59 protein-coding genes and 1 other annotated feature (1 of these 60 running past the window's edge) are annotated in these 57,671 nt (G+C 30.7%); of the genes, 6 read left to right on the top strand and 53 right to left on the bottom strand.

All coding sequences use genetic code 11. From position 1 onward, the window contains the following. The 17 genes from rsgA to SPD90_RS09940 form a co-directional block, all read right to left on the bottom strand. Positions 1-685, bottom strand: a 685-nt coding sequence (gene rsgA / locus SPD90_RS09860) for a ribosome small subunit-dependent GTPase A (protein ID WP_320925112.1), incomplete at its 3' end; no start/stop codon positions are given. 51 nt (positions 686-736) lie between these two features. Next, positions 737-2,491, bottom strand: a complete 1,755-nt coding sequence (gene pknB, locus SPD90_RS09865; protein ID WP_320925113.1) for a Stk1 family PASTA domain-containing Ser/Thr kinase — start codon at positions 2,489-2,491, stop codon at positions 737-739. 12 nt (positions 2,492-2,503) lie between these two features. Beyond that, the gene (locus tag SPD90_RS09870) at positions 2,504-3,256 is read right to left on the bottom strand and encodes a Stp1/IreP family PP2C-type Ser/Thr phosphatase (protein ID WP_320624018.1); all 753 of its coding nucleotides are present in this window, start codon (positions 3,254-3,256) and stop codon (positions 2,504-2,506) included. Positions 3,257-3,273: 17 nt separating this feature from the next. Beyond that, positions 3,274-4,305, bottom strand: coding sequence for a 23S rRNA (adenine(2503)-C(2))-methyltransferase RlmN (gene rlmN, locus SPD90_RS09875; protein ID WP_320925114.1), 1,032 nt, complete (start codon positions 4,303-4,305; stop codon positions 3,274-3,276). Positions 4,306-4,313: 8 nt separating this feature from the next. Further along, positions 4,314-5,639: a 16S rRNA (cytosine(967)-C(5))-methyltransferase RsmB gene (rsmB, locus tag SPD90_RS09880; RefSeq protein ID WP_320925115.1), complete on the bottom strand. Its 1,326-nt coding sequence runs from the start codon at positions 5,637-5,639 to the stop codon at positions 4,314-4,316. Between the two features lie 99 nt (positions 5,640-5,738). Beyond that, positions 5,739-6,428 carry a zinc metallopeptidase gene (locus SPD90_RS09885; RefSeq protein WP_320925116.1) on the bottom strand — a complete coding sequence of 230 codons (690 nt, stop codon included), beginning with the start codon at positions 6,426-6,428 and terminating at the stop codon, positions 5,739-5,741. A 42-nt stretch (positions 6,429-6,470) separates the two neighbouring features. Then, on the bottom strand, positions 6,471-7,400 hold the full coding sequence (fmt, locus tag SPD90_RS09890) for a methionyl-tRNA formyltransferase (RefSeq protein ID WP_320925117.1): 930 nt from the start codon (positions 7,398-7,400) through the stop codon (positions 6,471-6,473). A 12-nt stretch (positions 7,401-7,412) separates the two neighbouring features. Continuing rightward, positions 7,413-7,853, bottom strand: coding sequence for a peptide deformylase (gene def / locus SPD90_RS09895; protein WP_320623870.1), 441 nt, complete (start codon positions 7,851-7,853; stop codon positions 7,413-7,415). A 34-nt stretch (positions 7,854-7,887) separates the two neighbouring features. After that, complete coding sequence (gene priA, locus SPD90_RS09900) at positions 7,888-10,443, bottom strand: primosomal protein N' (RefSeq protein WP_320925118.1); 2,556 nt, start codon at positions 10,441-10,443, stop codon at positions 7,888-7,890. A 63-nt stretch (positions 10,444-10,506) separates the two neighbouring features. Next, on the bottom strand, positions 10,507-11,709 hold the full coding sequence (coaBC, locus tag SPD90_RS09905) for a bifunctional phosphopantothenoylcysteine decarboxylase/phosphopantothenate--cysteine ligase CoaBC (protein ID WP_320925119.1): 1,203 nt from the start codon (positions 11,707-11,709) through the stop codon (positions 10,507-10,509). A 54-nt stretch (positions 11,710-11,763) separates the two neighbouring features. Beyond that, positions 11,764-12,039, bottom strand: coding sequence for a DNA-directed RNA polymerase subunit omega (gene rpoZ, locus SPD90_RS09910; RefSeq protein WP_320623854.1), 276 nt, complete (start codon positions 12,037-12,039; stop codon positions 11,764-11,766). A 1-nt stretch (position 12,040) separates the two neighbouring features. Continuing rightward, entirely contained in the window at positions 12,041-12,664 is a 624-nt protein-coding gene (gene gmk / locus SPD90_RS09915) for a guanylate kinase (RefSeq protein ID WP_320623855.1), read from the bottom strand. A gap of 37 nt (positions 12,665-12,701) precedes the next feature. Then, positions 12,702-13,583 (bottom strand): YicC/YloC family endoribonuclease, encoded by an 882-nt coding sequence (locus tag SPD90_RS09920; protein WP_320623856.1) that lies wholly within the window; start codon positions 13,581-13,583, stop codon positions 12,702-12,704. Between the two features lies 1 nt (position 13,584). Continuing rightward, positions 13,585-14,418, bottom strand: a complete 834-nt coding sequence (dapF, locus tag SPD90_RS09925) for a diaminopimelate epimerase (RefSeq protein ID WP_320623857.1) — start codon at positions 14,416-14,418, stop codon at positions 13,585-13,587. A gap of 64 nt (positions 14,419-14,482) precedes the next feature. Then, positions 14,483-15,538 carry a site-2 protease family protein gene (locus SPD90_RS09930; RefSeq protein WP_320623858.1) on the bottom strand — a complete coding sequence of 352 codons (1,056 nt, stop codon included), beginning with the start codon at positions 15,536-15,538 and terminating at the stop codon, positions 14,483-14,485. A 60-nt stretch (positions 15,539-15,598) separates the two neighbouring features. After that, entirely contained in the window at positions 15,599-15,844 is a 246-nt protein-coding gene (locus SPD90_RS09935) for a hypothetical protein (protein ID WP_320623859.1), read from the bottom strand. Positions 15,845-15,854: 10 nt separating this feature from the next. Beyond that, positions 15,855-16,673 (bottom strand): nitroreductase family protein, encoded by an 819-nt coding sequence (locus SPD90_RS09940; protein ID WP_320925120.1) that lies wholly within the window; start codon positions 16,671-16,673, stop codon positions 15,855-15,857. 201 nt (positions 16,674-16,874) lie between these two features. On the opposite strand from SPD90_RS09940, the gene SPD90_RS09945 reads away from it, so the two are divergent. Beyond that, on the top strand, positions 16,875-18,647 hold the full coding sequence (locus tag SPD90_RS09945) for an Rqc2 family fibronectin-binding protein (RefSeq protein WP_320925121.1): 1,773 nt from the start codon (positions 16,875-16,877) through the stop codon (positions 18,645-18,647). 89 nt (positions 18,648-18,736) lie between these two features. Here the strand turns inward: SPD90_RS09945 and SPD90_RS09950 are convergent, their stop codons facing one another. The 6 genes from SPD90_RS09950 to SPD90_RS09975 all read right to left on the bottom strand — a co-directional run bounded on the left by SPD90_RS09950 (position 18,737) and on the right by SPD90_RS09975 (position 23,175). Next, a complete protein-coding gene (locus SPD90_RS09950; protein WP_320925122.1) occupies positions 18,737-19,723 on the bottom strand; it encodes a type II CAAX endopeptidase family protein in 987 nt (328 codons plus the stop codon). Between the two features lie 106 nt (positions 19,724-19,829). Beyond that, positions 19,830-20,351 (bottom strand): superoxide dismutase family protein, encoded by a 522-nt coding sequence (locus tag SPD90_RS09955; protein WP_320925123.1) that lies wholly within the window; start codon positions 20,349-20,351, stop codon positions 19,830-19,832. A 91-nt stretch (positions 20,352-20,442) separates the two neighbouring features. Then, positions 20,443-21,354: a ketopantoate reductase family protein gene (locus SPD90_RS09960; protein WP_320925124.1), complete on the bottom strand. Its 912-nt coding sequence runs from the start codon at positions 21,352-21,354 to the stop codon at positions 20,443-20,445. Between the two features lie 35 nt (positions 21,355-21,389). Beyond that, positions 21,390-22,115: a YfjL-like protein gene (locus SPD90_RS09965; protein ID WP_320925125.1), complete on the bottom strand. Its 726-nt coding sequence runs from the start codon at positions 22,113-22,115 to the stop codon at positions 21,390-21,392. Positions 22,116-22,143: 28 nt separating this feature from the next. Further along, a complete protein-coding gene (locus SPD90_RS09970) occupies positions 22,144-22,677 on the bottom strand; it encodes a zf-HC2 domain-containing protein (RefSeq protein ID WP_320625424.1) in 534 nt (177 codons plus the stop codon). 30 nt (positions 22,678-22,707) lie between these two features. Next, complete coding sequence (locus SPD90_RS09975; protein WP_320925126.1) at positions 22,708-23,175, bottom strand: RNA polymerase sigma factor; 468 nt, start codon at positions 23,173-23,175, stop codon at positions 22,708-22,710. A 197-nt stretch (positions 23,176-23,372) separates the two neighbouring features. Between SPD90_RS09975 and SPD90_RS09980 the strand changes: the two genes are divergently transcribed. The 3 genes from SPD90_RS09980 to SPD90_RS09990 all read left to right on the top strand — a co-directional run bounded on the left by SPD90_RS09980 (position 23,373) and on the right by SPD90_RS09990 (position 25,934). Beyond that, entirely contained in the window at positions 23,373-23,960 is a 588-nt protein-coding gene (locus tag SPD90_RS09980; RefSeq protein WP_320624902.1) for a sigma-70 family RNA polymerase sigma factor, read from the top strand. After that, positions 23,932-24,963, top strand: a complete 1,032-nt coding sequence (locus SPD90_RS09985) for a DUF4179 domain-containing protein (protein WP_320925127.1) — start codon at positions 23,932-23,934, stop codon at positions 24,961-24,963. The genes SPD90_RS09980 and SPD90_RS09985 overlap by 29 nt, the downstream gene beginning before the upstream one ends. An 80-nt stretch (positions 24,964-25,043) precedes the next feature. After that, positions 25,044-25,934, top strand: coding sequence for an SPL family radical SAM protein (locus SPD90_RS09990; RefSeq protein WP_320925128.1), 891 nt, complete (start codon positions 25,044-25,046; stop codon positions 25,932-25,934). A gap of 44 nt (positions 25,935-25,978) precedes the next feature. On the opposite strand, the gene SPD90_RS09995 is transcribed toward SPD90_RS09990, so the two are convergent. The 14 genes from SPD90_RS09995 to nadD form a co-directional block, all read right to left on the bottom strand. After that, positions 25,979-26,398 (bottom strand): YjdF family protein, encoded by a 420-nt coding sequence (locus SPD90_RS09995; RefSeq protein WP_320627233.1) that lies wholly within the window; start codon positions 26,396-26,398, stop codon positions 25,979-25,981. 173 nt (positions 26,399-26,571) lie between these two features. Then, positions 26,572-26,832, bottom strand: a complete 261-nt coding sequence (locus SPD90_RS10000; RefSeq protein WP_320925129.1) for a DUF4132 domain-containing protein — start codon at positions 26,830-26,832, stop codon at positions 26,572-26,574. Beyond that, on the bottom strand, positions 26,832-27,350 hold the full coding sequence (locus SPD90_RS10005) for a DUF5724 domain-containing protein (RefSeq protein ID WP_320925130.1): 519 nt from the start codon (positions 27,348-27,350) through the stop codon (positions 26,832-26,834). The genes SPD90_RS10000 and SPD90_RS10005 overlap by 1 nt, the downstream gene beginning before the upstream one ends. A gap of 180 nt (positions 27,351-27,530) precedes the next feature. Beyond that, positions 27,531-28,628 carry a lysylphosphatidylglycerol synthase transmembrane domain-containing protein gene (locus tag SPD90_RS10010; protein WP_320925131.1) on the bottom strand — a complete coding sequence of 366 codons (1,098 nt, stop codon included), beginning with the start codon at positions 28,626-28,628 and terminating at the stop codon, positions 27,531-27,533. A gap of 320 nt (positions 28,629-28,948) precedes the next feature. Continuing rightward, positions 28,949-30,808: an ATP-dependent nuclease gene (locus SPD90_RS10015; RefSeq protein WP_320925132.1), complete on the bottom strand. Its 1,860-nt coding sequence runs from the start codon at positions 30,806-30,808 to the stop codon at positions 28,949-28,951. A gap of 124 nt (positions 30,809-30,932) precedes the next feature. Continuing rightward, positions 30,933-32,174, bottom strand: a complete 1,242-nt coding sequence (locus SPD90_RS10020; protein WP_320925133.1) for a uracil-xanthine permease family protein — start codon at positions 32,172-32,174, stop codon at positions 30,933-30,935. 33 nt (positions 32,175-32,207) lie between these two features. After that, a complete protein-coding gene (gene pyrR / locus SPD90_RS10025) occupies positions 32,208-32,741 on the bottom strand; it encodes a bifunctional pyr operon transcriptional regulator/uracil phosphoribosyltransferase PyrR (protein ID WP_320627238.1) in 534 nt (177 codons plus the stop codon). Positions 32,742-32,954: 213 nt separating this feature from the next. Further along, the gene (locus SPD90_RS10030; RefSeq protein WP_320925134.1) at positions 32,955-33,884 is read right to left on the bottom strand and encodes an RluA family pseudouridine synthase; all 930 of its coding nucleotides are present in this window, start codon (positions 33,882-33,884) and stop codon (positions 32,955-32,957) included. 36 nt (positions 33,885-33,920) lie between these two features. Further along, entirely contained in the window at positions 33,921-34,370 is a 450-nt protein-coding gene (lspA, locus tag SPD90_RS10035) for a signal peptidase II (protein ID WP_320627240.1), read from the bottom strand. An 88-nt stretch (positions 34,371-34,458) separates the two neighbouring features. Then, a complete protein-coding gene (locus SPD90_RS10040; protein WP_320925135.1) occupies positions 34,459-35,205 on the bottom strand; it encodes a polysaccharide deacetylase family protein in 747 nt (248 codons plus the stop codon). Between the two features lie 181 nt (positions 35,206-35,386). Beyond that, positions 35,387-37,807 carry a leucine--tRNA ligase gene (gene leuS, locus SPD90_RS10045; RefSeq protein WP_320627242.1) on the bottom strand — a complete coding sequence of 807 codons (2,421 nt, stop codon included), beginning with the start codon at positions 37,805-37,807 and terminating at the stop codon, positions 35,387-35,389. A 136-nt stretch (positions 37,808-37,943) separates the two neighbouring features. Next, positions 37,944-38,135: a binding site (T-box leader), on the bottom strand. Between the two features lie 45 nt (positions 38,136-38,180). Next, entirely contained in the window at positions 38,181-38,531 is a 351-nt protein-coding gene (gene rsfS, locus SPD90_RS10050) for a ribosome silencing factor (protein WP_320627243.1), read from the bottom strand. Positions 38,532-38,604: 73 nt separating this feature from the next. Continuing rightward, positions 38,605-39,183 carry a bis(5'-nucleosyl)-tetraphosphatase (symmetrical) YqeK gene (gene yqeK / locus SPD90_RS10055; protein WP_331680561.1) on the bottom strand — a complete coding sequence of 193 codons (579 nt, stop codon included), beginning with the start codon at positions 39,181-39,183 and terminating at the stop codon, positions 38,605-38,607. Beyond that, complete coding sequence (nadD, locus tag SPD90_RS10060; RefSeq protein ID WP_320627245.1) at positions 39,176-39,865, bottom strand: nicotinate-nucleotide adenylyltransferase; 690 nt, start codon at positions 39,863-39,865, stop codon at positions 39,176-39,178. The genes yqeK and nadD overlap by 8 nt, the downstream gene beginning before the upstream one ends. Before the next feature lie 137 nt (positions 39,866-40,002). On the opposite strand from nadD, the gene recX reads away from it, so the two are divergent. Then, positions 40,003-40,644 carry a recombination regulator RecX gene (gene recX / locus SPD90_RS10065; protein WP_320925136.1) on the top strand — a complete coding sequence of 214 codons (642 nt, stop codon included), beginning with the start codon at positions 40,003-40,005 and terminating at the stop codon, positions 40,642-40,644. 135 nt (positions 40,645-40,779) lie between these two features. Here recX and SPD90_RS10070 read toward each other — a convergent pair whose 3' ends face one another. The 3 genes from SPD90_RS10070 to SPD90_RS10080 all read right to left on the bottom strand — a co-directional run bounded on the left by SPD90_RS10070 (position 40,780) and on the right by SPD90_RS10080 (position 43,627). After that, positions 40,780-41,307: an ECF transporter S component gene (locus SPD90_RS10070; RefSeq protein WP_320627247.1), complete on the bottom strand. Its 528-nt coding sequence runs from the start codon at positions 41,305-41,307 to the stop codon at positions 40,780-40,782. Between the two features lie 100 nt (positions 41,308-41,407). Further along, the gene (locus tag SPD90_RS10075; protein WP_320925169.1) at positions 41,408-42,553 is read right to left on the bottom strand and encodes an alanine--glyoxylate aminotransferase family protein; all 1,146 of its coding nucleotides are present in this window, start codon (positions 42,551-42,553) and stop codon (positions 41,408-41,410) included. A gap of 189 nt (positions 42,554-42,742) precedes the next feature. Next, a complete protein-coding gene (locus SPD90_RS10080) occupies positions 42,743-43,627 on the bottom strand; it encodes a DUF4846 domain-containing protein (protein ID WP_320925137.1) in 885 nt (294 codons plus the stop codon). 104 nt (positions 43,628-43,731) lie between these two features. On the opposite strand from SPD90_RS10080, the gene SPD90_RS10085 reads away from it, so the two are divergent. Next, the gene (locus SPD90_RS10085) at positions 43,732-44,649 is read left to right on the top strand and encodes a ribonuclease Z (protein WP_320925138.1); all 918 of its coding nucleotides are present in this window, start codon (positions 43,732-43,734) and stop codon (positions 44,647-44,649) included. A 184-nt stretch (positions 44,650-44,833) separates the two neighbouring features. On the opposite strand, the gene SPD90_RS10090 is transcribed toward SPD90_RS10085, so the two are convergent. The 13 genes from SPD90_RS10090 to SPD90_RS10150 form a co-directional block, all read right to left on the bottom strand. Next, positions 44,834-45,199 (bottom strand): YhbY family RNA-binding protein, encoded by a 366-nt coding sequence (locus tag SPD90_RS10090; protein WP_320624368.1) that lies wholly within the window; start codon positions 45,197-45,199, stop codon positions 44,834-44,836. 22 nt (positions 45,200-45,221) lie between these two features. Then, on the bottom strand, positions 45,222-46,502 hold the full coding sequence (obgE, locus tag SPD90_RS10095; protein WP_320925139.1) for a GTPase ObgE: 1,281 nt from the start codon (positions 46,500-46,502) through the stop codon (positions 45,222-45,224). A gap of 101 nt (positions 46,503-46,603) precedes the next feature. Beyond that, positions 46,604-46,897 (bottom strand): 50S ribosomal protein L27, encoded by a 294-nt coding sequence (rpmA, locus tag SPD90_RS10100; protein ID WP_320626893.1) that lies wholly within the window; start codon positions 46,895-46,897, stop codon positions 46,604-46,606. 13 nt (positions 46,898-46,910) lie between these two features. Beyond that, complete coding sequence (locus SPD90_RS10105; protein ID WP_320626892.1) at positions 46,911-47,231, bottom strand: ribosomal-processing cysteine protease Prp; 321 nt, start codon at positions 47,229-47,231, stop codon at positions 46,911-46,913. 15 nt (positions 47,232-47,246) lie between these two features. Next, positions 47,247-47,561, bottom strand: a complete 315-nt coding sequence (gene rplU, locus SPD90_RS10110) for a 50S ribosomal protein L21 (RefSeq protein ID WP_320626891.1) — start codon at positions 47,559-47,561, stop codon at positions 47,247-47,249. Positions 47,562-47,681: 120 nt separating this feature from the next. Beyond that, positions 47,682-49,082 (bottom strand): Rne/Rng family ribonuclease, encoded by a 1,401-nt coding sequence (locus tag SPD90_RS10115; RefSeq protein WP_320626890.1) that lies wholly within the window; start codon positions 49,080-49,082, stop codon positions 47,682-47,684. A 33-nt stretch (positions 49,083-49,115) separates the two neighbouring features. Then, positions 49,116-49,814: a TIGR03936 family radical SAM-associated protein gene (locus SPD90_RS10120; protein WP_320925140.1), complete on the bottom strand. Its 699-nt coding sequence runs from the start codon at positions 49,812-49,814 to the stop codon at positions 49,116-49,118. A gap of 2 nt (positions 49,815-49,816) precedes the next feature. Beyond that, on the bottom strand, positions 49,817-51,661 hold the full coding sequence (locus tag SPD90_RS10125; protein ID WP_320925141.1) for a TIGR03960 family B12-binding radical SAM protein: 1,845 nt from the start codon (positions 51,659-51,661) through the stop codon (positions 49,817-49,819). 475 nt (positions 51,662-52,136) lie between these two features. After that, a complete protein-coding gene (gene rodA / locus SPD90_RS10130) occupies positions 52,137-53,249 on the bottom strand; it encodes a rod shape-determining protein RodA (RefSeq protein ID WP_320925142.1) in 1,113 nt (370 codons plus the stop codon). 110 nt (positions 53,250-53,359) lie between these two features. Beyond that, complete coding sequence (gene minE, locus SPD90_RS10135) at positions 53,360-53,644, bottom strand: cell division topological specificity factor MinE (RefSeq protein ID WP_320925143.1); 285 nt, start codon at positions 53,642-53,644, stop codon at positions 53,360-53,362. A gap of 14 nt (positions 53,645-53,658) precedes the next feature. Next, positions 53,659-54,456: a septum site-determining protein MinD gene (gene minD, locus SPD90_RS10140; protein WP_320925144.1), complete on the bottom strand. Its 798-nt coding sequence runs from the start codon at positions 54,454-54,456 to the stop codon at positions 53,659-53,661. 4 nt (positions 54,457-54,460) lie between these two features. Further along, the gene (locus SPD90_RS10145; RefSeq protein ID WP_320925145.1) at positions 54,461-55,165 is read right to left on the bottom strand and encodes a septum site-determining protein MinC; all 705 of its coding nucleotides are present in this window, start codon (positions 55,163-55,165) and stop codon (positions 54,461-54,463) included. A 63-nt stretch (positions 55,166-55,228) separates the two neighbouring features. After that, on the bottom strand, positions 55,229-57,671 hold the 3' portion of the coding sequence (locus tag SPD90_RS10150) for a penicillin-binding transpeptidase domain-containing protein (protein WP_320925146.1). It continues 587 nt past the right edge of the window; only the last 2,443 of its 3,030 coding nucleotides appear in the window; its start codon lies off the right edge, out of view — the gene reads right to left on this strand; it ends in the stop codon at positions 55,229-55,231.

The raw sequence follows: 57,671 nt of genomic DNA on the forward strand, positions 1-57,671 counted from the left end.
CTATATCGTCAAGTGTCAAAGAACTAAATCCAGGTGTATCTGCAACAAGCCCTCCAAATTCTAATTCAAATAGCTCTGCATGTCGAGTTGTATGTCTACCTCTTTTTATTTTGTCACTTACATCGCCTGTTTTTAATTTGAAGTTGCTGTCTATTTCGTTTAGTAGGCTTGATTTTCCTACTCCTGATGGTCCTGCAAATACAACTGTATTATCTTTAAGCTCTTCCTTTACCTTATCTATATTTATTTTTTCAAAATTACTAACGCCTATTACTTTATATCCACAAGGCTCGTAGATATTCTTTATTTTTTCAAAAGTATTGTCTTCGTCTAAATCTATTTTTGTAAGTACTATTACAATTTCTAGATTTTCTCTTTCTGCAAGAACTATAAATCTATCTAATAAAGATAAATGAGGTGTTGGATTTTTAACAGCAAATACTATTAATGCCTTATTTACATTGGCAATAGGAGGTCTAACAAGCTCTGTTTCTCTCTTTTGTATTTCTTCTACTACACCTTTTTTATTTTCTTCATCTACTATACTAATTTTTACACGATCTCCAACTAGAGGAGTTATTTTATTTTTTCTAAAAATCCCCCTAGCTCTACATTCATAAAGACCATTTTTTGTTTCTACGTAGTAAAAACCTCCAATACCTTTTATTATCCTACCTTCTATCATTAAAGCCCTCCTAAATATTTAAATAATTTAATTTTTTAATACAAATTAAACTTACTCATTACTCTCTTCATTATTGTTGTTATCGTCATTATTGTTACCATCATTATTATTGTTGTCATCGCCATTATTGTTGTCATTGCCATTATTGTTATCATCATTATTATTGTTATCATCATTATTATTGTCATTATCGTTATTAGTATTATTTTCTTGAGGTTTTTTACCCTTACTTATGACTAAATCAATCTTTGTATTTTCAAGAACTCCACTTGTTCCTGATAGTGGACTTTGTGTTATTACTACACCTTCTTCGTAAGACTCACTGTATTGATAGCTTCTAGAACCTACTTTTAAATTATTATCTTCTATAAGTTTTTTAGCTTTCTCATAAGTAAATCCTATACAGTTTGGAACAGTAGCTTCTTTTCCACCTAAGCTTACAACTACATTTATAGTATCTCCAGGTTCTACTTTTCCAGTCTGTGGAGTTTGTGATATTATACGGCCTTTTTCAACATCTGCACTGTATTCTTCTGATTGTTGTAAATTAAGTCCTAAATCATTTGCTTGTTTATTAGCATCATCTATAGATAATCCAACAAAATTAGGAACATCAAATGATTCAACTTGATCTTGATTGTTAGTTCCTGTAGAACCAACTAATCCTTTAAGAGCTGATGCTCCTGCAAATAAAGCGCCTACAATTACTACTAAAGCTAATAAACCAATTATTCCCTTTTTACTTGATTTCTTTTTCTTTTTGCTTTTTTTCTTTACATTACTTTTGCTTGATTTCTTTTTAGGCTTTTCTTCTTCGTAATAGTCATCGTAATCATCATCGTCTTCTTCTTCATAGTCTTCTAAATTTTCTTCGTAATATTTTTTATTTTTATTTGGATGATAATTTTTAGATTTAGCAAGCAATTTATCTTGGTCGATCTTTTGAGTCACATAATTATCGTACTCTTTTATAAAATCTAAGTCTATATTTTTTTCTATGTATTCTATATCTTCTATTACTTCTTCTGCACTTTGATATCTGTCCTCTGGAGATTTTTCAGTTAATTTACTTATTAAAGTTCTGACACTATGAGGTATTCTAGTCTTTTCCTCTTGTGTAAATTCAATATCTTCATTTATATGTTGAAGCGCTATAGATATAGGGCTATCTCCTCTAAATGGGACTCTCCCTATTATCATCTCATATAACACTATACCTAGCGAATATAAGTCGGCATTTTTTGCTACTGGTTGTCCCTTAGCTTGTTCTGGAGAAAAATAATGTACAGATCCTATTATGCTTCCTATATTCGTAATTGTTGAATTTGAAACAGCCTTAGCTATACCAAAATCAGCAACCTTAACCTGTCTACCTTCATTCGAGATCAATATATTATGTGGCTTTATATCTCTATGAATAACTCCCTTTTTATGAGCAGCACTTAAAGCCTGAGCTATTTGCTTAGTTATATCAAGAGCTGTATATTCATCTAAAACGCCTTCATTTTTTATTATCTCTTTTAAATTTTGTCCATCTACATACTCCATTACTATATAGTGAACTTTGTCCTCTTGACCTACGTCGTAAACATTTACTATATTAGGATGTGTTATATTCGCAACAGCTTCTGCTTCTCTTTTGAATTTAGCTAAAAATTCTTCATCGTCTGCAAATTCTGGTCTTAAAACCTTGACAGCCACAATTCTATTTAAAAGCTTATCTTTAGCTTGATATACAAAAGCCATACCTCCATCGCCTATTTTTCTAATAATTTGATATCTATTACCTAAAATTGTTTCTTCCACATTCTCACCATCCTAACTCTTTTCAATTACTATTACAGATACATTATCTTTTCCTGCGGTTTCATTCGCAAAATCTATTAAATGCTGTGCTACTTTATCTAAATCGTCATCACTTGATAAAAGCTCTTTTATTTTATCATCTACAACATATCCTGTAAGTCCATCAGTAGCTAGTAAAATTTTATCATTTATTTGTAGTTTTTCTCTAAATATATCTACTATAACCATCTCATCTGTACCCATGGCTCTAGTTATATGATTTCTTATTGGATGTGTCATAGCTTCTTCTTCAGATATAATATGCATTTTGACCAAATCCTCTACTACAGAGTGATCTGTCGTTATACGTCTTAAATCACCTTCTCTAAGTATATAGCATCTGCTATCTCCAACATTTGCAACGTACATATCGTCGTTGTAGATGACTACAGTAACTAAAGTAGTTCCCATTCCATAAAAAGCTTCATCTTCTTTAGATTTTTCATATATTTTACAATTTGCATAGTTATACGCTTGTTTTATAACATCATCGAAATAATCTATTTTTATACTTCCTGCTTGAGATAAATTTTGAGATAAAAATTCTATTATACTATTTACAGCCATTAAACTAGCAACTTCACCTTTATTATGGCCACCCATTCCATCAGCTAAAGCAAATATCCCTATTTTTGTATTATCATCCTTGCATATGATTTTTGCATCTATAAAATCTTCGTTATTTTTTCTAACCTTTCCTATATCCGACGCCAAACTAAAAATCATATTGTTACCCCCTTCTTCTACTTGTGCTTTCTTCTCAATTGTCCACAAGCTCCTCCTATATCAGAACCCATAGAAATTCTTACAGTAGTTGGTATATTATTTTTTTCTAATGCATCTCTAAACTTATAAATATAAGTTTTATCAGGTCTTTCAAAGTCCCTTTCCTCGACTTTATTTATAGGAATTAAATTTACATGGCATAGCATTCCCTTTAAAAGTCTACTAAGCTCATCAGATTCAGCCTTAGAATCATTTACTCCTTTTATCAAAGAGTATTCAAAAGTTACTCTTCTATTAGTTTTGTCTATATAGTTTTGGCATGCCTTTATCAAATCCTTTACTTTGTATTTCTTTGCGACTGGCATTATTTCAGCTCTCTTATCGTCAAAAGGAGAATGTAGAGATAACGCTAAATTAATAGGTATATTTAAATCTGCTAATTCATACATCTTTGGTATTAGACCACAAGTCGAAAGAGTTATATGTCTATATCCTATGTTTAGACCATTTTTCTCATTTACAATTTTTAAAAATTGCTTAGTATTTTCGAAGTTATCTAGTGGTTCTCCACTTCCCATCAAGACTAAATTAGAAACTCTCTTTCCTGTGTCCTCTTGAATTTTCATTATTTGATCTAAAATTTCCCAAGGCTCTAAATTCCTGATAAGTCCATCCATAGTAGATGCACAGAATTTGCATCCCATTCTACATCCCACTTGATTAGATATGCATGCTGTAACTCTGTCTTCATATTCCATCATTACTGATTCTATTATATTACCATCGTTTAGTAAAAATAAATATTTTTTTGTCTTATCTACTTTAGATTTTAGCACCAATTCAGTATCTAGGTTACCTATATAGGAAACTTTTTCTAATTTTTCTCTCAAAGTCTTAGGAATATTTCTCATATCGTCAAAGGTTTTAGCTCCCTTGTATATCCACGAGAAAACTTGACTTCCTCTAAACGGCTTTTCACCTATTTCCTTCATAAATTCTTTTAATTCTTCTTCAGTAAAGTTTTTCAAGGCTACTTTTTTATCTTCCATATTTTTACCTACCTTACTCTCTTTAGTTTAGCTATAAAGAATCCATCCATGCCGTGTACATTTGGATAAATTTTTATATAGCCTTTTTCTTCATTTTCTAAGTCTATATTTATATTTTCGATTTTGTCGAATTCAAATCTCTTGTTGCTTTGTAAAAAGCTCTCTACTATTTCTATGTTTTCGTTATCTTGAACTGTACATGTGCTGTAGACTAGGGTTCCTCCTACCTTCACGTACTTAGAGGCATTTTGAAGTATATCCTTTTGTAGTTTAGGAAGATCTTTGACCTCTTCTTTTTGTTTGTACTTGATTTCAGGCTTACGTCTTATTATTCCTAGGCCTGAGCAAGGTACATCTGCAAGCACGTAGTCGAATTTATCTACGCTCTCTTTGTCTAATTTAGTTGCGTCGAATAATTCTACATCTACATTTTTTAATCCAAGACGTCTTACTGAGCTTTGTATTAATTTTATTTTGTGCTCGTATATATCTCTAGACACTACATGTCCAGTGTTGTTCATAAGTGTAGCTATATGAGTAGTTTTTCCACCTGGAGCACTACATACATCTAGGACCTGGCTATCTTCTTTAGGATTTAATACCTTAGCAGCTAGCATAGAGCTTACATCCTGTACTGTAAAAAATCCTTTTTTGTATAGCTCGTTATTTTCTATATTTTTAAGGTTACTTACTTTTATAGCCTCTTCTAAGAAAGGAACTTTTTCGCAATTTACTTCTTGCTCTTCTAGTAATTTTATCAATTCCTCTCTAGTCGTTTTTAATGTATTTATCCTTAAATAAAGACTCGGCTTTTCGCTATTAGCCTCAAGTAAATCCTCTGTAAATTCTCTTCCAAAATGGCTTATCCAATTTCTAATTATCCATTTGTCATATGAATATTTAGTAGATAAATTGTCCACCGTATCTTTTATTTTTACCTCTTTAATAGTGTCCTTTTGTCTTATTACATTTCTCAAGACTGCATTTACAAATCCTGAAGATCTATTGTCTAGTTTTTTTGCTAGGTTGACAGTTTCATTGACTGCTGCGTAATCTGATACACTATCTAAAAATAAAATTTGGTATATTCCCATTCTAAGAAGTATTTTGACCTTTATATTTAATTTATTAGTTTTTATTTTTGATAATTTATCTATTATATAATCTAGGTAAATTTTATTTTCGACAACTCCGTATACGATTTCTGTAGCAAAGCCTCTATCTCTACCATCTAGATTACAATCTTTAAAATGCTTATTTATAGCCATATTTGAGTAGTTTTGATTTTTCTCAATATCAAATAAAACCTTATAAGCTAAATTTCTTGATTTCATAAAAAATTTCTCCTTAATCAAATTAAGGGCGTGTCACAAAATAAACTTTTGATAATCGCACTCTGCAACACTCCCTTATTATATTACCATATTTTTTGCCTAATCATCTCTTCTGTTGGCAATTGTAATTAATCGTAATAATTGAAGTACTGCTGTAGCTGCTGCTGCAACATAAGTCAAAGCTGCTGCCTTAAGTACTTTTCTACTTTCTCTTCTTTCGTCATGACTTACTATGCCTAAGCTTTCAATTTGAGCTAAAGCTCTACTAGAAGCATTAAATTCAACCGGTAAAGTCACCAATTGGAATACTACTGTAGCTGCAAATAGAAGTATACCTATTTTAAGTAGGAAATTAAAAGACGACATAAATAAGCCTACCATTATTAAAATCCAAGATGCATTTGAAGCAAAATTAACCACAGGAACTATAGCCCCTCTTATAGTAAGCGGTGCATATCCTCTCGCATGTTGAATAGCATGACCACATTCATGGGCTGCTACAGCAACAGAAGTTATAGATGTTCCTCTGTATACATCTTGCGATAGTCTTAAAACTCTACTTCTAGGGTCGTAGTGATCACTTAAAGTTCCACCTATCATTTCAATTCTCACATCGTAAATTCCATTTGCATTTAAAATTTCTCTTGCAGTTTGTTCACCTGTATATCCTCTTTGTGTGCGAACTCTAAAATACTTATTTGTAGTTGAGCTTACTTTAAATTGAGCATACAGAGTAAGTATTATAGCCGGAATTAATATTATATATGTTGGATCATATCTATAGTACATAATTACGTCCTCCCTATTTCCTGTTATACATCATAATATTTATTATTGAAGTACAGTTCCTTCTTCCAAAGAATTTCCTTTTATAAATTCTTTGACTTCCATTCTCTTTTTGTTTGGCATTTGTATTTCTGTTATTAAGATTACTTTGTCCTTAGTGCTTACTTTTATACCTTCTTTATCTACTTTAAGTATAATACCAGGCTCCTTTGTACTTTTTTGATCTAGTACTTTAGTTTTCCAAATCTTCATTTTTTTATCCATATAAGTAGTATATGCACTTGGCCATGGGTTTACTCCTCTTACTAAATTGTGTATTTCTTTAGCAGTTTTTGAAAAATCCACATGTCCTAAATTTTTGTCCATTATAGGTGCATAAGAAAACTCATCGTGGTTTTGAGGAGTTCTAGGCGCTTTGCCTTCCTTTATTAAATCTAAAGTCTCGCAAAGTACTTTACTTCCCTCTAATGTCATCCAGTCGTGAAGCTCTCCTGCTGTGATTTCATCGTCTAATTTGAATTCACTTTGCAAAATTATATCTCCTGAATCTAGACCTTCATCCATAAACATAGTTGAAACGCCTGTTTTTTCTTCACCGTTTATTATCACCCAGTTAATCGGAGCTGCTCCTCTGTATTTTGGAAGCAGTGATACGTGCACATTTACGCATCCATATTTTGGTATATTTAAAAATTCTTTAGATAAAAGCTGTCCATATGCTACTACTACGATAACATCTGGATTTAAATCCTTTATTTCCTTTACAAATGATTCTTCCTTTGCTTTAACTGGTTGATACACTGGTAAATTATTTTCTATCGCTACCTGTTTAACTGGAGAAAAAACTATTTTTTTACCTCTACCAACTTGTTTATCTGGTTGTGTAACTACACCTATTACATCGTATTTTTTTTCTATAAGTTTTTCAAGACACCCACTTGCGATATCTGGTGTCCCCATAAATAATATTTTCAAATAAATCAACTCCTATTTTACAACTTTGTCTACATATAATATTCCGTCTAGGTGATCTATTTCATGGCAGAAGGCTCTTGCTAGTAATTCTTCACCTTCTATTTCAAACCATTCACCTTCTCTATTTTGAGCCTTAACCTTTACTCTATATGGTCTTACAACTTCTCCACTTTCTCCTGGAACACTTAAGCATCCTTCATTATCTAAATATTCACCTTCTGTTTCTATTATTTCTGGATTTATAAGCTCTATAAGTCCTTCTCCGATATCAATTACTACCATTCTCTTAAGAATCCCAACTTGTGGAGCTGCAAGTCCAACACCGTCAGCATGGTACATAGTATCTGCCATATCGTCTAATAATTGTCTTATTTTATCGTTTACTTCTGTAACTACTTTAGATTTCTTTCTTAAAACTGGTTCTCCTATTTGCACTATTTGTCTTAACGCCATTTTAATTCCTCCTAAATCTTAAATTTCCTATTCATTATAAAATACTATTTGGATTAATATCTATTGATATGTTAACTTCTTTTTCAAATACAATATCTCTCTTAGTTATACATATATATTTTATTATACCCTTTAATAAATTTATTTCAATATTATCATCTTTAAATAATATTTGCCATCTATAATTAGAGTTTATTCTCGAAATCGAGCAAGGGTTAGGTCCTAAGATAAAATTAAAATCCTTTATCCCACGTTCTTTTAAAAGATATACAAGCGTATTGTAGAAATTAAAAATATTTTTCTTAACCTGAAGCTCCCTTTTGCCACTTACTACAACACTCAGCATGTTGTTGAAAGGAGTGTAGTTAAACAGCTTTCTGATTTTTATCTCGTCCTCGTAAAATCCCTTAAAATCGTAGTCTACTATTCGCTTTATCACACTGCTTTCACTGCTGTAGGTCTGAAGTATTACCTTTCCTTCCTTTTCAGATCTTCCGGCTCTACCAGATACCTGTGTAACAAGCTGGAATGTATTTTCGAAGCTCTTAAAATCAGGAAAGTTGAGCATCATATCTGCAGACAATATCCCAACTAATGTAACATGCTTAAAGTCGAGACCCTTACTTATCATCTGAGTTCCTACAAGTATATCTGCCTCTCTATTTTGAAATTTATTTAAAATATTTTCAAGGTCGTTTTTCTTTGAAGTTGTATCCTTGTCGATCCTCAAAACTCTAATTCCAGCAAACATATTTTTTATTTCTTCCTCGATTTTTTCAGTTCCAAGACCAAATTCCTTGACGTATTTACTGCCACATTCAGGACAGGTTTTAGGAATATGCGCTTCGTATCCGCAGTAGTGACATTTTGCTATATTTTGGCTTTTGTGGTATGTCAACGAGATATCGCAGTTTTTACATTTAAAAACATATCCACATTCTCTACACGAAACAAAACTCGAATATCCTCTTCTATTTAAAAATAGAATGACTTGGTTTTTATTTTTTATCTCTTCCTCTATCTGAAGTCTCAATTTATTGCTCAAAAAGCTTCTATTTCCGCATTTTAATTCGTCTTTCATATCGACTACTTCTATTTTAGGAAGCGGTTTGTTATTTGCTCTTTTTGTGAGCTCTATAAGCTCATATTCGTCGTTTTTGGCTCTGTAGTACTCCTCTACTGAAGGCGTCGCAGAGCCCATCACAAGAGTTATATTCCTCTTATTTACTAAATATCTCCCGACTTCTATAGTTGAAAACTTCGGGTTGCTCTCAGATTTATAAGAGCTTTCGTGAAACTCGTCCACTATAACTACACCCAAGCTGTTAAAAGGCGCAAATATAGCTGATCTAGCTCCTATCAAGATTCTTATATTTCCTTTTTTTATCTCTCTAAATACATCATGTCTCTCTCCTTCAGAGAGCTTACTATGGAAAACTCCGACTATATCCTTAAACTTGTTTTTAAATCTAGCTATAGTCTGTGGAGTAAGTGATATCTCTGGAACTAAAACAATACTATCAAGCCCCTGCTTTAAGGCGTAATCTATTATTTCCTTATATACCTCGGTTTTCCCACTTCCTGTCACACCGTGGATCATATAAGGCTTTTTATTTTCATCGAACATCTCACCGGTTATTTTTTCTATAGCTCGATTTTGTTCTTCATTTAAAACTACGTCTTTATTTTTGTAATTTAAATTAGATTCGGCCCTTCTGTAAAAATCATCGTATTTAAATTCTACTAAGTTTTTTTCCTCTAGAGATTTGATGCTCGCTTTAGATACATTTAATAAATCCATCAAATCGTTTATCTCTACATCTTGATTATTTTTCAGGAATTCTATAACCTGTCTTTGCTTATCACCTAATCGTATTTTTCGTTCTTTTATATGGAGCATCAAATCTATATAATTCATCTTTAAAGAGACATAACATATTTTTATTTCATTTTTTATGCTTTTGTATTCCCATTTTAAATCTATCAAGGACTCTTCCTTCATCTTATATAGTAGGCTATTGATGCTATTTGTAACTTGATTTTTCAACGATTTCTTATCCTTCTTTTCACAACTATCGATTAAATCATTTACTTTTTCATCTATTAATCTTTCTAATTTTATTTTGCCTTTGCTATCTAAGACCTTTTGGAACACAAATTTTTTACTTTCACTTAGCTTTTCACATAAATCGTAGAGCTCATATGGCTCTATATCTTTAAGCGACTGACTTATTGTGACGACCTTGTAGTTGTTGAGCTTATATCCCTTGGGAATAATTAAATTTATACAATCCATATATGTACATAGATATCTATTTTTCATCCAATGAATTAACTCCAAATCCTCTCTCTTCAAAATCGGCTTTTCATCCAGTACATCGTAAATACACTTAGTTTCTATATTTTCGTCGTTATTGTCAGTTATATTAAAAACATACGCCTCTATAGGCTTATCTCCTTTTCCAAAGGGTACAAGAACTCTATGTCCAAGGCTTATTTCGTCTAATAAAAATTTTGGTATCTGATATGTAAATAAATTATCTGTATATTGACTGTTATTTTTGACTACAACCTTTGCATACTTCTCCATCCTCGTACTCCTTTCATTTGTTTTCATTACTAAAAGAGGAAATCATATGATTTCCCCTTGAGCTTATTTATTGTCCAATAAAGATTTAATCTTATCTAAAATTACAGATGCAACCTCTTCCTTAGTCATCATAGGGTATTTTGTCATACTTCCATCCTTCTCTATGATGCTTACTACATTTGTATCAGTGCCAAAGCCTGCACCACTTTCCTTTAAGTTATTTGCAACTATGAAATCCATATTTTTCTTTGCAATTTTGCCCTTTGCATTTTCTATCAAGTCGTTAGTTTCAGCTGCAAAGCCTACTAATATCTTGTCTTTTTTAATTTTACCAATTTCATAGGCGATATCCTTATTTCTATCTAATTCTATAACTAAATCTCCATCTTTTTTCTTGATTTTTTTGTCGCTGTATTCCTTTGGCTTATAATCTGCAACTGCAGCACTTTTTATTACTACATCATTTTCGTCTAAGTTAGAAATAACTGCTTGATACATATCCTCTGCTGATGTTATATTTATAACCTTCTTTATATTAGATGATGGCTTTAAGCTTGTCTTTCCTGATACTAAAGTAACTTCAGCTCCTCTAGCAGCTGCAACCTTAGCTATAGCATAACCCATCTTACCACTTGAGCGATTAGTCAAATATCTAACAGGGTCTAAGCTTTCTATTGTAGGTCCTGCTGTTATTATTATTTTTCTGCCTACTAAATCCTGTTCATAATTTAATAGAGCTTCTACGTTTTCAACTATTACCTCTGGTGATGCTAGCTTTCCACTTCCGATATCTCCACAAGCTAATCTTCCACTTTCTGGATCTATAAATTTATATCCATGCTCTTTAAGTATAGATATATTTTTTTGAACTAATGGGTTTTCATACATATTAGTATTCATAGCTGGTGCTATAAGCACTTTTGCCTTTGTAGCCGCAATTGTAGTTGTAAGCATATCATCACAAATACCATTTGCTATTTTACCTATGACATTTGCAGTCGCTGGTGCAACTAAGAATAAATCAGCTTTTTTGGCAAGGGCTATATGCTCAACATCCCATGTCTTTGGATCTTCAAACATATCGCTTACTACATAATTTTGGCTCAATGTTTGAAATGTAAGAGGCCCTACAAATTCACAAGCGCTCTTTGTCATAATAACATGTACGTCGGCATTTAATTTTTTAAGTCTGCTGACAACATCACAGACCTTGTACACTGCAATTCCGCCACTTACGCCTATTACAACAGTCTTACCTTTTAGCATATTTTTCTCCTTATTAATTGTAATTTATTAAATCATCTTCCCAAGCAGTAGCTATTAGTCTTGTTCTAATTCTTTTTGTTGTTTTTCTTGTTCTAGATGATGCTCTAATTCTTTTTGTTCTATTTCTTCTGGTGTTAATAATCTATAAGTTATTTTTTCTTCAGCTACTTCTTCAGTTGCTATACAAACTGGTTTATTTTCACCTTGTTTGTTTTCTACGTATATTTCAGAACCGTCAACTATTTCTCTTGCTCTCTTAGCCACAGTCCCAACTAAATAATATCTGTTACTTATTTTTTCTAATACGTCGTTTATTGATGGTTTTATCATTTTATAATTCCTCCTCAAATTTTTTTATAATTGCATTTTCATATCTTCTAGCTTTATTTTTTTCTGCTACAATTATATTTTCTATAGCTATAGCAGCTTCTGTCGTCTTGTTGTTTTCATTGAATACAAAGTAATCGTAGTCTTTTATTTGTTTTATTTCTTCAAAAGAAGTACTAAGTCTTTCGTTTACTTGTTCTTCAGTTTCTGTACCTCTAGATGTAAGTCTCTTCTTAAGCTCTTCAAGTGAAGGAGGTAGTACAAATATAAGTACTGCTTCTGGGTACATATCTTTTACTTGTCTAGCACCTTGCATCTCGATTTCTAATATAACATCGCTACCTTCTTCTAAGTACTTCATTACAGGTCCTTTAGGAGTTCCATAGAAATTGCTGTAAATTTGTGCATATTCTAAAAATCCACCTTGACCTATCATTTCTTTAAATTTCTCTCTAGTTAGAAAGAAATAACTTTCTCCATCTACTTCTCCTTCTCTAGGAGCTCTAGTAGTAGCAGATACTGAAAGCTTAAAATCAGGATTTCTTTTTATCAATTCTTTACAAACAGTTCCTTTACCTGCACCTGATGGACCAGAAACAACTAATAATAATCCTTTTTTCTTAATCATTATTATATCTTCCTTTCTCTATTGCTATGTATAAATACTATTCTATATTTTGAATTTGTTCTCTAATTTTTTCTAATTCGCTTTTTACTTCAACTACTAAGTTAGTGATGTTTATATCAGAAGATTTTGATCCCATAGTGTTTATTTCTCTATTCATCTCTTGGATAAGGAAATCCATCTTTCTTCCTACTGAATCGTCCTTTACTACTGTGTTTCTAAGCTGAACTATATGAGAATTAAATCTTACTATTTCCTCAGTTATAGAGCTTTTATCTGCGTATATAGCTACTTCCTGTGCCATTCTATTTTCGTCTATTTCATTTGGATTTTCTAATAATTCCTTTATTCTAGTGTTTAATTTATCTCTGTAATCTTCAACTACTGTGTCAGATAATTTTTCGATTTGATTTATATAATCTGATAGTATATCACATCTTTTTAGAGTATCCTCTTCCAATTTTTTACCTTCAGCTACTCTCATTTCGACAAGCTTATTAAGAGCTATTTCTAAAGCATCTTTAAACATTGCCCACATTTCATCTTCGTCTTCTTCTTTTTCTTCTGTCTTTACTATATCAGGAAACTTAGCTACATTCATAACTGATATATCATCAGTTAATTCGTATTTATCTCTAATAGTTTTTAATATGTTTATATATTGACTCGCTAAGTTTTCATCGAACTTTAAGTTTACATCTTCTGAACCTATTAAGTCAAGCTTTACATATAAATCAACTCTTCCTCTTTTTATAAAATCTTTGATAAAATTTCTAGCTTTATCCTCCAAAAAGTTGATTTTTCTAGGAAGACGCATATTTATATCGCAATATCTATGATTGATAGTCTTACATTCTACCAAAAATTGATAGTTGTCATTTTTTACCTCGCCTCTTCCAAATCCAGTCATACTAATTGCCATATTATACCTCCAAGTTTCCTTCACATATTTTTACAGCTGGACCTGTCATATATGCAAATCCATCTTCTAAATCTATTTTTACACTTCCACCTTCAGAAGTTACATTTACACTTTCTCCTACTTTTCCAAGGTAGTTGCTTATAACGACTGATGCAGTCATACCTGTTCCACAGCCAAAAGTATATCCACAGCCTCTTTCAAATGTCTTTACTAGTATGTTTTTATCGTCAACTATTTGTACAAAGTTTACGTTAGTTTTTTGAGGAAATACTTGATGTCTTTCAATCGCTGCTCCGTATTTTTGAACCTCGTCCATATCTAATTTGTCTACAAATATAACTGTATGAGGAACTCCCATAAGCATTGATGTAACTGTGTACTCTCTATCAAGTACGTCTATCTTTTGTTCTATAAATTTTTCAGCTGGAGTATCTACAGGAACGTCCTTTGCTAAAAAACTTCCACCACCCATATTTACTCTTATAGTTTCAATTTCTCCGTCTTTTAAGTTTAATTTTACTTTTTTAACTCCGTCTAATGTGTACACATCAAATTCATCTTTTTTTACTATATTGTTATCGTAAACAAATTTTACGAAGCATCTAAGACCATTTCCACACATAGCAGCGCGAGAACCGTCTGAATTATAATAAACCATCTCAACGTCTGCAACATCTGAATTTTTTACGACTAATAGACCATCTGCCCCTACAGAAAATTTTCTGTGACATGCTCTTTTAGCATAATCTCCGTAATCTGCTGGATCTATACCATCTTCTCTTCCATCTATTGCTACAAAGTCATTTCCTATTCCGTGTAATTTCCAAAATTTCATCTTCTCGCCCCTTTGATTTTTTCTAACACTTAATTATACCCTATTTCGATTTAAAAATAAATATTTACGAAATTTTATCTATTAATTCTTTTACTAATTCCTTTTCCATAATTGCCTGTCCCTTTAGAGGGAATTTATCTGCAACCTTAAGCGCCTCATTTGCGTATTCAAGTGCTTTTTGAGTATTTTTATTTGTATAGTATTCGTAGTAAGATTTTACTCTAAGTCCATTTAAGTCCATGTCTTTTTGAAGCACATTTCCAGCATTTTTATAGTTTTTTTCGGAATTTACCTTGTCCTCTTTTATAGAGTAATTAAAGCAAATTTCGTAATATATTCCAGGCAACATAGGCTCTGGTATCTTATCTATATTTTTTTCCAATAAACCTATATAATAATCAACTTCAGAGTAATTTTTAGAATCTAAAGCCTTAAAATAGCTGTAAAATAAAAAGTATACCTTTGTAAAATTCATCTCACCCTCTGAATCAAATTCAACCTCGATATCCTTTGGTCTAACACCGTGAGACACTTGTGCTGAAAGTCTATTTAACTTCAATAGGTCATTTGCAAATGGCTTTTTCAAAATGATGCTCCAAACTATCATTCCATCGCTTGGATTATTTCCACTCATAATTGGAAGTGCATTTAAAACACCTGTAAAAAACGATGTAAGTGAAAAAGCGATTAAAAATACTTGAATATTTCCATCTATATAAAATGATATTAAAATTCCTATAATCGCACTTATAAAATTAAATAAAATTCCACCCATATAGTAAATCGTATGTCTGTATTGTTCGATTTCTTCTTTGGGAGGTATCATAGCACAGAATCCTCCATAATCCTTTGGCTTTAATATCATAAATTTAAATCTTTCATTTTCCATTTTCCAACATAGCGGTCCTATTGTAAATGAAATTAATTTATATCCAGCTATTTTTCCAAATACATAGTGACCGAACTCATGTATATTAATTATAAAAAACAATGATATAACTATAGATAATCCAAATACAATCATCTCCATTGGTCCTATATCAAGCACTATAAATATTCCTACAATGACTAATCCCAATAAAATACCCGCTGCTATTGATATTTTTTCACCCTTTTTCATAAAATTCACTCCTAAACATATCTCCTCGTAAAAATCAATTATTTATAATCACAAATGCATTTATTTTTTTTGTTTTTTATTATTTGCTTTTTTATCGTTTTTCTTAGATTCTGCTTCTTTTTCTTCTTTTTTGGCTTTATTCATCTTAAGTATAGATATTAGCAAGCATATTATTGAAAGCATATAGCATGCCATAGCTATAGTAGTATTATCTATTTTTACAATTTTGTCTAATACATAACCTGTCATTAAAAATAATATACCTGCAATTGATAAATTCGTATAATTCTTTTGTTTCTTATCCATAATTCTCCTCCTAAATAAATCTTACTTTTGCTTTATTTCTAGGTACAGTTCTAAAGTACTCCATATCTGGATAGCCCATTATCATACACACTTGAACCTTTTGATCTTCTTCCATTCCTAAAACATCTCTTATCTCTTTATTTGAATTAACTGCCCTTACAAAATATCCACTAAAGCAGACACCTACACCCATAGCATTTGCCATAAGCTCCATATTTGAAGCAGCTAGTGCAGCATCTACTGGTGAATTAGAAGTTAAAAGGACAATAGTCTTAGCGTTGAAAAATAAATATGTATCATCGTTTGGATTTTCTAAATACTTCTTATATCCAGTTGTCCAATTATTTGCATAACGGATTAAATTTTGGTCTATATTTTCTGTACTTAATATATCTTCGCCTAAGCTGTTTAAAGTCTCAAGTCCCAATTTAGTTATTTCCCTTAGTTTATCCTCTACTACTATATAAGATACTCCCTGCGAATTTCCACCAGTCGGAGTAAAGCGACCGGCTTCTATTATTTTTTCAATTTCATCCCTTTTTATCTTTTGATCCTTAAACCTTCTCGTAGATCTTCTAAATTTAATGAAATTTAAAATCTTTTCGTCTTCGATATAAAATTCTTCTTTATTATATTCCTTGACTTCGTTCATGTCTAAGTCAACACACTCTACAGCATTTTGCGGACAAATCGCTATACAATGCCCACAATTTCTACATTTATCATTATCTACAATAATTTTACTATCTTGGTTCGATAAAGCCTTAAAAAAACAATCGTTTATACAGCTTTCACAGACTACACATTTATCATAATATATTTTAACCATAAAGCCATTTCCCCTTTCCAATAAATTTAGATATATTTATTGTATCTTATTTAAATAAATAAGTAAAACAACTCTAGCAAATATCAAAGCATATGTATATAATTATTATGTAAATAATAAGATAAAAATCAAATACTAATTTAGTAAATACAAATATATATTGTAAAATTGAATATTATCTATTAAAGAAAGGAGAAAATTATGGCATTAGACGGTTTAGTTGTACACTCTCTAGCAAGCGAATTAAAATCGAAGCTAGTCGGTGGTAAAATAGATAGAGTTCATCAACCAGAAAGCGATGAAATACTTCTTTATGTGAGAAATAATAGAGAAAATTTTAAAGTTGTCTTAAGCTCTAGCGCATCAAATCCTAGAGTCTATATAGCAAATAACTACAACAAGGAAAATCCTCTAAAGGCACCTATGTTTTGTATGTTGCTTAGAAAACACCTTCAAGGAGGTATAATCACTGACATCACTCAAGTTGGATTTGAAAGAATTATAAAAATAAGCGTCGAATCACTTGATGAATTAAAAGACAAGAGCACTAAAAATATATACGTTGAAATAATGGGAAGACACAGTAATATAATTTTAACTCACGATGAGGACTCTAGCATAATAGATTCAATCAAAAGAGTTCCACCTAGCATAAGTAGAGCTCGCCAAATCTTACCTGCTATGACTTATGAGCTTCCACCAGCACAGGATAAAATAAATCCTCTAAAGGGAACTTCTCTTAAATCGTTTATAAATACCTTGAGGGATTTCGATGGACCTATTTTCAAGGCTATATACAGCAAGTTTTTAGGAATAAGTCCTACTGTAGCTAAGGAAATTTGCTTTAGAGCAAATATAGATGTGAAATCTAAGGGTGAGGATTTATCGAGAGATGAATTGTCGCTTTTATACAGAGTTTTCTCAGATATATTTACTAAGGTAAAAAATGAAGAATTTAAGCCTTGTATAGTAATCGACGAAAAAGTAGATAAGGTCGTGGATTTCAGCTCTATAGATTTGACCTTGTTTGAAGGGTATAAATTTATATACGATGAAAGTATATCTAAAATTGTAGAGGATTACTACATAACTAAGGACTTCAAGGACAGAGTTCATCAAAGAACTTACGACCTTAGAAAGAGTATTTCTATCAAGCTAGATAGACTTTACAATAAACAAAAGAAACAAAAGAAGGAGCTTTCACAGGCTGAAAATGCAGATATATACAAAGTAAAGGGTGAGCTTTTAACTGCATATATCTATATGATACAAAAGGGAATGAAGAGCATCGAGGTAGACAATTTCTACGATGAAAACTGCGTCAAGATGACTATAGAGCTAAACGAAAACCTTACTCCTTCAGAAAACAGCCAAAAGTACTTTAAAAAATACAACAAATTAAAAACTGCTAAAAAAGAGCTTACAGAGCAAATGGCTATAAGCAAGGACGAGATAGAATATCTAGAAAACGTCCTTTTAAGTATAGAAAACTGCGAAAATCTAGAAGACTTAGAAGATATCAAGGAAGAGCTTATAAAATTAGGATATGCAAGGGCACCACGTAGATTTAAGCCTAAAAAGGAAATGGATTTAACTACAAAGCCTAATAAATTCATATCATCTGATGGATTTACTATTTTAGTCGGCAAAAACAACAAGCAAAACGACTACCTTACTTTGAGAATCGCCGATCCTGAAGATATTTGGATGCATACTAAAAATATCCCCGGCTCTCACGTAATCATAAAATGCGCTGGAAGCGAAGTTCCAGACAACACTTTACTTGAAGGTGCTATGCTCGCTGCATACTTCAGCAAGGGACGTATGTCTTCACAGGTACCAGTTGACTACACTATGAAAAAGCATGTCAAAAAACCAAGCGGCTCAAAGCCTGGTATGGTAATTTACGAGACTAATAATACAATTTATGTAACACCAGAGGAAGAAGTCGTTTCTAAATTAAAAGAAAATTAATTTTACTTATATTCAAAAAAGGAAATGCGATTTATATTTTACTATAAATTGTCATTTCCTTTTTATTTTTTGATTTTAAACTCTATAGGTTATTCTATAAATTCATTATTTTCGTCTTCTTTTTGCTTGTTTTTAAAGCATAAATCTCCAAGATATATAAATGAAAATCCTATACCAACTGCAACTATTATTGAAATTATAGAAGGCATTACATATGTCGCCTGAGTATCAATTGGAATATGAAGGTAATACTCATTTAAATACATCACACATACAGAAAATCCATTGTTCAAAAAGTGCATAAATACACTTACCCAGATTGATTCTGTCTTTAATGCACAATAAGCGAACAGTATCCCAAGCATCGCAGTAGGAACTATTCTAATAAAATTCAAATGCATTATTCCAAATAAAACTCCTACTAATACAATTGCCCAAATTTTAGACTTTTTACTTTCTCCTCTAAATGAACCTAGTAAAAATCCTCTAAATAGCATCTCCTCGCAAAAAGCTGGAATTAACGCCACTACGATTAAGCTTGCAAGTAGAGAATCCATCATTACACTGCTATTTACTGCATCTAATATCTTAGATTGCTCTGGGAACAATGCCAGTAAAATTTGAGTAGTTATATTTATTATCATATAACCACCGAACCAAGCTATAAGTCCACCTAAAATATATTTAGGTCTAGGCATTTTCAAGCTAAATGTATATTTTATATCTGCCTTTATATAAATAGCATACAATAGTGGTATCAAAAGAATTATAACCTCAGTAGCTATAAGTCCTGCTGTCCCCCAAAATAGCTGTAAAAAGCTTCCTACAAATAAAAGACTTATCAAAGATATTGTATAAATCAGAGCTCCATCAGTTATACTTGGCTTTATATTTTCTTTAAAATCTTCGCGCTTTCCTAAAAAAGAAAACACCCTATCGTTAAATAATTTTTCTTCGCAATTAAATTTTTTGGCAAAAATAACGATCGATAATATCACAAATACAAATATACCGATCATTATTAAAAAAAGTACTGCTAATTTCAATATTGCATAATGTAAAGTACTAATAATCATCACTTCCTCTCTTTTTAATAATTATATACTATTTTTTATCGAAATTATTAATTCCAGAAAAAAATGACTAAATTGAAATAATATCAATTTAGCCATAATGCTGTTTTTAATAGTTATAAGGAATTATTTTTCCACAAGCTATTTTATATCCAGAATTACCTGAAGGCTGAGTTGAAAAATCGTCGTATTTATCGTGAAGTACGATAGATTTATTTATTATATCAGCCACAGTGAAATAACTAGTGTAAAATGATAGTATTCCAACGCCATCGCTAGCTAATATAGGCGGTAAATCTCCTGCATGAAACGGATGCTGGCTATCTGATGGGTTGTAGTGTTCCCCAGTATTAGGGAAAGGATTAGTCGCTACACCGACACTACAATCTCCATTTTCGTGGATATGAAATCCATGGAATCTAGTAACTTCACCATTTATATTTGTTTCTGGTATCCCAGTTATATAGGCTCTTATATAAACTCCCCCATTTAATTGGTAGAAAAATACATTTCCTTCTACGCAAGGAGCCAATTGTCCTCCCCTCATCCTAGCAAATGCAGTTGGTCTTTGCGGATTGTAGTTTGCAAAAATTTCATTCATATTGTATTTTGGGCAAGAATTATTATCCATTTTATCTCTCCTTCAAATCTTTTATATTTATTATATGTAGGATAGCTAAAATGTTGATTTTAATAACTGACCCGTTTTTGAACCTTTTATTTTAATAATTTTTTTCCTTAGCCTTTATAAAACTGTATAAAACCTCATTGACAGGTACTTTTATGTCATTTTCCTCAGCTATTTTTATAAGAGTTCCCGCAAAATAGTCTACCTCTGTTTTTCTCTTATTTTCTATATCCTGTAGCATTGAAGTTTTTCCATCTCCATCTAGTATATTTATGACGTCTTGCACACTCGCCCAGTTTTCATCGCCTAAATTTACTCCAATAGCTTTTGAGACTGCCATTACTTCTTTCATGGCTTTGTTTGCAAGTGCTAAAAGCTCTGGCGTTTGTCTTAATACTCCATATGTAGCTCCTGCAATTGCTGAAACTTGATTTAAACCTATATTTAACATCCACTTAGTCCAAACAGTCTTTATCATGTCCTCAAATACTTGGTTGTTTATTTTAGCGTCGTTTAGTAGATTCTTTACTGCCAATACACCTTCGCTCATTTTTCTGTTGTTTGCATCCCCAAATTGGATTATTGCATCGCTAGTTTCGGTTACTCTATTTCCTACTTTTACAGCATCTATTTTTATAGCAAGTCCGTATAGTACTTGGTTATTTTTAAAGCTTTCTTGTAGTACATCCCTAGCTACGATTCCATTTAATAAAGTCAGTATTATTGTATTTTTGCCGACTAAATTTCTCATATCTTCTATTGCATCTTGAAGCTGATAATTTTTTACACTTACTATTATCAAGTCTGGTTTAAAATCGTCGTCTGATGATACTACTCTAGGATTAAATTTTTCCCCATTTAAATATAATCCTTCTTTTTCTAGTTTTTCTCTTCTCTTTCCATTAGCTATAAAAGCAAAATCATCTTTTAAAAGTTTATTCAAAGAATACGCATATACGCATCCAATTGCACCTGCTCCTATAAGCGCTACTTTTTTAATTTCCATAACTTAGCACCTCTTTGATATTTATAATTTTAAGTTTATTCTTTACTATAGTCTACATTTTTTATTATTTTTTGTAAATCGCCCTCTGATTTTATTTGACTTAAATCGTCTATATCGACCTCATATGCATTATTTCCGTCTTCTTTAAAAGAAGATATGTTTACACTTTCAAAGTCGTAATTTATATCCTGTAGTATTTTTACGATTTTATATGCATCCTTTAAAAATTCTTTTTCATTTTTATACGGGAATTTATCTTTATCGTAGCTTTTATTTTCTTTTTGCTCAAAATCGTATGCCTCGTGTAAATCTATCTTTAATTTTATAGGCTCTTCACCACTATAAAAATCGTAAATTCTGTACTTATACTGTTCTATATTTATCTCAGAATCTATAGACATATATTCTCTAAATATATCGCTTTCCTTTTCAATATTGTAGGCTACATAGTTATTTGTTTCATCTATCATATTTCTAATTGTGTCATCATAGTATCCGTCTGATATGCCATTACCATAATATCCAAAATACGATGTATCTTGAGTATCTACATCCTTTACTTCTGCATAAAAATTTCCTATTTTAAAACTATATGATATCGATTTTATTTCTACCTTGCCTTTATAATGCTCCTCTATATAATGTTCAAATGCATTTTTAGATTGTAAATACTGTATAGGATTTCCCCAAAATCCACTGTAAATATAGACAGCTATACCCACAGCTACGATACCTAAAACTACTTTTGTATATCTTTTCATTTATTTCACCTCGCTGTAATTTAAATATTTATTTATTTTTTAATTGTTTTATTGCTGATGCTAAAAATAGTCCAGCAGAAGAACAAATTAAAAAATAAACACCAGTCCAAACTCCTAAAAATCCATTTTCCATAACGATTGTAAATAATATATTAGCCACAATCACAGTAGCCAGTATAAATATCTTCTCATCGTACAAAAGCCCTAGCACAAAAGGAATTATTATAATCCAAGGTATAGTAGATAAAAATCCGCCGCCTAATAAACTAATTCCAACAGATACTGATACTGAAAATATTATAAAAATATATTTTATTTTATTCAGATATTTGCCGATTGAATTTAATGTATCTGTTTTTAACTTTTCTGATTCTTCTTCATTTAAGTTTATATTTTTTCCAATATCTGAATTTATATCTTTTTTCATTTCCTCGCACATACTTCTACAAGCTTTACATTCAGCTAGATGCTCTTCTATATCCTTTTTCGTGTCATCACTGACTAAATCATCTATATAAAGTGGCATTAAATCCTCAACTACATTACATTTTAATTCACTCATTTTCTCACCTACTCTTCAAATTTTTAATAGTTACTCTTCAAACTGCATGACTATTTTCTTTTTTTCCCTAAAAAAATTCACCCTACAGTAACTCTCACTCTTGCCTATTATTTCACCTATTTCCTTAAATGTAAGATCATTTATAAGTCTGAGTATCATTATTTGTCTCTGAGGCTCCTTGAGTTCATTTATCAATTTTAAAACCTCGTTGTACTCATCTAAAGACTCATTATAATTACTGTATTTATCTAAATCACTATCATATAAATTTTCAGTAAAAGGATGCTTTTTCAAATATGTATAGTATTGATTTTTCGCTATAGCAAGTAACCATGTTTTTTCACTACATTTTCCTTTGAAGTCTTTTATACTCTTTATGCATTCTAGAAATGTCGACTGCATAATGTCCTTAGATACTTCTTCATCAAAGCTCAGCGAGTAAATAAATCTATACACATCATTTGAATACAAGTCGTAAAGCTTTTCAATATTTTCCACATAAACCTCCTTTCCCCCTAGCTAGAAATTTATTTATTTTATATAGTAGTATCATAAAATAGTTGTTTCGTTACAATAATTTTAAATTTTTTTTCAAATTTTTGAGTGAAAAATAGTTTTTCTTCGTATTGATATATGAAGAAGTTAAAATATATTGTGCAATAATATTTTTTAGGAATTTAAATGGGGGAATATATATGGATAAATTTAAGGAGAAACGAGTTATCGGTCTTTTGAAAAAATCTCCTGGAGAAGGCATAAGTATGGCTATAGATATTTACGGACCTGCAGTAAAGACTATCTGTACAAATATACTTAGCAATCTAGAAAAAGAGGATATCGAGGAGGCTATTTCAGATACTTTTTTCAAGCTTTGGAAAAACATAGACAATTTTCAACTAAATAAAAATAAATCTCTAAAAAGCTACATCTACGCAATAGCTAGAAATGTATGCTTTGATAAGCTTAGAAGCTTAAATTTAAATTCGTCTCTATTTGATATCGATGAGAACAATCTAGGAATATCCGTAAATATGGAGGATGAATACGCCAAAATTCACAATGAAAAAATTATAAAAGAAACACTAGATAAATTTGAAGAGCCTGATAGATCTATCTTTATACTTAGATTTTTTTACTTCGAAAAGGTCAAAAACATCGCCTTGAAGTTAAATCTAGACGAAAAAAGGGTCGAAAATATCTTGTATAGAAGTAAAAGCAAATTAAAAGAAAAACTTATAAAGGGAGGAATTATTTATGAAGAATATTCACCAAATGTTAAATAATATAGACGAAGATAGATATCTAGACAGCGAAAAGCCTCTTTTAGAGGATGAAAAGGAACGTATTTTAAGTGCCACTATGGATAAAATAAATAACTCAATGAAATCAGAAGATACTCATTACAAGGTAAAAAAATTCTCTCGTAAAAAAATAGTAGCTATAATTTTAACTGCAACACTTATGCTCTCTACATTGTCATTTGCTGCAGATTATTTTTCATTTGATGTTAGACTTGCTAATTTATTGAGTATAGATGAAAACAGCCATGATCTTGTAAATAACTCTGGAATGAACATAAATAAATCTGTAAGTAGTAAAGGAATCAAAATTAAAGCGACTCAAGCAATAGGCGATAAAAATTGTGCCTATATATTGTTTGAAGTAACTTTAGACGACAAATTTAGTAAAGGAAATAAATATTTTTTTGAAAATGTAGATTATGAGGTTTACTCTAAAAAATTTGGATATACTGGATGTACAGGTACTTTTGAAAAGCTTGACTCAGATAATTTAGACGACAATACTACCCAGTTTTTATGCTGTATGGAATACGAAGATATAAATAATCGAGATTTAAAATTTGTATTTGAAGACTTCGGATACTATGAAGATGACAACTATGAAAATTTCGTAAAATTAATAGATGAGACATGGACTTTAAAATTTAAATTGGATTACAAAAATACTTCAAGAACATATGTTATAGATAAAAACTATAGAGTCAAAGATAGAAATATAAGAGTTAAAACTATAGAAATTTCTCCTCTTTCTGCTAGAATCAAGATAAACGGCAAATATCAAGAATTCGTAAGTAAAGTCACTATGAAAGATGGAACTGTTTATGAAGGCGATGAATTTTTTATAAACAACTCAGCATCTTATTCTACAATTGGAAGAGATTTATTTGGAAGATCTGAAAGCTATACAGGGTTTTCTAAGGTATTAAATGTAAATGATATTAAAAGCATAACTATAAACGACGAAGTAGAAGTCGAATTACCTTGATGTTTTTTAGTATATAATATAAGTATTAAAAATATACGAAAGGAAATGATAATTCATCAAAGTTATCACCAAATAAAACTATGGATTTTATTATTGCCAAGGAAATTTTATCTAAAATACAATTTGATAATTCACATTGGTTTGGAACTGACTACAATATGAATTTATATAGAGGCTGCTGTCACGGTTGTATCTACTGTGATAGCAGAAGTAATTGCTACAATATAGTAGAATTTGATAAAGTTAAAATAAAAAAAGACTGCTTGACTATTTTAGAAAATCAGTTAAAAACAAAAAGAAAAACAGGAGTAATTCAAATAGGCGCTATGTCAGATACATACAACCCATTTGAAAAAAAGTACGAAATAACTAGAAATGCATTAAAATTAATCGACAAATACGGATTTGGCGTGGCTATAGCGACTAAATCAGATTTAATATTAAGAGATATCGACATTCTGAAAAAAATAAACGAGCATTCTCCCGTCATAATCAAATTCACTATAACTACATTCAAAGACGAGCTCAGTAAAATAATCGAACCAAATGTATGTCCTTCATCCGATAGATTTAAGGCTATAAAGATGCTCAGAGACGCAGGAATATACACAGGAGTTTTAATGATGCCAATGCTTCCGTTTATAACTGATACTAACGAAAATATAAAAAACATCGTAAATCTTGCATCTAAAAATAACGCCAATTTCATATATCCTATGTTTGGCGTTACTCTTAGATCTAATCAGCGATTTTACTATTACGAAAAATTAAAGGAGAATTTTCCAAATCTTTTGTATAAATACGAAAATTTATACAAGGACAAATACGTTTGTAATAGTCCTAAATATAAATCACTACAGAGCTATTTCAAATATATGTGCTCTGAAGTAGGTATGACTTACCGCATGGAGGATATCATATTCCAATACAAATCTAGATTTGAAAACGAGCAGATATCATTTGATTTATAAGGTGAGCTTTAAAAATTCACCTTATAAATCGTATAATTTTGTTTCTAATGACCTCTATGCTTTTCCTTTTTCTTTTGCTGCTTTAGCTCAAAGCTTCGTTTAGCTTCTTCCTCTTTTCTGAGCTTCTTTGCAGCCTTTTTAGTGTCTTTCATTTGTTCCTGCTGCAATTTCAATGCCTGTTGAGACTTAGTACCTATACCAGTATTTTTTTGAGATTTGTGGATTTCCCTTTGCATACGTTTTGGGTTTATCTTATCCTTTTGAGGCTTTATGCCTGCAACAGGTGGACTAAATCTGAGTCTTCTCCAATTTTTGAGCATAAATTCATAAACCTCGCTGTCACTTGGCTCCTTGCCAAACGTTATCTTGCAAACCTCCAGCTTCTTTTTATAAACCCTCTCATAAAGTCCAATCCAAAATGGATCCTCGAACAAAATTGTCAGTTTCGCAGATACTTCATCCATAAACGTTCCTCCTTAAAAATTTATTATAAAGAATGGACAACCAAGGAGGCAGGTTACTTACGGAAAACCGCGTCTGGACTACCAACCAGAACTGTGTTTTTATCTTTACTTATTAAAATATTAATCTTTTGTATTTGTTATGTCAACATAGATTTATCCTTCTATATCTTGAATTAGATGACTTCACTTTTATATAAATCAAATATATTCGCAACCCTTATCTTATCTTCATTACATAAAGGATATATTCTTCCTTTAAAATCTACAATACCATTATCTATAAAAAATCCTAAAACATCGTGACTTTTTTCCTTTGTATTTTTAATTTTGATAAAAACTAAATTTTTTAAAATAGGACCTGCAACAGGATTATTGATCAAATCCTTTATTTCCTTAAAATAAAATTCCTCCTTTTCTTCTATAGCTTTTTCCATTATTTTTTTATTCTATTATATTGATCCTTTAATTTTTTTACTATCCTTATTAGTTCAATTATATAGTCTTCTTTTTTATATTTACCTGGAACTGAGTTTAGTTCCTTACCATCTTTACTACATGCTATAAAGGCTTTTCCGAATTCATCTATAACAATTTTAACCTTTATTTCATCTATAGTGTATTCTTCTAAATATATTTTTATATTTTCAATTAATTTATTTTCCATATTCAAGGCAAATCTTATAGGATCTTTATATCTACTATTAATAGCTAGACTTCTAAGAGCTATATCACAAGCAAATTCTTCACTTACTTTTCTTTTAACTTTAAATTGTTTGCTTTCTTTCAAAAATTTTTGTATAAATTCATATCTTTGAAGTAAATCCTTATCATCCTCTAATGGAATCAATGCATATAAAATCAAAAGATCTTTATTTCTTTTTTCGCTTATCTTTTTTCTAATTTCATTTTTGTCTAATGTTCTAATCTTTTCAAAATTTACTGAAAATAGCATTTCCCCAACCCCTTTCTAATATTTTATAATCTAATTATAGTACATACGTTCGATATTTTCAATATTTAAATCGAATATATGTTCGATTTTTTTATATAAATAAAAGCACCTTAGTTCGAACTTTTATCAAACTTAGATGCTTTTATTATAAATTCTCCGCTCTTTTCGCATTCAACCCTATTAAATTTGTTGAACAACTCTTTGTTTATAAACCTTATTTTCCTTTGCTGCCTTAATTCGCTCTGCTCTTTTCGCATTAGAATCTCCAACCCATTTAACTAATAAGAATAATCCGCACAAGAATACAAATAGGTAAAAGCTTATGCCTCTGCTAAGTAGCATAGCTTCATTCAAGACTGTCACAGGGAATAAAAGCTTATATAACATTAAAAATCCGCTTTCACTAGCTCCCACAGATCCTGGAAGTGGCAATGCTGAAACTGATATAAATAAAACAGCCTGTGCTCCCACAAATGTAAATATTGAATACTCACTAAATCCAAATGAACAATATATCCAATAAGGTATACTGTGAAGTGCAAATATTTGTACACACTTTGTTATAAATGTTTTAAAAATTATACCTTTATTTTTTACGATATACATAGAGCAATCTTTGTATTCATCTATTACAGATTCTACTTTTTCCTTTATCATATCAGCTTTTTTAAATCTGCAAAAATGTAAAAATTTCACTAATACATTTAATAAATTTCTAACTCCATCACTGTAAAATAAAACCGATACGATAAGCATTAGCATGAACAAATTGCATCCCACTCCAACGACAAACAATACCATAAGAGAATTAATATTTCCCAATAAAAGCGAACGTTGACTTATAAATCCAATTAATGCGTACATAATTGTAACTGTTTGGAAGAATATAAATTCAACAAACAAGACTAATGTAGAATGAGAAATTTTAACGTCATCCTTGTACATTTGATAAACTTGCATAGGTTGCCCGCCAGATGCAGATGGTGTAATTGAACTGAAGAAAAATCCATTTATTGAATAGTTTATGCATTTTAATAAATTAGTTTTATATCCAAATACAGATAGATTTCTTCTAAAATTTATCGCCTCACACAATAAGAAAATACACATGCTCACAGCTCCAATAAGTAGATAAAATACATTTACTTCTGAGATAGTACTTATTACTGTTCTTAAATCCATATCTTTAAATACGAAATAAAATGTAAATACTATTAATATAAAAAATAATCCGCCATTTTTTAATATCTTTAAAAATAAATTTTTGTAATCCTTCATAGCTCACACCCCCATCGATTCATTCGTTTCTTTCTGTTTAGTATTATATATATAAAATCATAAATTTTTCTTACTAAAAAGTTTAAGATTTTATGAAGATTTTTAATATTGTTCTATATATAATATATCACTTATACACACTATATAATCTTACAGTTAGCTTACAATTTTGTCACGCGATTTACATAAAATTAATACTAATCTTTTAAAATGAACTTTTTATTAATTATCACTGTACTAATACTATAATACAATGATACAAAAATCTTGTCAACAAAAATAGCTATCTCGAAAATTTCAAAATAGCTATTTCTATCAATTTATCCCATTACACCTAAATTTACAAATAATTTTCTAAAATTATCTACTGTTTTTTTGCTTAAAGTGACCTCTCTTGCAATGACCTTATCGTGAAATTCCTTAGCTGCCATAGTCTTATTTGCTTCGTATCTTATAGAAAATTTATTTTTGTCCTCCTCGCTTACAAGTGATTCTACAAATTCAGGATATTTAATTAGCTCCTTCTCATCAGGATTTTTCTTGCAATTTACGAAAAATACCTCTTTATTGAGTCTTAAGTTTAAACTCTCAATCAATTTATTACATTCAATAAATCCTGCCTTATCGTAATCGAGTATTACTTTGTAATTACATCCCCATCCAATCAATATAGATACAAGGGCATTTACATTTCCAGCTCCTACTGATGGGATTATATAAGGTCTAATTTCTTCATCTACATTTAGGTATTCAAGCATAGCTGTCAAATACATGTAATCCGTAATTCCCTCTGTGACTATATTTAATTTATCAAGTCGAGGTCCTAAGTTGTACTTTATATCTGCTCCTATTGCCTTTAAGAGAGGTGTTAAAGTTTCTCTCTTTGATGCTGAATTAAACTTATTGTCGTATGCGTTGTTAAATATATGTGTTACGCCGTTTTCGTCCTTTTCTACAGCCCTTACATTTATTATGTTTTCTGTATCTATCATGAAAGGCGAATGTGTCGTATAAAGCACCTGACTACCATTATTGCATAAGTTTTTAAGTAGCATAAGTAGCTCTCTTTGAGCATTTACATGTAAATATATCCCTGGCTCATCTAATAAGTAGACTATATTTTCGTCACCTAGATTTTTAGAAAGCAGATCTATAAATATATTTAAAAACCATTTTAATCCATTACTTCTTTCAGTTATATAAGTTGTATGCTCGTTAGTCTTTACAAGTATTTTTAAATATTCATCGTTGAAATTCACTTTTATTTTTACGTTTTTATCTTCCTCGTAAAAATAATTAAATTTCTTTTGGATGTTGTATTTTACCTTTTCCTTGATGCTGTTTCTGCATTTTGTCTTTTCATTTTCGTCAGTAGACTCTATTGCATTCACAAATTCTTCTAAAGGTGCCTTTGTAACTAGCATAAATTTGTATAAAAGACCTTTTCTAGTTTTTATAGCCTCTTTGATTTCCTCTAGATTGTAAATACTTTGGAGCTCTTCTTCCTGCTTTCTATAATAAAATACTGGTAGCAGCTTATATTTTTTCTTAATTTTACTCTTTATAGTCTCTATATGTCTTATCAAGGTGTAGCACTCTTCATTGTACTCTCCATCCACTATATACTTTTGTTGCGAAATCAAAACATCTAGTATTTCATTTAAATTCTTTTTGTATTTTATCCAAATCTTACTATTAATTTCCCCAAGTCTGCTTAATTTATAGCTTAAACTATCTATAAATTCTCTTGTAGTACCTTCTTTATGGATATTAAAATAGTTTATCAAATTCTCATTTAAATAGTTAATTGCATCGCTTAATTCCTTATCTCTATCGAATAATAGAGAAAAGCATCCTTTAAATTCAATATCATCACTTGAATAAAAATTAAATTGAGTCTTTGAATCGTACTGATCTATAGAAAGTCTTCTACATTCTTCTTCTGTAAATTTAAGGTCTACAGTTATAACTATATTTTTATTGGTATATCTATTTTTTTTACTAAAAAATTCTTCATTGATATAGTGAGTAAAAGAAATACTGCCTAAGGCTTCTAAAATATTACTTTTACCTGAATCATTTTTCCCTATCAAAGCTGTTATATTATCTTCTAGAAGCAAAATATTTCTCTCTTCTCCTAAAGATTTATAATTGTTGATTACTACATTTTTAATCTTCATTTAAATCTCTCCCAACAAATTTTTTCTCCTTAATTAAATTATAATATCTATATTATTAAAAATACGAAAAAAAATCACAAATTATATAATTTTTTATAATTTGTGATTTTACTTTTTATTATTTTTAATTATTTATAGTTTCTAGATTAAAATCCTCTTCATTTTTAAATTCATCTTTATTTAAAACTCTATTTAATATGACGCCCACTATCGCCGCTAAGCTAAGTCCTGTTAAGCTCGAAGTTTTAGATATTGGTATACCTATATTAATTCCAGCATAAGTGCTTAGATAAGAAGTTCCAAGACCTATTATAAGTACAGTCGCTATTATAGCTATATTTTTTGTGTTATCTTTATAACATTTACTGTCTCTTATACTCTTAATACCTACATATGTTATCATTGAGAATAAATATATACTTATACCTCCCATAACAGCCTGTGGTATACTTTGTAAAAATCCTCCGAACTTACCTATACAAGATAGCACTATTGCAAATACAGCTGTCAATTCTAACACTCTCGGATCGTAATTTTTAGTTATAGCTAAAAGCGCAGTATTTTCACCGTAAGTAGTATTAGCTGGACCTCCTACAAATCCTGCAAATATAGTTGCAAGACCGTCTCCTAATAGTGTTTTATTAAGACCTGGATCTTCTATAAAATTCTTACCTACAACTGTACCGTTAGTAGTTACATCACCTATATGCTCCATAAATGTGGCAAGAACTACTGGAGCTATTATAAATATCGCATCCATACTAAATTTAGGCAATCTAAAACTAGGAATTGCAAACCAACTAGCCCCGCTAGCTGCTGTTGTATCCACTAGGTTAAGCGCAAAGCTTACTGCTAGACCTATAAAAACTGCTATTATTACACCAAATTGCTTTATACTACCCTTTGCAAATTGATTTATACATATCGCTATCCCTAAAGTAAGTATTGCAACTGGTAGATATGTCGTAGCCATGTTAATTGCTGAAGGAATTAAATTTAAACCTATAACTGCTATCATCGCCCCTGTAACCTGTGGTGGGAAATATCTTTTTACCTTCTCCACCCCTATAAGCTTTATTACTAGAGACATCACTAAATATAAAAATCCTGCTACTATAATTCCTCCTTGAGCATAAGCCAAATCTCCATTAAAAGCCTCTGAAACCTGGTTTATTACTCCTATAAATGCAAAACTTGAGCCTAAAAATACTGGTACCTTCCAATCGGAACAAAAATGGAATATTAATGTTCCTACTCCTGCACAAAAGATTGCCACTGATGGATCAAATCCAGTCAATAAAGGAACTAATACAGTCGCTCCAAACATAGCAAGCAAATGTTGAAGTGATAAAGCCGCTTTTTTCATAAATGACCTCCTAATTTTATTTTTGTAGAAATTCTACTCTTTTATTTTCACAGAATCCTCTCCATCTACTTCTAAAAGCTCAACAGAGATTATCTCCTGCTTTGACGTTGGTACATTTTTTCCTACATAATCTGCCCTTATAGGAAGCTCTCTATGACCTCTATCGACTAATACAGCTAATTGTATCGCCTTTGGTCTTCCTATATCCATAAGTGCATTTAAAGCTGATCTAACTGTTCTGCCTGTATATAAAACATCATCTACTAAAACTACAGTCTTTTCATTTATATCAAATTTTATATTTGTTCCGTTTATAATTGGATCTGGTTGGAGTTTTTTTAGGTCATCTCTATATGAGGTAATGTCCATTTCCCCTGTGCTTACTTTTTTACCTTCTATTTGCTCAATTCTATTTGCTATTCTGTTTGCTATAGGTATTCCTCTAGTCTTTATTCCTATTAAAATGACATCCTCTATACCCTTGTTTTTTTCTATTATTTCATGACTTATTCTAGTAATAGCCCTAGCTATTGCTTTTTCGTCCATTAATTTTGCCTTTTCTATCATTTTGCCCTCCTACTAAAAAAACTTCCCATCACAAGACAGGAAGTTTATACTTTATATGCACAACAAAAAAGTATATCTATCCTTATGATATCTCTGTATCAATTAAAGGTATATCTATATTTTTTATGATTCTCTTCAATTTTCAATTATTTATTAAATATTATTTTTTTCTTTAAATACAATTATATATTTTTAGTATCTTTATTTCAACACTTATTTTAATTTGTCAAGTATTTCTAAAAAATATGAAGGTAATTCTGAGTTAAATTCTACATATTCTTTAGTTGTAGGGTGTATAAATCCTAGTTTTCTCGCATGTAATGTCTGTCCAGTGCATTTTATTTTAGAATTTTTAGGTCCATATACAGGATCCCCTAAAAGTGGATGACCAATGCTTGCTGCATGAACTCTTATTTGATGAGTTCTACCTGTCTCTAATGTCGCCTTCATATGAGTAAAATTATCATATCGCTTTATAACCTGAAAATGAGTTACAGCTCTCTTTCCATCCTTCACAATTGCCATTTTCAATCTGTCCTTTGGATTTCGTCCTATTGGCTTGTCTACTGTTATTTTGTCTTCTTTTACTACTCCATGACATACAAATTCGTATTCTCTAGTTATCGAGTGCTCTTTTAATTGCTCTGCCAAAAAGTTATGCGCATTGTTGTTTTTAGCTATCATTAAAATCCCAGAAGTATCCTTGTCTATTCTATGTACTATACCTGGTCTTATTACTCCGTTTATTGAAGATAGATTGTCCTTGCAATGGTATAAAATTGCATTTACCAATGTATTTTCATAATTTCCTGGAGCGGGATGTACTACCATATTTTGTGGTTTATTTACTATTAGTAAATCATCGTCCTCGTATACTATATCTATAGGTATATCTTGCGGCTTTATTTCTAGAAGCTTAGGAGCTGGTATCTCTATAACTATATGGTCATCTTCCTTTACTAGATATTTAGGCTTTTCTATTTTGCCGTTTACATTTACCTTTTTGTCCTTTATTATTTTTTGGATGTAGCTTCTAGACATGTCCCCTAGCTGTGATGATAGATATACATCTAGTCTATCTCCCTCTTCTTCTCCTAAAACTAAAAATTCTCTTATTTCATCTTGATTTATATTTTTATTCATATTTCTCGTTTCTCTTTCTCAATCCTATTTATATTTTTAATTTTTTTGCTTATTATCGCTAATTATAACATATATACACAATAAAAATGTACCTACTACGATAAAGCAGTCCGCCAAATTAAAAACGTAATTCCATATAAACACAAAATCAAAATAATCTACAACATAATCTAGTCTGATTCTGTCTATTAAATTACCCAATGCCCCTGCTATAATAAGTACAACTGAAAGCTTCCCTAATTTTGAAGATAGTTTATTTGAATGTAAAAAATAAAGCCCGATTATAGATGCTATCAAAGCTACTACGATAAACACCCATTGGTTATTTTGAAATAATCCAAATGCTGCTCCTCTATTTTCCACATAAGTTAGATTAAAAACGTCCTTTATTACGCTGATACTTCCTTTATACTGTAAATCGTTTAGAGCCCATGCTTTTATAATTTGATCGAGTGCGATCAAAAGTGCTATTGCTAATTCGTACATCTTTTCCTCCTAAAAAAGTATTTTTCTACATTATACCTAAAAAATACTTTTTATAAAAGAGATGCGGAAATTTAATCTCGTTTTACTTTTATTTTTTTAAATGCTCCATAAGTTCTGATATAGTTACAAATTTATACCCCTGTTCTTTTAGCTTTGGAATTACTATTTCTAGAGCTTGTATCGTCTGAGATTTATTATTTCTGACTGTATTGTAATCATGTAGTATTATGATATTTCCGTTTTCAACCTTGCTCTCTATTGTAGTTACCATGTTGTTTACTCCTGGATTAGACCAATCTCTTACATCTATATTAGACCATAGGACTATATTCATATTTTTTTCTTTTACTATTTTGCATAAATCTCTACTCAAAGCTCTATAAGGAGGTCTAAAAATTGTAGGATATTCTCCTGTGACATCTTTTATAGCTTCTTGAGTCTTTGTAATTTCTTCTTCTATTTCTTCGTATGTCTTTTTAGATGCGTTGATATGAGTAAATGTATGATTTCCTATTTCATGACCTTCTTCTTTTTCTCGTTTTACTATTTTTTTATTGTATGGAACTTTTTCGCCGATTAAAAAAAACGTAGCCTTTACATCGTATTTTTTTAAAATATCTAAAACCTGAGGAGTAAATACTTCATCAGGACCATCATCAAAAGTCAAGGCTATGACCTTTTCATTTTCATTTCCCTTTTTTATTATTATATCCTCGTAATCATTTTTATAACTATCACAGGAAATATCCTTTCCAGATTCATCATATGCAACACATACTCCACAAAATCCCACTATAAATGATAAAATGACCAAGGTGTAAAGGAGTTTTTTCATTTTAAAACCTCTTTTCTATCTATTATTTTGTCTATTAAAAATCAAGTTCCTCTATAGTTTGCCCATATTTTATTTTTCATCATACTTTTTTATATTTTTTATAAGAAAATCTTTATCCTAAAAAGCCAAAAAAAGGATGCTACGATATCGTAACATCCTCTGTATATGTTAATTTTTATAATTATTTTACAACTATATTAACTAATTTTTTAGGTACAGCGACAACTTTAACTATATTTTTGCCTTCTATAGAAGCTTTTACTTTTTCGTTTTCTAAAGCAGCTTTTTCCATATCTTCTTTAGACATATCTGCATCTATACTTAATTTAGCTCTTACTTTACCATTAACTTGAACTACTATTTCAACTTCGTCTTTAACTAGAGCTTTTTCGTCGAATTTTGGCCAACTTATATCGAATATGCTTCCTTCTTTACCTATCATTTCCCATAATTCTTCACCCATATGTGGTGTAAATGGAGCAAGTATAGTTATTATAGTTTCGATACCTTCTTTGATTATTCCATCATTTCTAGTATCTAATTCTTTGTATTTGTACATTTCGTTAATTAATTCCATTAATGCTGCTATAGCAGTATTAAATCCGAATTTTTCACTTAAATCGTCTGTAACTTTTTTAAGTGTAGAATGTATAGTATATCTCATAGCTTTATCTTCTTTAGTTGAAGCTTTTATTTCAGCGTTAGATTTTACTATATCTTTTAATTCGTCAACTAATCTGTAAACTCTGTTTAAGAATCTGAAGCATCCTTCAACACCTTGTTCAGACCAGTCTAAGTCTCTTTCTGGTGGAGCAGCAAATAATACGAATAATCTAGCAGTATCAGCACCGTATTCATCTATTATTTCAAGAGGTGAAACTGTGTTACCTTTAGATTTACTCATTTTGCTACCATCCATTAATACCATACCTTGAGTAAGTAGGTTTTTAAATGGTTCGTCGAAATCTACCATTCCAACTTTCTTTAATGCTTTTGTAAAGAATCTTGCGTAAAGTAAATGCATTATAGCATGTTCTACACCACCGATGTATTGATCTACTGGCATCCATTTATTTACTAATTCTGAATCGAACATTTTTTCTTCATTTTTGTTGTCTATATATCTTAAGAAGTACCAAGATGAGTCAACGAATGTATCCATTGTATCTACATCTCTAGTAGCTGGTTTACCACATTTTGGACAAACAGTATTTACGAAAGTTTTTGATGTAGTAAGTGGAGATTCACCTTTTCCAGTAAATTCAACATCTGTTGGAAGTAATATTGGTAAATCTTCTTTATTTACTGGAACTATACCACAGTCTTCACAATAAACTACTGGTATTGGAACTCCCCAATATCTTTGTCTTGATAATAGCCAGTCTCTAAGTCTGTAGTTAACAGTCTTTTTACCTCTTCCTTCTTTAGCTAATTTTTCAGTTATTTTATCTTGAGCTGTTTTGTAATCTAATCCGTTAAATTCTTCTGAATTTATTAATTTACCGTCTTCGTCTATAACTTGTATTATATCAAGATTGTATTTTTCAGCGAAATCTCTATCTCTATCATCGTGTGCTGGAACCGCCATTATCGCACCAGTACCATAATCCATTAATATATAGTTTGCTATCCAAAGAGGAACTCTCTTACCATTAACTGGGTTTATTACGTATTTACCTATGAACATACCTTCTTTTTCAGCATCTGCAGCAGTTCTTTCTATTTCAGTCTTAGTGTGCATTTTTTGAACAAATTCATTTACTTTTTCTTCGTATTCAGTACCAGCTACTAATTCCTTAACTAATGGACTTTCTGGAGCTAAACACATGAAAGTAACACCGTAAGTAGTGTCAGGTCTAGTAGTATAAACTACCATTTTTTCGTCTGTTCCTTCTATATCGAATACTAATTCAGCACCGTGAGATTTTCCTATCCAGTTTCTTTGCATTGTTTTAACTTTTTCAGGCCAACCATCTAAAGTATCTAAATCTTGTAATAATTCTTCTGCAAATTCAGTAGTTTTGAAGTACCATTGTTCTAATTCTTTTTTGATTACTACAGAGTCACATCTTTCACATTGTCCTCCTACAACTTGTTCATTTGCAAGAACAGTTTCGCAAGATGGACACCAGTTTACATAAGATTTTTTCTTATATGCAAGACCTGCTTCTAAGAATTTTAAGAATATTTCTTGTGTAAATTTGTAGTAATCAGGATTAGATGTAGCTAATTCTCTTTCCCAGTCATAACTTAATCCTAATAATTTTAATTGATTTTTCATATCATCTATGTTTTCATAAGTCCATTTTGCTGGGTGTATTCCATGTTTTATAGCTGCATTTTCAGCTGGAAGACCGAATGAATCCCATCCCATTGGATGTAGTACATTATATCCTTCCATTTTCTTGAATCTTGCTACTACGTCACCTATTGAATAGTTTCTAACGTGACCCATATGTATTTTTCCTGATGGGTATGGGAACATTTCTAATGTGTAATATAAAGGTTTTGAAGTATCTCTTGTATCAGTTTTATATTGGTTTGTTTCTTCCCATTTTTTTTGCCATTTAGCTTCTACATTTTTAAAATTGTAAACGCTCATTGTCTTACCTCCTAATTGTGTTAAATAAATTTCTTGTTTATTATCAAATTTATTTTATAAGAAAATTATACCTATCATAGTTAAAAAATTTATAATTGTATAAAATACAAAAATCCTCGTCCCTAAACATAATTTGTTTAGGGACGAGGATTTATATTCTTCTCGCGGTACCACCCTAATTAGCCTATCAAAGACTCACTTAGATGGTCTATAAGCCAACCACGGCCAAATAATTTGATACTAACAAGTTCAGCAATACCATTTAACTAATTCACACCTTCCATTAGCTCTCTGAATAAATTATATTACCTACTACTTTAGTTTATTTGATAAAATTTTCAAATTTTCACTATAATTCAATATATTATCATTTTTAGTTTAAAGTGTCAACATCTACATATGGAGCATCTTTCCATAATTTTTCAAGGTTGTAAAATCCTCTATTTTCTTCGTCAAATACATGTACTATTATATCTCCATAATCAAGTAATATCCAGCTTTGTGTTTCATATCCTTCTTTAGCTCTTGGCTCTATACCTTCTTCAGTTAATGCATCTTGTACACTATCAGCTATTGCCTTTACTTGTCTAGATGAAGAACCTGTAGCTATTACAAAGTAATCACAAAGACTAGAAACTTTTCCTATATTAATAATCGCTATATCTTGACCTAATTTATCATCAATTGCATCGTATGCAACTTTTACCATTTGTTCAACTGTCATTAATTTACCTCTCTTTCATATAAAATAACATATTTATTAATTATATCATAATATTCGACTTGAACCAATAAATTTAACGATTTTCTTGCATAAGATAATTTCTGGCACTTATACTTCTTAGATGAATTAATTGGTCATTATCTATAACAAATTTTATCGTGTTATTAAATGAATCAATTAGAGCCTTATTTAATTGTCCTCCAAAAGATAATTCTCTAAGATAATCTACTCCAGGAAAATCTCTACCTTCTTCAATCATATCGGCCATGAGTATTACCTTTTCTAATATCGACATATTTTCCCTTCCAGTAGTATGATATCTCACTGCATTTATTATATCCACATCCTTTATGTTAAATACATCTTGAATCACATAAGATCCAATAACGCTGTGAGATAAAGCTATATTATCTACCTCCATAGGATCTAATTCTATATCGTATTTTTTGACATATACTTCAATTTGGTCATTTGTAAAATATTTTGCACAGTCATGTACAAGACCTGCTAAATAAGCTTTATCCTTATCACATCCATATATCTCACTTAATTTTACTGCACAATTTGCTACATTTATAGAATGCTTCAATCTTTTAGGCTTTAACATATTTTTCAATTTATCTATTATTTTTTCTGTATTCAAATTATTCATCTCCAACTCCGTATAAATTTTTTTCCATTATATATCTCTCTACGCTTTCGGGAATTAAATATCTCACTGAGTTTCCTTTTTTTAGTTGATCTCTTATATATGTAGAAGAAATATCTAAAGATGGAACATATACACTTATTATATTGGCATTGTATTTTCTCTCAAGACTTTCAATCTTATCTTGAGCTGTAAGCAAACTTATCCCTGGTCTAGTAGCAGCTATAAAGGTAGCTAGCTTGAAGTTTTCTTCTACATCCTTCCATTCTTCTATATCGCAAATAGCATCTGCTCCTGTTATAAAGAAAAATTCAGCAGTTGGATAATTCTTTTTTAAGTATCTAAGTGTATCTACTGTATATGTCTTTCCTTTTTTTTCAATTTCAGTATTAAATGCTAAAAAATCCTTGTTTTGTGCAATAGCTAAAAGTACCATATTGTATCTATCGTACTTATTAGTAATATTCCATAACTTATGTGGAGGATCTCCTGCTGGTATAAGTATAATTTTATCTAATTTATATTTACATCTAATAAATTCCACTGTTGCTAAATGTGCGTAGTGTATAGGGTCAAATGTACCTCCTAAAACACCTACTCTCAATCCATCATAGTTTTTTTCAAAATCGGCTATCTTATCGTTGTTGCAAAACGTAGACTCGATAACTAAATCATAAATGCTCATCAAAATTCTCCTTTTTTATTACAAATATATACAGTATTATATCATTTTAATTATGTAAAGTAAAAAATGATTATTTTTTGTCAATAATTTTTTATATAGTATAATATAAATATTAACAAAAAGCGAGGAGAGTACACATGGCAATTATAACAAAAATAGAGGCTCAAAAGAAAAACGACGACAGGGTTAATATATATGTAGATGAAAAATTCTTTATGGCAATTTACAAGGAATTAGTCTTTTCCTTTAATTTAAAAAAAGGACAGGAAATAGATACAGATTATTTAAAAAACATCCTAGATGATGAAATGTACATCAAGGCTAAAAATAAAGCTTTAAACATACTGTCAAAAGCTAGTCAATCAGAAAAACAAATACGCCAAAAGCTTTCTAAAGATTTTGAAGAACATACTATAGATAGAGTTATCGAATTTTTACAAAAATATAAGTTTGTAGACGATGAGGATCTTGCCACTAGAATTATAAATACAAACGTAAATTTAAATAAATACGGCAAAAATAAAATCAAGCAAAATCTATACAACAAAGGAATAGACAAAATTATAATCGAACAAGCGATGGATGAAATAGACTCTGATAAAGAATTTGAAAATGCACTTTATCTAGGCAAAAAAAGATACGACAGGCTAAAAAACGAAGATCCTAGAAAAGCCTACCAAAAAATAGGTAATCATTTAGCTTACAAAGGGTTTAATTATGATATAATAAAAAAAGTATTAAATAGATTATTTAACGACATTGATGAATATTCTTGTTAATTGTAATTGGAGGTATATATATGAAAATAGCAATCGCAGTAGTATGCGTAATTCTTGGAATTTACAATATAAGAAATTTATATAAACAGGATAGAATGAGATAAAAAAATGGAGGCAAATCACGCCTCCATTTTTTTATCTCATACATTTCTTTAATGCTTTAGCAATTGGTACTCCAAGTATTAATCCTACTACTATTTGAGTTATATTTCCAGGAATTGACATAGCCGGTGATACCCAGTTTCCATATAAAATACCTTCTGTTATATAATATCCGATTATCATCCATATACCTGAAACTATTATAGCACCTACATTTACAATCATATTATTACCTTGTCTTCCATTAGACCAAGCTATTTTTCCTATTATGTATCCCATGACTCCTCTTATTACAAAAGTAAATGGCGCCCACATAGCCCATTCTGATAATAAATCAAATAATCCCATTCCAAAGGCACCTGCTGCGGCTCCTTTTTTAGATCCAAATACTATTGCTGCTATGAATAGCATAGTGTTTCCTAAGTGAACTAACCCACCAGATGCAGCTATTGGCAATCTTATATTTATAAATCTTGTTGCTATATAGACTAGTGCAATTAAAAGAGCTGTTTCTACTAGGTCTTTTGTATTTACTGTAGTGTTTTGTTTAACTTCTTGCATTTGTATCCTCCTAAATTTATATTATTACTATTGTCCTAATACATTTAGGACAATAGTAATTTATTCAATTTTGATTAATCCTTAAATATCTCCTAAATATTTACGCATTATAATATTTATTAAATAATTCAACTAAATTTTTATCAGTCTTAAATCCTAAGTCTTTAAGTCCTAAATCTAAGTAGTTTAGAACAGGTACTATAGCTTCGTGTTTAGCATTTTCTCCCATATGACCGATTCTCAATATTTTTCCTGTATATTGAGCTAGTGATGTTGTCATCACTAAATTGTATTTTTCTAATAAATGAGTAACTAAATTTCCTGCTCCTATTTCTTCTGGAATATCTACAACTGTTACTGTATTTGAATATCCATTTTCCAAAAATAATTTTAATCCGTATTCTTCTACTGCTTTTCTTGTAGCATCTGCAATCTTTGCATGTCTCTTATGTACGTTTTCAAGTCCTTCTTCTAGTATATTGTCAAGTGCTACATCAAGTCCCATAATGTCGCTTATTGGCATTGTGTATGGGAACCATTTGTCTTTGTAGTAGTTTTCCCATATAGTTAAATTGCAGTAGAATCCTGTTATAGGAGTTTTTCTACTTTTCATTGCAGCCTTTGCATCTTCACTTACTCCTACCATAGTAAGTCCTGTTGGAGCTGAAATAGCCTTTTGAGAACCTCCACAAACTATATCTATTTGCCAGTTGTCTACCTCTATATTTTCTCCTACCATTGCTGCAACTGAATCTACAACTGTTAATATGCCGTATTTTTTAAGAAGTGGGCATATCTTTGATAAGTCGTTTAAAACTCCTGTTGGTGTATCACAGTGTACTACTGTAGCGTATTTAAAATCGTGGTCATCTTCTAAGAATTTTGCTAGCTTATCCACATCTATTTCTTTTTTATAGTCATCTGAGAAATACACAACTTCTCCTCCGTACATTTTTACGAAGTCGTCAAAGCCTCTACCAAATATTCCATTATCTATTACTAAAACACGATCTCCCTTTTCTGTAAGGGATGCACACGCAGCTTCTAATCCTAAAATTCCTTCTCCACTCAATATATAGACATCGTTTGTTGTCTTTAATATTTTTGCCATTTTATCACAAGTATTTTTATAGAATTCGCAAAATTCCACATCAACATCAGGATTAGTTGTTTTTTCAGCTCTCATAAGTCTTACATTTTCTCTGACCTCTGATGGACCTGGTGTATATACAATTTTATTGTTCATCTTGTTCATATCGTCACTCCTAACTATAAACCAACTTATTTTTAAATTAAAAAAAGATAATATATTTTCTATCGTCTTAAAAATATTATATATTATCTTTCTTTTATTGCAATACAATATGGCATAAATTAGGAATTGTATGGGTATAATTTATAAAAATCTAAATTGTAGTAATAACTATTTTTCTAATTAAAATCTCTTCAATTGATCCTTTGTAAATGTCCACTCAGGCGTTTTTAGATTTTCCCCAAAATCCAAGCTATACCAAGGACTTAGATATTGATCATTTGGATTTATTAGAAGCTGAGTCTGTTGTGCTGGCATATAGCTTTGGGCAAGCATAAATACCTTTTCTCCTGTTTCTTTATTTTCTGCCATATCTACAACTATAGCACAATGACCTGGAGAGCCTCCCTTTATAAATACATCTCCTATTTGCATATCTTTTACATCGACACTTTTTAGTTCTTCATCTAAGGACAAGGTAGAGCTATAGGCAAACACTATATCCATATATTTTCTAAATGTCTCATAAGTGTTACTCTCTCCTGTAGCCTTGTAGTATGAAGATGAATTCTCTCCAACGCTAATTCTATATCCTCTTCTCCACTTGCTGTATTTTGCATTAAAACCGTCTACAAAATGAAAGCTTATATCATCATATCTTTTATTTTGGTACAAATACTCAGCCCTCAAAAGCATTACTGCATCTGCACATTGATGTAGGTCTCTATCTCCAATATCTACATCAAAAACGCTGTCGTACACATTTGGTTTATCTTTAACACGTCCATCATAATATTTTACCTTTTCACCGTAATCCTCTAATTTAGAATTTCTCAAAAATTCACCGAAGCTATTTTCTTCTAAAGAAACTCTTTCATAGCCTTCTGGAACCTCGTATCTGTCTTTTAAAATATTTTCTTCTTTATTTACTACTATGACATCCTTTTTTTGCTCCTGATTATAATTACTTACATCACTTGAATTATCGACCTGATTTTTCGAATGACTACATCCAGTAAATACGAAAATACTCAAAACTAAAGATACAAAAACAACTAAAAATTTCATAATATTTTACCCCCTTATTTACTAATTTTACATTAAACGGTTAAAATATAAGTAACTTAAATGTTACAATATCTTAAAAACTATTAATTAACAAGGAGATAAATATGATAGATTTAATTTTACTGGGTTGCGGTGGAAATGTACCTATGCCAAATAGATTTCTTTCCTCTCTTTTTATAAATTACAAAGGCAGAAAAATACTGATAGACTGCGGAGAGGGAACTCAAGTAGCGATGAAAAAAAATAATTGCGGATTTAAAGGAATAGATTTGATACTTATAACTCATCTTCACGGCGATCATATAATAGGATTAATCGGACTACTTCAAACTATTGGAAATAGCGGCAAAACTGATGATTTGACTATAGTAGGTCCTACAGGAATAATAGAGGCTATGAATGCCATAAAGGTGTTAATTGAATATCTACCGTACAGAGTCTATGTAATTGAAAATCCGCGCGAAAAATTTAGCCTAGAAAAGGATATTATAAGCGATATTGAAATTTCAACTATAGACTTAGATCATTCTACTGAATGCATAGGATATAGCTTGTACTTCAAAAGAAGAGCTAAATTCGATAGAGAAAAGGCATTGGATAATGAAGTACCTCAAAAGCTTTGGAAAAAGCTCCAAGAAAACGACACAGTAGTCTACGGAGATAAAACATATCATTCAGATATGGTACTAGGAGATGAGCGTAGAGGGATAAAACTTAGCTTTATAACAGATACTAGACCTATATTTGAGATACCTAAATTTATATACGAAAGTGATTTATTTGTATGTGAAGGTATGTATGGAGACGATCTAGATATATCAAAGGCGGTTAAAAATAAGCATATGACCTTCAGAGAGGCAGCAAATTTGGCAAATAACGGAAAGGTAGATAAACTCCTTTTAACTCATTTTAGTCCTTCTCTTGAAGAACCCAAGGAGTTTGCCCAAAATGCGACTAAATTTTTTAAAAATACAATAATTGGTGAAGATGGATTATCTCTAAATTTGTCTTATAAAGATTGATTTGTTAGGTAAATCAAAAAAAATTAATTTATTTTAATAAATTGTAGAGGAATTTTAATATACATATCGAATTTTATAAATATCCTTTACTATTTTAAAATTTAATTCAAAAAAAGAATTGCCCTTTTTAATTTTCGGACAATTCTTTTCTTTTTTTTATAGCATATTAACGTCAATTAATTCTCTATCTTTTAGATCTTTTTGTAGGTCTACCTTTTTTAGTTGTTTCTTCGTTAGTAGCTTTTTTCTTAGGTTTTTGACCTGGGAATAATATTTTTGGTTCTTCTATATTTTTTCTGTATATTGTAAATTTGAAACCTATAGCTTGAACAAATTCTGCTCTCAATTCGCTGCATATTGCATTTGCAGTTTCCTTTGCGTCAAGTCCAGCAGTTTCAAGTATATTTATTTTAACTAATTCTCTAGCATTTAGCATATCATCTAGTTGTTCTAAAAATCTCTCATTTACACCTTCTTTACCTATTTGAGTTATAGGCTTCATAGTGTTTGCAAGAGATCTTAAGTAAGCTCTTTGTTTACTATTTAGCATATTTTCCTCCTAATAATTAATTCTAGTTGTAGAATTCAAATTCTACTTCGTATATTTTAACAGTATCTCCGTCTTCTATACCCATTTCTCTAAGTCTATCGAATACACCTTCGTTTTCCATAGTTTTTTGGAAGAATTGTATAGATTCCATATCATCAAAATCTACAGAATACATGATTCTTCTAAGCTTCTTACCTGTTACTACATATACTCCATTTTCGTCTATTTCTATAGCTAATTCTTCTTCAGCTGTATTGTCAAGCTCTGGTCTGTAGTATTCTTCCTCTGATACTAGCTCTACATCCTCTACCTCTTGAAGTAATTGTGATGTATAAGCTATTACGTCGTCTACACCATCTCTAGTTGCAGCAGACATCTTAAATACCTTGTATCCTCTATCTTCTAGAGTCTTTTTGAAGTTTTCATAAATTGATTCATCAAATAATAAGTCTGCTTTATTTGCGACTACTATTTGAGGTCTAGTAGATAATTTTTCGTTGTATAATTTTAATTCGTCGTTTATTTTATCAAAATCTTCAATAGGATCTCTACCTTCAATTCCTGATATATCTACTATATGAATAAGTACCTTTGTTCTTTCAACATGTCTTAAGAAATCATGTCCAAGACCAACACCTTCTGCAGCACCTTCTATAAGACCTGGTATATCTGCAAGCACAAAGCTATCTCCAAAATTAGTTTTGACAACTCCTAAGTTTGGAGTCAATGTTGTAAAGTGATAGTTTGCTATTTTAGGTCTTGCCTTAGTTACTACTGATAGGAAAGTTGATTTACCTACATTAGGGAACCCTAAAAGCCCTACATCTGCTATCATCTTAAGCTCTAGTATTACCCATCTTTCTTCTCCATCAGTACCAGATTTAGCAAAGCTTGGTGCCTGTCTAACTGCATTTGCAAAATGTTGGTTTCCTTTTCCGCCTCTACCACCTTTTGCAACTACTGCTTCATCACCATCGTGTTTTAAGTCAGCTATTACTAAATTAGTAGCCTCGTCTCTTATTATTGTCCCTGGTGGAACCTTTAAAATTAAATCTTCACCGTTTTTTCCTGCTTGTCTTTTTTTGCTTCCGTCAGCTCCTGGCTCACCTACGTATTTCTTTTTGTATTTGAAATCCATCAAAGTTCTAAGTCCTGTATCTACCTTGAAGATTATACTAGCTCCACGACCACCATCTCCGCCATCTGGTCCTCCTGCTGGAACATATTTTTCTCTTCTAAATGATACAGAACCATTTCCGCCGTTTCCTGCCTTTACGAATATTCTAGCTTTATCTATAAACAAGTCCTTCACCTCCTATAATTATTTATTATTATTTCCAAATCTAAGGTATATATTATTTATTAAAACAAAAAGGAGTGTATGTACACTCCTTTTCTTTATAATTATTCAGCAACTTCTACTACTGGATATATACTTACTTTTTTTCTTTTTTTGTCGTATCTTTCGAACTTAACAGTACCGTCTATTAATGCGAATAAAGTATCGTCTCCACCTTTACCTACATTAGTTCCTGGATGTATTTTAGTACCTCTTTGTCTTACTATTATACTACCAGCAGTAACTACTTGTCCGTCGTATTTTTTAACACCTAATCTTTTTGATATAGAATCTCTACCATTTTTAGAAGACCCTACCCCTTTCTTAGATGCTAATAATTGTAAGTTCATGTTTAACATTTGGAGTCACCCCCTACTTTTTTAAGATTTTTATATTTTTCGGATATTGTCCTTTTATCATTTCGATTGTCAATTTAAAGTGTTCTAGTAGTAAATCTGTCTTTTCGTTTAGACAATTTTCCTTTACTATACACTCTATAAATCCTTCTTGTCCTATTTCAGACTCGAATTCTACTTTTGCAAGTAAATTCAATGAGTTATCCACACCTATTGCATTAGATGTAACAGCAGCGCAAACTATATCGTATCCACTTTCTGCGTAATCTGCATGTCCCTTTAGTGTGAATCCTTTTAATTTGAAATCATCTGTGTAATGATATTTTACCTTTATCATTTTACACTCCAATAACTAAGCGTTTATTGATTCTATAACTAACTTAGTGTATGGTTGACGATGTCCTTGTTTTCTTCTGTAGTCTTTTTTAGCTTTGTATTTGTAAACTATTACTTTTTTAGCTTTACCTTGAGCTACAACTTTAGCAGATACAGTAGCACCTTCTACTACTGGAGCTCCAACAGTTAATTTTCCGTCTTCACCAGCAACAGCTAATACTTGATCTAAAGTTACAACGTCACCTTCGTTAGCTTCTAATTTTTCTACAAATAATACATCACCTTGAGCAACTTTATATTGCTTTCCACCTGTTTTAACTATAGCGTACATTCATATACACCTCCTCGGTCTCAAACTCGCCATATAGGTACTTTCATAAGAAAGATTTTAACCTCTTCTGTGCGGCATTACAGTTATTAATATTACATCTTTTTTGGATAAAAGTCAATATTATTTAAAAATAATTTTTGTGTCATTTTGATTTATTTTTTGTGCTTCAGCTATTTCGATATTTATATCGTATTTAGCCTCGATTTTATTTAAAATCTCTGTATAATTATTTTTGATTTGACCGTAAATATACGGTGTAAACTCCACTAGAATATCTTTATACTCTGTATGCTCTTTAATTCTCATAATTTCCTTTTCTAAGTCATCTAATATGTAATTTATCGATTTTCGACTAAAATCGCTTCTACATCGCTCACAAGCTCTCAAATAATAAGAATCAATAGAGTCCTTTTCTCTTCTTCTAGCGATTTCCACAAGTCCTAGCTTAGTTATCCCCAAGACCTCTGATTTTCTTTTATCTTTATTTAAATTTTCTTGTAATATTTTTATTAAATTTTGCTTTGATTTTTTCTTGTATAAGTCTATAAAATCCACTATTATTATTCCACCAATATCTCTTATCTTTAATTGCCTTGCAATTTCTTCGCAAGCCTCTATGTTTGTCTTATACATAGTTTCTTCTCTAGAGATATTTCCTGTAAATTTTCCTGTATTTACATCTATAACTGTCAAGGCCTCTGTCTTCTCTATTATCAAGTATCCACCGCTTTTTAGCCATACCTTTTTATTTAGAGCCTTTTCTATTTCCTTTGAAACCTTGTATAGATCAAATACATCTTTATTTTCTTCTAAAATCAATTTATTTATATAATCTTTATCTATTTTGCTTAATATACTTTTAATCTCTATATATTTATCTTTATCATTTAAAACGACTTTATCTATGTCTTCATTTATATTATCCTTAATATATTTTGTATCTAAATCCAATTCCCTATAAATTAGCTTTGGTCCAATTCCCAACTTGAATTGTTTTAATATATTTTGGTATTTATCGACTAGTAAATCAAAATCCTCTTTAAGCTTATCTAAATCACATCCAACAGCTTCTGTTCTAATTATTATACCTAGCTTTTCTTTATTAAAGGATTTTACTAGCTTTTTAAGTCTAAATCTTTCCTTTTCATCTAGTATTTTATTTGATATAGTAATTCTATCGTTAGATGGAATCAATACTAAATACCTACCAGATAAACTTATCTCCTGTGTCAGCTTAGGTGCCTTAGTTCCAACGGATTCCTTGTTAATCTGTACTAAAAGCTCCGTGCCATTTTTGATGTCATCAGAATTTTTAATCGGTAAATACGCCATCTTCTCAAAACCTATATCTACAAATGCAGCCTCTATTCCAGGCTTTATATTTTTAACTATGCCTCTGTATATATTGGATTTTGTTTTTTTATGTATATTATCTTCAATTAATAATTCTACAAGCTTATCATCCTCCATCACAGCTGTTTGCGTAGATGAAATTAAAGACTGCACTATAATTTGTTTCATTTTAATTCCCATTTATCTCAAATATATTTAAAACTACAGTGGAGTGACTAATTGACCATCTTCAACTGCGTATAAATCACGTCTTAAAACACTGACATCTCTTGGATCCATGTCTAAATAAAGCATATCTAAAATTTGAGGTATTAATATATTTATATTTAAGTTAGCCTTTGAACCTGTTGCTATAGTAGATACAAATGTAACTCTTTCGTCGTCTAAGCTAACTAAGTCGAAATTCTTGATTAAAGGTCTAATATCGACTTCTACATTTTTGCCTTTTTTGTTTTTCTTTGTCACTATTATTTCCTTACTCTTTATGAATTTCAATACTCTAGACTTGACGAATTCCTTACTTAGAGGCTTTTCTAAGTCTATATTAAATATATATTCTCCATAAACTATTATTGAAGATAGTGAAGGTGTTTTAGGATCTATTTCCTTTGCCTTTACAAACTTAACTCCATCTGGCAATTCGTCGTTAATTCTTTGTAAAAATTCCTTTACTTCTATGTCGTCTTCGATTTCAATGTCTACATATTCACCTTGACTTTCTACCCCTAATGCTAATGCATTACCATAGCTCATCTTAGGATGAGGGTTAAATCCTTCAGAATAACTTAAAGTTATCTTAGCTCTTCTAAAAGCTCTTTGTAGCAGTCTTTGTAAATCTAGATGAGATATAAAAATCATTTCATCTTCTTTTTTGTACTTAACCCTTATTAATTTACTCATACCTAGCACAACCCCTTTCCAATATCATGTACATTTATTCCACAGCCATTACATTGATGTCTACAGTCAACTGTTACCTTTTCTTCTTTTGCTTTTTCATTTTCTCTCATTAAGAATTTCTTGCTGACACCGACATCTATATGGTCCCAAGGGAATACTTCATCATAAGATCTCTCTCTATTTGCATAAAAATCTATACTTAAATTATTTTTAGCCATAGCTTCTTGGTATATTTCTAATTTGAAAAATTCATTCCATCCATCGAATTTTGCACCCATTTTAAATGCATCGTATAGTACTTTTCCAAGTCTTCTGTCTCCTCTTGCAAGTACCGCCTCCATCAAACTAGTTTTTGAATCGTGGTAGTTGTATTTTATGTCTCTATTTTTAAGAGCCTTTATTAAGTAATGTTGTTTATTTATAACTTCTTCAGTTTTATCTTGTCCATGCCATTGGAATGGAGTAAATGGTTTTGGCACAAATGTAGATGTACTTACTGTAACTGAGAATTTTCTCTTAAGCTTTCCACCGTGTACTGTTCTATAAGTATCTATAACATCGTAGGCAAGCTTTCCTATGCCGTCTAAATCATCGTATGTCTCTGTTGGAAGACCTATCATAAAGTAAAGCTTCACACTGTCCCATCCCATTTCAAATGCCTTTTTAGTTGTATTTTTTAAGTCTGCTTCTGTTACACCCTTGTTGATTACATCTCTAAGTCTTTGAGTACCAGCTTCTGGTGCAAATGTAAGTCCAGATTTTCTAACTTGTTGTATTTTTTCTGCTATTTCCATAGAGAAGTTGTCAAGTCTAAGTGATGGTAGAGATATACCTATGTTCTCTGGTGTAAATTCATCGACTAAGAAATCAGTAAGCTCTGATAGCTTAGAGTAATCACTTGTACTAAGTGATGATAGTGATATTTCATCGTATCCCGTATTATCTACTAATTCTCTTACAGATTTAGATAAATTGTCGATGCTCTTTTCTCTTATAGGTCTGTAAATCATACCAGCTTGACAGAATCTACATCCTCTTGTGCATCCTCTGAATAATTCTAAAACGACTCTATCGTGCACTATTTCTATATAAGGAACTATTAATTTTTCTGGATAGTAAACTTCATCCATATTTCTCATTATTCTCTTGTGTACTTTTTCAGGTACACCTTCTCTATTTGGTTTTACGCTTTTTATAGTTTCATCTTCGTTGTATTCGACATCGTAGAAGCTTGGAACATAAACGCCTTCTATTTTAGCAACTCTAGCTAGGAAATCCTCTCTAGTAGTTTTGTTTTTCTTCCATTCTTTGTATTCATTTACAACCTCTAGGTTTACCTCTTCACCTTCACCTAATATAGCTATATCTATAAAATCAGCAAGCGGTTCACAGTTATAAGCACATGACCCTCCTACCATTATAAATGGATCATCTAATTCTCTGTCCTCTCTCATTATAGGAATCCCAGCTAAATCCATCATATTTAGTATATTAGAATATGAAAGCTCATATTGAAGAGTAAATGCAACAAAATCAAAATCCTTTATAGGCTGTCTAGACTCTAATGCAAATAGAGGTATGTCGTTTTCCCTCATCATAGCTTCCATGTCTTGAGCAGGAGCGTATACCCTTTCACAAAATACATCTTCGTCTCTATTTATTACTCTGTATAGTATTTGACTACCTAAGTGACTCATTCCAACTTCGTATAAATCTGGGAAACAATGTGCATATCTTATTAAATTTTCATTTGTAATATCTTTATGAATAGAATTTATTTCGTTTCCAAGATATCTTGCAGGCTTTTCTACTTTTTTAAGTATTTTTTTAAAATTTTTATTATCCATCTATTGCTTAATCCTCCATATTTTTTACTAAAATTCTAAATCGATTATTTTTATATATTATATATTAATAGACATAAAATCAATACGGATTTTATTATACACTATAAAATATTATGTTCAAAGTACTTTATTTATAGTTAAACCAAAAGTCATTATTCAGTAATAACTATAATTTTTATATTTATACTTATATTATAGCTTATTTTTCCAAGCAAACTTACAAATTATACTTAAAATTATCAATTAATTATATTCTGTAAGAAAATCTTTATTCTAAAGATCAATAATGTTGATTTTCTTGAAATGCATGACGGAAATTATATTTATCCATAATTTCAAAAGAATATAATTTCCTATGCATTATAAAAACAAAAAATCTATGGACTCTAAATTCAATCTAGTAGATTCCATAGATTTTTTATTTTATAAATTATATTACTCACTTTTCATTTTTATTATATCATATTTATATATTTTAAAAATTAATCTTTTTACGTCGCATTCCGACATTTAAGACAATTCCTATTATAGCAAGAGAGGTCATAACTGCACTACCTCCATAGCTTATAAACGATAATGTTACACCTGTTACTGGAATTAAACCCATCGTCATTCCTATATTCTGCACAATCTGATATCCAAACATGCAGACAACTCCAATTACAACAAAGGCTCCGTAGATATCCTTCGACTCTCTAGCAATTTTTATCATTCTAAGTAAAAAGGCAGCGTACAATCCAACTAATAAAGCTCCTCCTACTACACCTAGCTCTTCTACGACAACTGCGAATATAAAGTCACTGTCTTGTATAGGTAGGAAGTCCTCTTGATTTTGTGTACCATTGTAAAGCCCCTTACCTGTAATACCTCCAGATCCAATGGCTATCATAGATTGCATAAGCTGATAATTCCCCTCTATAGAAGTATCTTCTGGATTCATAAATCCCAAGATTCTATTTTTTTGATAAGTATCCATAAGCATGTACATAATAGGAAGTAATATTAAAACTATTACACCTGCTTTTATCAATATTTTTCTATCTATACCAGCAGAAAATATCATACCGAATACTATACAGCAGAATATAATAGCCCCGCCTAAATCAGGTTGTACTATTATAAGTCCTATAACAGGTATTGCATATATTACAACATCAAAAATTTCTTTTAAAGTATTTAGCTTTCCTTTATGATTTTCTACTATTTTTGCAAAGCTAAGTATAAAGGTTATTTTAACTACCTCTATTACCTGTAAATCCAGTATTTTAAGGTCAAAGGTAGATTTTGCTCCACCTCTACTATCTCCAAATACTAAAACCAAGGCAAGTAATGCAATACTAACTACATAGAGCTCCTTGTAATATTTTCCCATTATATTGTAATCGATCATCAAAATAAATAGTACAAGAACTAAACCTAAGCAAAATGCAAAAGTTTGTACTATTAATCTCTTGTATTGACCTGTTTGATTTGCGTGAGTGGCACTACTTAGTATCACTATACCGTAAATAAATATAGCCAATACGATTAAAATTAACTTCCAGTCGATTTTTTTTATAAGTTTTATAGTATTTTTATAATCTATCAATTTCTCACCGTCTTTCTAAAACTTTATAATAAAATCTTTATTTCCAAAATCCTTAAAAACATTTTATATTTTAAAGGGATATACTTAGATGTATATCCCCATTAAAAAACTTAAATTTTTCTCTCTTTTATATTTTTAAGTGGTATATTTGCAACTAAGGCTGATACTGGTTTATCATCAGTTTCACTTCTAGTTTTAGACATTTTTATTTCTAAGCCTGTTTCGTCGATTTCTGCGTAATTTGATATAACTTCTAATATATCATCTTTTATAGCTTCTAATAGCTGTGGAGAACAATCAATTCTGTCGTGTACTAACACTAATTTCAATCTTTCCTTTGCCACATTTTTGCTCGTTTTTGGATTACCATTTAATGACTTAAAAAAATCGAACATAATTATCCTCCTATCTATTTGGCAGCTCCAAACATTTTTTTGATTTTACTGAAAAATCCTTCTTGAGTTTGAAGTTCCATAATAGGAATATCATGACCCAATATTCTTTTTGCTATATTTTTATAGGCCTTCCCAGCGACAGATCTTTCATCTAAGATTGCAGGTTCACCTTTATTTGTAGAAATTATTATACTTTCATCATCTGGAACCATACCAATTAGATCTATAGCTAGTATTTCCACTATATCTTGTTTATCCATCATATCTCCGCGTTTAACCATGTCTTGTCTTATTCTATTGATTATAAGCTGTATATTGCTAATTTCATTGGCTTCTAACAAACCTATTATTCTGTCTGCATCTCTTACAGCAGAAACTTCAGGATTAGTTACTACTAATGCTCTATCTGCTCCTGCTATAGCATTTTTAAATCCTTGTTCAATACCAGCTGGGCAATCTATTATAATGTAGTCAAAAGACTCTTTTAATCTTTGACATAATTCTTCCATTTGCTCTTCTGATACTGCATTTTTATCTCTAGTTTGAGCTGCTGGTAGTAAGTATAAATTTTCAAACCTCTTATCCTTGATCAAAGCTTGTTTTAATTTACAAGTACCTTCCACAACATCAACTATATCGTAAACGATTCTATTTTCAAGACCCATAACTACGTCTAAGTTTCTAAGTCCTATATCAGCATCTACTACTACTGTTTTTTTGTTTTCAAAGCTCAATGCTGTTCCTAAATTCGCAACTGTCGTTGTTTTACCAACTCCACCCTTACCTGATGTTATAACTATAACTTCACTCATCTCACTACCCCCTATAGATTTCCTTGTTTTTTATATTTTTAGGTAAGTAACTCTCTATTACTATTCGTCCTTCACTTACAAAGGCTATCTCTGGGCTGATTTCTTTAATTTCTTGGTTACTTTCATCATCATCGGGCGCCTCAGCTATATTATCGGCAATTTGTAAAACCTTAGGACATAGACAGTTTCCAACTATATAGGCTCTGTCATTACCACTCGCGCCTGCATGCACAAATCCTTCAATTTTACCCATAACAATTATATTTCCTGCTGCAATAGCTCTCGCTCCAGCGCTTATATTACCCATAATAACTATATCTCTTATTGAAGTTAATTGTGAACCTGGGTTCATATCTTGCATAACGACTATATCTCCATCATATACTATATTTTCACCAGACCTTAAATTATCAACATATTTAGTATCAAATAAACCTAATTGCTTTTTCTCTTGATCCTCTGTAAATTCTATATCAAATCTAGACGTAAGCTCTTCCTTTATTATCATTATTTGAATATCACTTAAGTAATCACAATTAATTTCACAGATTTTGGCTCCATTAAAAAATCCTACATATTCTTCTAACCTATTAATTATTGAATCTTTAACAACATCAAAAGGAGCTACCTTTTTTATATTCACAACTATACCTTTTTTATTGCCTTTAAATTCAACAAGTTCACTGGCAGAAACTTCTTTTAAAGACATAACAACCTCCAGAGTGATATCAATTTATTTACTATATTCTTCATAAATATATTAATCACCTTTTTATTTTTTTATTTGAACTTGAAAATTTAATTTATTGTCACTACCTGTATCTTCACTGTTGTCATCAGAATTAGAATTTTGATCTTTAGAATTATTATTTGTACTATCTGATTCATCTTCTGGAGAACCAGATACATAGTATCCTATTATATCCTTTATAGGTAAGAATGCATAAGTAGATGTAGTACCTTGAGGAATAACTGCTGCTACTGCTATTTCAGGATCATCTGCTGGAGCAAATGCTACTGCCCAACCGAAGTCTCCATAAGTTTCTTTATATGCATCTATCTTTTCATCTGTAATAGATGGTTTAACCTTCTTTATAGCTCTTCTCAGATAAGCAGCATTTATCTTATCTGTATTAGCTAATTTTTCATCGACACCATCTTTTAATTCTTTTTCTAATTCTGCTCTTGTTTCATCATCCAAATCATCTTTTTTCAATTCTTCGTTTATTTCTTTTATTCTATTTTTAGTTAATTCAGCTTCTCTATCTTTTCTCAATTGATTGTAGACTTTTAATACTTCATCCTTATTTACTCCATAACTAGATAAATGTTTCATTAAATAGTTATATTCATTTGATGTAGGTATTTTGTCGTTTCTTTCGGCAGTACCACTTTTTGCTACAACTGCCACAGGGAAATTGGCAAAGTATTTTGCCGCTGTACCTTCTGTTGTAACTAGCTTCATACCTTTTATTAAATCCTTTAAGTTATCATCATCTTTAAAATCAATTTTTTCAGATACTATTTTACTTTCAAAAGTTGTCTCATAATCATTATTGACAACTTTCTTAGTTAAAGTCAAGTCTGTCAAATAACCACCATTTGCAATTGCCATTACATATCTTACAATTTGTGATGGTGTATATGCATTTTCACCTTGTCCTATAGATAAGTTTAAGTTGTCAGAAGTAGTCCATCTAGCAAATTTTAAATATGTAAATAATATAGAATCTGCTAAGTCTTCGATTCTGTCTTCTTTTACTTTTAAATCTGCAAGCCTTGACATCACTTCGCCTCTTCCTGGACAAGGATATTCATCTACCCAACTTACAATTTCATCTATTCTCTTATCCATTTCTTCATCGTCATTTTCATCTATATCAGTAAAACTATCTAATATATTTAAATTTAAATAAGATCTAAGTGATATTTTAGTTGAATTAATTTTATCCTCTTCACTAGGTACTTTACCAGCAACTTCTGTTATTTCATCTTCTAGACCAGTATTTTCATTTAAACCAAATAACTTAGCATATTCAAGTATTTTCTTTGAATTCATCTTTATTCCTGGGCTATGACTTTCATTTAAAAAGTTTGTTCCAGTACCAACTATACCAAAGTAAATATTACAAGACTCTTGTATAGCTTTGTATAGATTTACAGCACCATGATTTCCTCCACCTTTATTCCAAACGGCATCCCCAAAGGTTTGTCCTTCTAGCTTTATAACACCTGTATCAGCTATTGTATAATTTGGGTCTAATCCATTTTCTAATGCTGCCATTCCTGTTACCATTTTAAATGTAGAACCTGGTTGGAACACACCTTGAGTTACTAAATTTAAAAGAGGGCTGGCTGCTAAAGTATCATTTGGATTTTTAGGTTGTAATTTGTCGTAATCCTTTGAGGAAATACCTGTTACAAATAAGTTAGGATCGTAATCTGGATAACTAGCTGATGCTAAAACTTCTCCTGTCTTTATATCTACAGCTATAACTGCTCCAGTTTTTGCATTTACAGCTCCACCGCTTACAGATACATCTCCGTAGTCACTTTTAAAAGTCCCTCCGTTATTTGCAACTTTTATAGTCTTTTCCAATCCTTCTTCTGCTACTTTTTGTAAATCCATATCTAGAGTCAAATAAACCGTATCACCTGATACAGGCTCTTTAACTTCTAACTCATCTGTAATTTTACCAGTCGCATTTACCTTTACTTTTTTATATCCATCGATACCTTTTAGATTATCCTCTTGTGTCGCCTCAATTCCTGTAAGACCGATAATATCATCTGATTGATATTCTTTTTCTTTATTATTTAAATATTCATCTAATTTTTGAGATGGAATTTTTCCTACATAACCTAATACATGGGAAGCTAATGATCCATTTGGATAATATCTAATTGGTTCACTAGATATAGAAATTCCAGACATATTAGCTGCATTTTCTTCTACAAAAGATATAGTCTCTTCTGATACATTTGAGGCTAATGTCACAGGATAATAAGTTTTATATCCTTGAGATTTTATCAAGTTTCTAACTACAAGTATTTTTCTAGCATCTTGATCACTTAAGCTTTCATCGATTTCGTAGTACTTTCTAATCTTCTCAAATGCGACCTTTGCACTATCAGTCTTTTTAACTTCGATTTTTTCACCTGAACTAGTTTTCTTTACAAAGCTCTCTAACCAGTCATTTTTATCTTTGATTTCT

The organism is Intestinibacter sp. (assembly GCF_034113885.1).
Classification (GTDB): Bacteria; Bacillota; Clostridia; order Peptostreptococcales; family Peptostreptococcaceae; genus Intestinibacter.

Excerpts from the sequence above, each read along its gene's own strand:
- SPD90_RS09870 (WP_320624018.1), bottom strand. The coding sequence starts at position 3,256 with ATGATTTTTAGTTTGGCGTCGGATATAGGAAAGGTTAGAAAAAATAAC.
- rlmN (WP_320925114.1), bottom strand. The coding sequence starts at position 4,305 with ATGGAAGATAAAAAAGTAGCCTTGAAAAACTTTACTGAAGAAGAATTA.
- rsmB (WP_320925115.1), bottom strand. The coding sequence starts at position 5,639 with ATGAAATCAAGAAATTTAGCTTATAAGGTTTTATTTGATATTGAGAAA.
- SPD90_RS09885 (WP_320925116.1), bottom strand. The coding sequence starts at position 6,428 with ATGTACTATAGATATGATCCAACATATATAATATTAATTCCGGCTATA.
- def (WP_320623870.1), bottom strand. The coding sequence starts at position 7,853 with ATGGCGTTAAGACAAATAGTGCAAATAGGAGAACCAGTTTTAAGAAAG.
- priA (WP_320925118.1), bottom strand. The coding sequence starts at position 10,443 with ATGGAGAAGTATGCAAAGGTTGTAGTCAAAAATAACAGTCAATATACA.
- coaBC (WP_320925119.1), bottom strand. The coding sequence starts at position 11,709 with ATGCTAAAAGGTAAGACTGTTGTAATAGGCGTAAGTGGCGGAATTGCA.
- rpoZ (WP_320623854.1), bottom strand. The coding sequence starts at position 12,039 with ATGATAAAACCATCAATAAACGACGTATTAGAAAAAATAAGTAACAGA.
- gmk (WP_320623855.1), bottom strand. The coding sequence starts at position 12,664 with ATGATTAAGAAAAAAGGATTATTATTAGTTGTTTCTGGTCCATCAGGT.
- SPD90_RS09920 (WP_320623856.1), bottom strand. The coding sequence starts at position 13,583 with ATGGCAATTAGTATGACTGGATTTGGAAGAGGCGAGGTAAAAAATGAC.
- dapF (WP_320623857.1), bottom strand. The coding sequence starts at position 14,418 with ATGAAATTTTGGAAATTACACGGAATAGGAAATGACTTTGTAGCAATA.
- SPD90_RS09930 (WP_320623858.1), bottom strand. The coding sequence starts at position 15,538 with ATGAAAAAGGGTGAAAAAATATCAATAGCAGCGGGTATTTTATTGGGA.
- SPD90_RS09935 (WP_320623859.1), bottom strand. The coding sequence starts at position 15,844 with ATGGATAAGAAACAAAAGAATTATACGAATTTATCAATTGCAGGTATA.
- SPD90_RS09940 (WP_320925120.1), bottom strand. The coding sequence starts at position 16,673 with ATGGTTAAAATATATTATGATAAATGTGTAGTCTGTGAAAGCTGTATA.
- SPD90_RS09945 (WP_320925121.1), top strand. The coding sequence starts at position 16,875 with ATGGCATTAGACGGTTTAGTTGTACACTCTCTAGCAAGCGAATTAAAA.
- SPD90_RS09950 (WP_320925122.1), bottom strand. The coding sequence starts at position 19,723 with ATGATTATTAGTACTTTACATTATGCAATATTGAAATTAGCAGTACTT.
- SPD90_RS09955 (WP_320925123.1), bottom strand. The coding sequence starts at position 20,351 with ATGGATAATAATTCTTGCCCAAAATACAATATGAATGAAATTTTTGCA.
- SPD90_RS09960 (WP_320925124.1), bottom strand. The coding sequence starts at position 21,354 with ATGGAAATTAAAAAAGTAGCGCTTATAGGAGCAGGTGCAATTGGATGC.
- SPD90_RS09965 (WP_320925125.1), bottom strand. The coding sequence starts at position 22,115 with ATGAAAAGATATACAAAAGTAGTTTTAGGTATCGTAGCTGTGGGTATA.
- SPD90_RS09970 (WP_320625424.1), bottom strand. The coding sequence starts at position 22,677 with ATGAGTGAATTAAAATGTAATGTAGTTGAGGATTTAATGCCACTTTAT.
- SPD90_RS09980 (WP_320624902.1), top strand. The coding sequence starts at position 23,373 with ATGGATAAATTTAAGGAGAAACGAGTTATCGGTCTTTTGAAAAAATCT.
- SPD90_RS09985 (WP_320925127.1), top strand. The coding sequence starts at position 23,932 with ATGAAGAATATTCACCAAATGTTAAATAATATAGACGAAGATAGATAT.
- SPD90_RS09990 (WP_320925128.1), top strand. The coding sequence starts at position 25,044 with ATGGATTTTATTATTGCCAAGGAAATTTTATCTAAAATACAATTTGAT.
- SPD90_RS09995 (WP_320627233.1), bottom strand. The coding sequence starts at position 26,398 with ATGGATGAAGTATCTGCGAAACTGACAATTTTGTTCGAGGATCCATTT.
- SPD90_RS10000 (WP_320925129.1), bottom strand. The coding sequence starts at position 26,832 with ATGGAAAAAGCTATAGAAGAAAAGGAGGAATTTTATTTTAAGGAAATA.
- SPD90_RS10005 (WP_320925130.1), bottom strand. The coding sequence starts at position 27,350 with ATGCTATTTTCAGTAAATTTTGAAAAGATTAGAACATTAGACAAAAAT.
- SPD90_RS10010 (WP_320925131.1), bottom strand. The coding sequence starts at position 28,628 with ATGAAGGATTACAAAAATTTATTTTTAAAGATATTAAAAAATGGCGGA.
- SPD90_RS10015 (WP_320925132.1), bottom strand. The coding sequence starts at position 30,808 with ATGAAGATTAAAAATGTAGTAATCAACAATTATAAATCTTTAGGAGAA.
- SPD90_RS10020 (WP_320925133.1), bottom strand. The coding sequence starts at position 32,174 with ATGAAAAAAGCGGCTTTATCACTTCAACATTTGCTTGCTATGTTTGGA.
- pyrR (WP_320627238.1), bottom strand. The coding sequence starts at position 32,741 with ATGATAGAAAAGGCAAAATTAATGGACGAAAAAGCAATAGCTAGGGCT.
- SPD90_RS10030 (WP_320925134.1), bottom strand. The coding sequence starts at position 33,884 with ATGAATAAAAATATAAATCAAGATGAAATAAGAGAATTTTTAGTTTTA.
- lspA (WP_320627240.1), bottom strand. The coding sequence starts at position 34,370 with ATGTACGAATTAGCAATAGCACTTTTGATCGCACTCGATCAAATTATA.
- SPD90_RS10040 (WP_320925135.1), bottom strand. The coding sequence starts at position 35,205 with ATGAAAAAACTCCTTTACACCTTGGTCATTTTATCATTTATAGTGGGA.
- leuS (WP_320627242.1), bottom strand. The coding sequence starts at position 37,807 with ATGAGCGTTTACAATTTTAAAAATGTAGAAGCTAAATGGCAAAAAAAA.
- rsfS (WP_320627243.1), bottom strand. The coding sequence starts at position 38,531 with ATGACAGTTGAACAAATGGTAAAAGTTGCATACGATGCAATTGATGAT.
- yqeK (WP_331680561.1), bottom strand. The coding sequence starts at position 39,183 with ATGAATAATTTGAATACAGAAAAAATAATAGATAAATTGAAAAATATG.
- nadD (WP_320627245.1), bottom strand. The coding sequence starts at position 39,865 with ATGAGCATTTATGATTTAGTTATCGAGTCTACGTTTTGCAACAACGAT.
- recX (WP_320925136.1), top strand. The coding sequence starts at position 40,003 with ATGGCAATTATAACAAAAATAGAGGCTCAAAAGAAAAACGACGACAGG.
- SPD90_RS10070 (WP_320627247.1), bottom strand. The coding sequence starts at position 41,307 with ATGCAAGAAGTTAAACAAAACACTACAGTAAATACAAAAGACCTAGTA.
- SPD90_RS10075 (WP_320925169.1), bottom strand. The coding sequence starts at position 42,553 with ATGAACAATAAAATTGTATATACACCAGGTCCATCAGAGGTCAGAGAA.
- SPD90_RS10080 (WP_320925137.1), bottom strand. The coding sequence starts at position 43,627 with ATGAAATTTTTAGTTGTTTTTGTATCTTTAGTTTTGAGTATTTTCGTA.
- SPD90_RS10085 (WP_320925138.1), top strand. The coding sequence starts at position 43,732 with ATGATAGATTTAATTTTACTGGGTTGCGGTGGAAATGTACCTATGCCA.
- SPD90_RS10090 (WP_320624368.1), bottom strand. The coding sequence starts at position 45,199 with ATGCTAAATAGTAAACAAAGAGCTTACTTAAGATCTCTTGCAAACACT.
- rpmA (WP_320626893.1), bottom strand. The coding sequence starts at position 46,897 with ATGTTAAACATGAACTTACAATTATTAGCATCTAAGAAAGGGGTAGGG.
- SPD90_RS10105 (WP_320626892.1), bottom strand. The coding sequence starts at position 47,231 with ATGATAAAGGTAAAATATCATTACACAGATGATTTCAAATTAAAAGGA.
- rplU (WP_320626891.1), bottom strand. The coding sequence starts at position 47,561 with ATGTACGCTATAGTTAAAACAGGTGGAAAGCAATATAAAGTTGCTCAA.
- SPD90_RS10115 (WP_320626890.1), bottom strand. The coding sequence starts at position 49,082 with ATGAAACAAATTATAGTGCAGTCTTTAATTTCATCTACGCAAACAGCT.
- SPD90_RS10120 (WP_320925140.1), bottom strand. The coding sequence starts at position 49,814 with ATGAGTAAATTAATAAGGGTTAAGTACAAAAAAGAAGATGAAATGATT.
- SPD90_RS10125 (WP_320925141.1), bottom strand. The coding sequence starts at position 51,661 with ATGGATAATAAAAATTTTAAAAAAATACTTAAAAAAGTAGAAAAGCCT.
- minE (WP_320925143.1), bottom strand. The coding sequence starts at position 53,644 with ATGTTCGATTTTTTTAAGTCATTAAATGGTAATCCAAAAACGAGCAAA.
- minD (WP_320925144.1), bottom strand. The coding sequence starts at position 54,456 with ATGAGTGAAGTTATAGTTATAACATCAGGTAAGGGTGGAGTTGGTAAA.
- SPD90_RS10145 (WP_320925145.1), bottom strand. The coding sequence starts at position 55,165 with ATGTCTTTAAAAGAAGTTTCTGCCAGTGAACTTGTTGAATTTAAAGGC.